Source organism: Streptomyces sp. NPDC096310, from assembly GCF_044763125.1.
GTDB lineage: Bacteria > Actinomycetota > Actinomycetes > Streptomycetales > Streptomycetaceae > Streptomyces.
The window spans coordinates 1-56921 of sequence record NZ_JBIWFO010000012.1; the positions used below are offsets into that span (position 1 = coordinate 1).

Below are 56921 nucleotides of genomic sequence, written 5' to 3' on the forward strand. Positions count from 1 at the left end.
GCGACATCGGCGAAGCCGACGCGACGAAGGAGCGCCCTTGACGCGCACCCTGGAGCCGCGACCATCAGAGCTGGAGGGGGCGGACCGCCCGACACAAAACACCCCCGGCCCACCCCGACAGGCACCGCCCGAACCCGCAGCCAACACTGGACAGTGACCAGCGGGGCATGAATCTCAGCCCGCATCCGGTCGGTAGACGCTTGACGAAACGCGCCACCACCCCACTCCACGACCGCGCGCCCCGCAGGGCCAACCGGCCCGCCACCCCGGAACCGCGACCATCGGATCAGGGAGGGGGCGGGCCGCCCGCATAACGCGCCCCCGGCCCACCCCGACAGGCCCCGCCCTCGCCCGAACTCCGCGCGCCGCGCAGGGCCAACTGGCCCGGGGCCCTGCGGACCGGGCCAGGAGGTTCCCGTACGGCGGCTGGTCAGGTTTCCGAGTGGATCTGGTCGCCTGTGCGCTCGCGCAGTGCTGCTTCCAGGTGGTCGCGGATCTCGGTCTCGGCGTCGATCGGTTCGTTGAGGACCGCCAGCCGTTCCATCACGACCCGCAGGCCCGTGTCCGAGGGCGGTACGGCAGCGATATCGCCATCCAGGCACGACAGGAACAGGCGTACGTCGTCCAGGACGAGCCCGACGGACAGCAGGTGGCGGATGTCGCGGACGCGGGTCACCGTCTGTTCGTCGTAGACGCGGTAGCCGTTGGGGGCCCGTTCGGAGGCGATCAGCCCGGCCTGCTCGTAGTGCCGTAGCGCACGGGCGGTTGTCGCCGTAGCCCTGGCCAGCTCACCGATCCGCACCTGCGGCCACCTCCCCGGGCCACTCCTGTCACGCCACAACCGCACCACCGTCGACAGGGAGGACGACGCCGGTGACGAACGATGCGGCCGGTGAGGCGAGCTGGGTGATCGCCCAGGCCACCTCCTCGGGGTGGCCGATCCGGGCCGGCGGGGTTTTCGAGAGCTGCCACTCCCGCAGCGCGGCCTGGGCCAGCAGCGTGGGCGCGACGAGGTTCGTGGCGAGCTGGGCCGTGATCGACTCCGGACTCAGGTCCGCCGAGGGCGGCGGCGTGCACGATGCCGGCGTTGTTGACCAGTACGTCCCGTCGGCCATGCCTCTCCAGCACCGCCTGGACGATTCGCTCGGGCCCGCCCTCGGCGGTGATGCCGGCGATCAGCGGTGTGATCCGGGCCTGCCCGGCGGCCGTTTCTTCGAGCGGTTCGCTTCGGCGGCCGATCGCGACCACATGGGCGCCTTCGGCGGCGAAAGCGCGGGCCGTTGCCCGCCCGATGCCGGTGCCGGCTCCGGTGACGACGACGATCCTGTTGCCCTGCGGCGTGTTGATCTCCATGCCGGCCATCGTGCAACCCTGCCGCCGGTGACAAGGTCAACCCCGCAGGCCGGGCGGGCGCCCCAGGTGGGCGCGCCCGTGGAGCCCGGTCGGATCCGTGCCTCGGCGCGGTGGGGTGTCAGATGCCCGCCGCCTCCGCCAGGTCCCGCTTCAGCGCCGACAGCAGCTCCCGCGCCGTGGTACGGGCCGTGGGCAGTGCCGACGCGTCGGCGACCGGGATCACCGCCTCCAGGTAGCACTTGAGCTTGGGCTCCGTGCCGCTCGGGCGGACGATGACGCGGGCACGGTACGCGCCGTCCAGGTGGTAGCGCAGGCCGTCCGTCGGCGGGAGCGCGTCCGTACCGGCCGACAGGTCCTCGGCGGCCGAGACCCGCAGTCCGGCCAGTTCGGCCGGCGGGTGTTCGCGCAGCCTGCGCATGGCGTCGGCGATCAGGGACAGGTCCTGGACGCGGACGGAGAGCTGGTCCGTGGCGTGCAGGCCGTGCGCCACGGCCAGATCGTCCAGCAGGTCGGTGAGGGTACGGCCCGACTCCTTCAGCTCCGAGGCCAGTTCGGCCACGAGCAGCGCCGCCGTGATGCCGTCCTTGTCCCGTACGCCCTCGGGGTCGACGCAGTAGCCGAGCGCCTCCTCGTACCCGTACCGCAGGCCTTCGGCGCGCGCGATCCACTTGAAGCCGGTCAGTGTCTCCTCGTACCCGAGCCCTGCCGCAGCCGCGATCCGGCCGAGGAGGGAGGACGAGACGATCGACGCGGCGAACGTGCCGGTGGCGCCCCGCGCCACGAGGTGGGCGGCCAGCAGCGCGCCGACCTCGTCGCCGCGCAGCATCCGCCACCCCGCGTCGGCCGACGCGTCGGGGACGGCCACCGCGCAGCGGTCCGCGTCCGGGTCGTTGGCGATGATCAGGTCGGGGCCGACCCGGCGGGCCGTGGCGAAGGCCAGGTCCATCGCGCCCGGCTCCTCCGGATTGGGGAACGCGACCGTCGGGAAGGCCGGATCGGGCTCCGCCTGTTCCGGTACGGGGACGGGCGCGGGGAAGCCGGCACGGGCGAAGGCGGCGAGCACCGTCTCCGTACCGACGCCGTGCAGCGCCGTGTGGACGGCGCGCGCGGTGCGCGGGGAGCCGGGCGTGAGGACCGTGTCCGTACGGGCCAGATACGCGGCCAGGATCTCGTCGCCGAGGACCTCCCAGCCGGAGTCCGGGCGCTCCACCGTGTCCAGCGCGCCCACCGCGTCGATCCGGGCGGCGATCTCCGCGTCGGCGGGCGGCACGATCTGCGAGCCGTCCCCCAGGTAGACCTTGTAGCCGTTGTCGCGCGGCGGGTTGTGGCTGGCGGTGACCTCCACCCCGGCGACGGCCCCGAGGTGCCGTACGGCGAAGGCCAGTACGGGCGTGGGCAGCGGCCCGGGCAGCACGGCGGCGCGCAGGCCGGCGCCGGTCATCACGGCCACGGTGTCCCGGGCGAAGTCCGCCGACTTGTAGCGGGCGTCGTACCCGACGACCACCAGACCGTCCCCGTCGCCCCGTGCCGTCAGATACGCGGCGAGGCCGGCCGCGGCGCGGATGACCACGGCGCGGTTCATCCGCATCGGTCCGGCGCCCAGCTCGCCGCGGAGCCCGGCCGTACCGAACTGGAGCGTCCCCGCGAAGCGTTCCGCCAGGGCGTCGGGATTCCCGGCGTCGGCGCCCTTGATGAGTTCGCCCAGTTCCTCACGGGTCTCGCTGTCCGGGTCCTCGGCCTGCCAGGTCTTGGCGCGGACGAGGAGGTCCTGGTGGGCGGGGTCCTGATGCGCGTTCTGGTGCATGGGCCTGCTCCTGCGGGTGGCGTCTTCCGGGGGGCGTCTTCGGCGGGTGGGGCGAGGAGGTGGGTGGCGTCTTCGGCGGGGGTGGGGCGAGGACGTGGATGGGGCGCGGGGGTGCGGGCGGGTCAGATGCGGTCGAGGACCCGCGCGAGCAGCGCGCCCATCTGCGTGGCCGAGTCGCGGCCCGCCTGAAGGACTTCCTCGTGGTTGAGGGGGGCGCCCGAGATGCCCGCCGCCAGGTTGGTGACCAGGGAGATCCCCAGGACCTCGGCGCCCGCCTCACGGGCCGCGATGGCCTCCAGAACGGTGGACATGCCGACGAGGTCGCCGCCCATCGCGCGGACCATGTTGATCTCGGCGGGGGTCTCGTAGTGCGGGCCGGTGAACTGGACGTACACGCCTTCCTCCAGCCCCGGGTCGATCTCCTTGCACAGCGCGCGCAGCCGCGGCGAGTACAGGTCCGTCAGGTCCACGAAGTTCGCGCCGACGATCGGGGAGACGGCCGTCAGGTTGATGTGGTCGCTGATCAGCACGGGCTGGCCGGGGCGCATGCCCTCGCGCAGGCCGCCGCAGCCGTTGGTCAGGACGACGGTCTTGCAGCCGGCGGCGACGGCCGTACGGACGCCGTGCGCGACGGAGGCGACGCCGCGGCCTTCGTAGTAGTGCGTACGGCCGAGGAAGACCAGGGCGCGCTTCTCGGCGATGCGGTACGAGCGGATCCGGCCGCCGTGGCCCTCCACGGCCGGCGGCGGGAAGCCCGGCAGCTCGGTCACGGGGAACTCCGCCTCGGGCGCGCCGAGCGCGTCGACGGCCGGTGCCCAGCCGGAACCCATCACCAGGGCGACGTCATGGCTCTCGGCGCCGGTCAGCTCGCGCAGCCGGGCGGCCGCGGCGTCGGCGGCGGCAAGAGGGTCGGCGGGTCCGTCGGCGTTGGCCGGGATAACAGATGCGTTCACGCGGACGAGGGTAGCCGGTCATGCCCTACGCGCGTAGATGTATTGGGCACGGTCTCCATATCGTTGTGGTGCCGTTTCCGGCGAAAGGAGACGAAAGGGCCGGGAGGGGGAGGGCTCGGGACGCTTTCAGGGCAGGTGCGGGGGTGAGGTTGGCCGGATCTGTACTGTCGTGCGGGACCTCTGGTCCCGCCGGTACGCCGGGGCCCCGTCCCCGCGTGCGGAACCCGCCGTACCGGGCCCGGCCCGTACCTGGGGTCCGCGTGCCGGTCAGCACGGGCGCTTGCGCAGCTCCATCACGTAGTCGTGCGGGGCCCCCGCCGACTCCGCCGCGTCGGCCAGCTCGCCGAGGTAGCGCGCCGAGGGCAGCCCGCCCTCGTATCCGTTCAGGACGTACAGCCAGGTCGGCTCCTCGCCGTCCAGGGTGTGCACCCGTACGCGCATCCGCCGGTAGATGTCGAGCCCCACGCCTTCCCAGCGGTCCATGGAGTCCTCGTCCATCGGTGCCAGGTCGTACAGCGCGACGAAGACCTGTGAGCGGGGCGCCTCCACGATCGTGGCGAGCGCGCCCTCCCAGCCCATCTGTTCCCCGCCGAAGGTGAGCCGCCAGCCGTTGAGCCAGCCGGTGCCGCGCAGCGGGGAGTGCGGGGCGCGGCGGGTCATCAGCCGCGCGTCGAGGTTGCCGGCGTACGCGGCGTAGAGCGACATGGGATTGAGGGTACGGGAGGTGTGGCCGTGGCCGCCGGTGCACGGGTCCGACCGGGGTGGGCGCGTGGGCCCGGCGTACGGAGCCCGGCGGGGGCCCGGGCGTGCGCGGGTCGCGGGCCGGAGCCGTACGCGCCCCAGGTGGGAGGCGGCGTGGCGGGGCCGGTGCCCGGATGGAGGGACCCGGGGCGAAGCCACTTGAAGCGTGCGGGACAATGGAGTACGTACTGCATCCCCCGGGGCACCCCCCGGAACCCCGGCCGGGGTGGCAGACGGGCCGGGTTGACAACGCGAGGCGGACTTTTTCGTGACCCGGATCGTGATCATCGGTGGCGGACCCGGCGGATACGAGGCGGCGCTGGTCGGCGCCCAGCTCGGCGCCGAGGTGACCGTCGTCGACTGCGACGGACTCGGCGGCGCGTCGGTGCTCACCGACTGCGTACCGTCCAAGACCCTCATCGCGACCGCCGAGGTGATGACCACCTTCGACTCCTCGTACGAGGAACTGGGCATCATCGTCGCCGACGACACCCCCTCGGAGCAGGCCGCCCGGGTCGTCGGCGTCGATCTCGGCAAGGTCAACCGGCGGGTGAAGCGGCTCGCGCTCGCCCAGTCCCACGACATCACGGCCTCCGTCACCCGTGCGGGCGCCCGCGTCATGCGCGGCCGGGGCCGGCTGGCGGGCCGCCAGGCCATGGACGGCTCGCGCCAGGTCGTCGTGACCACGGCCGACGGCACGGAGGAGTCCCTCACCGCGGACGCCGTCCTGATCGCCACCGGCGCCCACCCGCGCGAGATCCCGGACGCGCTGCCGGACGGTGAGCGGATCCTGAACTGGACGCAGGTGTACGACCTCGACGAGCTGCCCGAGGAGCTGATCGTCGTCGGCTCCGGCGTCACCGGCGCCGAGTTCGCCGGTGCCTACCAGGCGCTGGGCTCGCGGGTCACGCTCGTCTCGTCCCGCGACCGGGTGCTGCCCGGTGAGGACCCGGACGCCGCCGCCGTGCTGGAGGACGTCTTCCGGCGCCGCGGCATGAACGTCATGTCGCGTTCGCGGGCCGAGGCCGTCAAGCGGGTGGGCGAAGCCGTCGAGGTGACGCTCTCCGACGGCCGGGTCATCACCGGTACGCACTGTCTGATGGCCGTCGGCGCGATCCCGAACACCGCGGGCATGGGCCTGGAGGAGGCCGGGGTCCTGGTCAAGGAGTCGGGCCACATCAAGACCGACCGGGTCTCCCGTACCTCGGCGCCGGGCGTCTACGCGGCCGGCGACGTCACCGGGGTCTTCGCGCTCGCGTCGGTCGCGGCCATGCAGGGCCGGATCGCGATGTACCACTTCCTGGGCGACGCGGTCGCGCCGCTCGACCTGAAGACCGTCTCCTCGAACGTCTTCACCGACCCGGAGATCGCCACCGTCGGCTACAGCCAGGCGGACATCGACGGCGGGAAGATCGACGCGCGCGTCGTCAAGCTGCCGCTGCTGCGCAACCCGCGCGCGAAGATGCAGGGCATCAGGGACGGCTTCGTCAAGATCTTCGCCCGTCCCGGCACGGGCATCGTGGTGGGTGGCGTGGTCGTCTCGCCGCGCGCGAGCGAGCTGATCCACCCCATCGCGCTCGCCGTCGACAACAACCTGACGGTCGAGCAGATCGCGAACACCTTCACGGTCTATCCGTCCCTGTCGGGATCGATCGCGGAGGTGGCGCGGCAGTTGCACACGCGGAAGACAGCCGAGGAGAGCTGAGGCGCCGGTTTCGCCGAGCCGGGTCCGGTCCGTCGATCGGGGATCCGGTTTCGCCGGGCCGCCGGGCCGCCGGACCGTTTGTCCCGTCCGTCCCGGGAGTCCCGTGGGCCCCTCCGGTCCCGTTCGGGCGCGGGCGCTGCCCGTAAGCCCTTTCTACGGGCTTCGAAGCGTGCCCGAGCGGGCATGAAGTCTCTATACCATCAGGCGTGTTCGTTCGTGCACAACTTCTGTTATTCGGCGCAAACTGCTGAAAGCAGACGGACATTGGGGTTACTGTCAGTTTCGTGTTCGCTGCAGAACGTCGCCAATTGATCCTTGAAATGGTGCGCGCCAACGGGGCCGTGTCGCTCCGTGAGCTCGCCCGCGTCGTCCAGACCTCCGAAGTGACCGTACGGCGGGATGTGCGGGCGCTGGAGGCAGAAGGACTCCTCGACCGCCGGCACGGCGGTGCGGTACTGCCGGGTGGATTCACGCGAGAATCCGGTTTTCCGCAAAAGTCCCATCTCGCGACGGCGGAGAAGACCGCCATCGCCGACCTCGCCGCGAGCTTCGTCGAAGAGGGCGAGGCCGTCGTCGTCGGCGCCGGTACGACCACGCAGGAGCTGGCCCGCCGGCTCGCGCGGATCCCCGGTCTGACCGTCGTCACCAACTCCCTGCTCGTCGCGCAGGCCCTCGCCCACGCCAACCGCGTCGAAGTCGTCATGACCGGCGGCACGCTGCGCGGTTCGAACTACGCGCTGGTCGGCAGCGGGGCCGAGCAGTCCCTCCAGGGGCTGCGGGTCACCCGCGCGTTCCTCTCCGGGAGCGGACTGACCGCCGAGCGCGGGCTGTCCACGTCCAACATGCTCTCGGCGAGCGTCGACCGCGCCCTGGTGCAGGCCGCGGCGGAGGTCGTGGTGCTCGCCGACCACACGAAGCTCGGCACCGACACGATGTTCCAGACGGTGCCCACCGACCTCATCAGCCGGCTGGTGACCGACGAGCCGCCCGCGCACGACGACCGCGCGGGGTCGGAGCTCCAGGCACTGGCCGACCAGGGCGTACGGATCTCGGTGGCCGGTACGGGGGCGGGCTGCGGGGCCGGTGGTACGGACGGCGCGAACGGTGCCGTCGGGAGCGAGGCGATGCCGCCGGGCAGCCGGGGCCGCCGCGACGTACCGCTGCCCGGGCAGCGCCGTACGCATACGGGGGGACCCGGCGTCTCCGGCGGGCCCGGGGGGCAACTCCGGGGAGCGGGAGGGCCGTTGGGTTCGCAGGAGACGGGCGAGAGGGCGCGGGTGGCGGATCTTCGGCGCCGCTAGCGCAACGAGCGGTCGGACCGGGCGTGGCGGGAGGCGGGCCGGGCCTTACATGCCTTGAGGCCCTTACGAGGCCTTGAGGCCCGTCAGCGTCAGCGTCAGCAGCCGGTCCGCCAGCGTCGGGTCGTCCGGTGACTGCTCCGCCGCCAGCGCGATCGCGTTCGTGAGCTGGAGCAGATCCCTGATGGAGACGCCCGTCCGTACGTCCCCCGACTCCTGGGCCCGCAGCAGCAGGCGCGCGCCCGCCTCGCGCATCGGGCCGCTGCACTCCGACAGCGCCGAACTCTCGTCGTTGGACGCCGACATGAGCGCCCGCGAGAGCCCCTGATACTCACCCGCATGAGTGATGACGGCGCGTAGCCATTCCGTCAGCGCGCGGCATGGACTCTCCGACTCCGCGAGGTCGGCGGAGCGCTGGAGCAGGTCGGCAAGCGCTTCCTTGAAGACCGCGTTCAGCAGCGCGTGCCGGTTGGGGAAGTGCCGGTAGAGCGTGCCGATCCCGACGCCCGCGCGGCGCGCGATGTCCTCCAGCGAGGTGTCCGTACCGTGCTCCGCGAAGCTGGTGCGGGCCTCGCCGAGCAGCCGCTCGTAGTTGCGGCGCGCGTCGGCGCGCATGGGCCGGGGCGGCGTGTGTGCCGTACTGCTCGCCATCGCGCGGTCCTCCTGTTCGCCACCCCGTCTCCCCGGTGAGTCTACGGCGCAGGCCCCGCCCGGATCCTCGAACGGATCGTGGATCGGGCGGGGCCTGCTGAGGCGCCGGGCGTACGGGCGGCCGGGAGCGGGGTGTCAGTCCTTGATCTCGCAGATGGTCGCACCCGAGGTGAGCGAGGCGCCGACCTCGGCCGCGAGGCCCTTGACGGTGCCGGAGCGGTGGGCGTTCAGGGGCTGCTCCATCTTCATGGCCTCCAGGACGACGACCAGGTCGCCCTCCTTGACCTCCTGGCCCTCCTCGACGGCCACCTTGACGATGGTGCCCTGCATGGGGGAGGCCAGGGTGTCGCCGGACGCCGCCGACGCCGACTTCTTCGCCGCGCGGCGCTTGGGCTTGGCGCCCGCAGCCAGCCCCGTACGGGCCAGGGACATGCCCAGGCTGACCGGGAGCGAGACTTCGAGGCGCTTGCCGCCGACCTCGACCACCACGGTCTCGCGACCCGGCTCCTCGTCGGTCTCCGTGTCGGCCGGGGCGGCGAAGGCCGGGATGTCGTTGACGAACTCGGTCTCGATCCACCGGGTGTGGACCGTGAACGGGTCCGAGGTGAACGCCGGGTCGGTGACCACCTTGCGGTGGAAGGTCAGCGCCGTGGCCATGCCCTCGACGGTGAACTCGTCCAGGGCGCGCGCCGCGCGCTGGAGCGCCTGCTCACGGGTGGCGCCGGTGACGATCAGCTTGGCGAGCAGGGAGTCCCAGGCCGGGCCGATCACCGAGCCGGACTCGACCCCCGCGTCCAGTCGGACACCGGGGCCCGACGGTGCGGCGAAGGTGGTGACCGTACCGGGGGCGGGGAGGAAGCCGCGGCCCGGGTCCTCGCCGTTGATCCGGAACTCGAAGGAGTGACCGCGCACCGCCGGGTCGTCGTAGCCCAGTTCCTCGCCGTCCGCGATGCGGAACATCTCGCGTACGAGGTCGAGTCCGCTGACCTCCTCGGTCACCGGGTGCTCCACCTGGAGCCGGGTGTTGACCTCCAGGAAGGAGATCGTGCCGTCCGTGCCGACCAGGAACTCGACGGTCCCGGCGCCGACATAGCCGGCTTCCTTCAGGATCGCCTTGGACGCCGCGTACAGCTCGGCGTTCTGCTCCGGGGTCAGGAACGGCGCGGGGGCCTCCTCCACCAGCTTCTGGTGGCGGCGCTGGAGCGAGCAGTCACGGGTCGAGACGACGACCACGTTGCCGTGCGCGTCGGCCAGGCACTGCGTCTCGACGTGCCGGGGCTTGTCGAGGTAGCGCTCGACGAAGCACTCGCCGCGGCCGAAGGCGGCGACGGCCTCGCGGACCGCCGAGTCGTACAGCTCCGGGACCTCGTCGAGCGTACGGGCGACCTTGAGGCCACGCCCGCCGCCGCCGAAGGCCGCCTTGATGGCGATGGGGAGTCCGTGCTGCTCGGCGAAGGCGACCACCTCGGCGGAGCCGGAGACCGGGTCCGGGGTGCCGGCCACCAGCGGGGCGCCGGCGCGCTGCGCGATATGGCGGGCGGCGACCTTGTCACCCAGATCGCGGATGGCCTGCGGGGGCGGGCCGATCCAGGTCAGACCCGCGTCCAGGACCGCCTGGGCGAACTCGGCGTTCTCGGACAGGAAGCCGTAGCCGGGGTGGATCGCGTCCGCCCCCGAGTCCTTCGCCGCCTGGAGCACCTTGGCCATGTCGAGATAGCTGGCCGCCGGGGTGTCACCGCCCAGGGCGAACGCCTCGTCCGCCGCGCGGACGTGCAGCGCGTCGCGGTCCGGGTCGGCGTAGACGGCTACGCTCGCGATTCCGGCATCCCGGCAGGCACGGGCGACGCGGACAGCGATTTCGCCACGGTTGGCGATGAGCACCTTGCGCACGATGGCTCCCTCCTTGAAACAAGCTGAGTTTAGGGACTGCCGACACGCGCCGCCGAACTGTCCCCGCTGGTGAGCTGCACCGTACGGAGCGTGTTCCGATCATCGCCCGAAGAGCGAAATCCCTTGTGGCACCACGGTACGCCGCGATCCTCCGTCGCACAGTAGCGCTCGGATGTGGTCCAGCTCTCTGTCGGACTGTCCCTCCGCCGATCACGATTCTTTGTGGAGTCTCTACGAATGGCGGCAAGATTCTTTGCCTTGGCCCGGACCCTTGTCCCGGGGTTCACCGGTGCGTACCGTGCGCGATGGCGAACGTACTGCTGGTAACAGGTGAAACAGGGGAAGAGGGTGGGGGCCGTGGCCCGGGGACCGGTGGCGTGGCTGGCGGCGATCGTGCTGGTGGCGGAGGCGATCGGCATCGTCTTCGTCAACGGCGTCCTGGCCACGGTGGTCGACCACCAGCAGATGTCCCTGGCCGGCCTCGACACCGACGCGATGTTCGCCGGGACATGGGCGATGGGCGGCGTCTACGGGCTCTATCTCCTGGCGTGCGCCGCGGTCCTGGCGCGTACGGGGCTACGGGGCCGGGCCCCCGGCCGCTTCGGGCGGATCGTGCTGATCACCTGCGCGGTGGTGCACGCGGTGCTGGGCGCGCTGACGGTCGGGCTGGTGGGCTGGACGGCCTTCGCGGTGATGATGACGATCGTGGGGCTGGTGGTGCTGGTGCTGGTGGCGTACGAGGACGGGCCCCGGCCGGCGGAGCAGGCGCCGGACGAGGAGCAGCAGCACGCCACGCAGGGGCCGGCGCCCGCCTGAGACCGAGGCCCTGAGAGAAGCCCGGAGGGGACGGGCCCGCTCAGACCCAGAGGTCGGTGATGGTCACGCCGTGCGCCAGCAGCAGCGTGCGCAGCAGCGGCAGCGACAGGCCGATGACATTGCCGTGGCTGCCCTCGATCGCGTCGACGAAGGGCGCCGAGCGGCCGTCGAGCGTGAACGCCCCCGCGACGTGCAGCGGTTCGCCGGAGGCGACGTACGCGGCGATCTCGGCGTCGCTCGGGGTGCCGAAGCGGACCGTGGTCGACGCGGTCTCGCCGGCCCGGCGGCCGGTCGCGGTGTCGATCACGCAGTGGCCGGTGCGCAGGATCCCGGTACGGCCGCGCATCGACTTCCAGCGGAGGGTGGCCTCGGCGGCGTCGGCGGGCTTGCCCAGCGCCTCGCCGTCGAGTTCGAGCACCGAGTCGCAGCCGATGACCAGCGCCCCGGCGGCCTCGGGGAGCGCCGCCACGGTGCTGGCCTTGGCCTCGGCGAGGACGAGCGCCAGTTCGGCGGGGGTCGGGGCCGAGAGCGCGTCCTCGTCGACGCCGCTGACGATCACCTCGGGCGCGAGTCCGGCCTGCCGCAGCAGTCCGAGCCGGGCGGGGGAGGCGGAGGCGAGGACGAGGCGGCGTCGCTGAGCGGTCATGCCGGTCATCGTACGGAGCGGGCCGGCGGGTGTGCGTACGGGCCCGGCGGGTGTGCGTACGGGCCCCGCCGGGCGCCGGTCAGTGCAGGCCGAGCACGAGCATCGCGAGCACCATCGCCAGGGCGAGCAGGATGCCCGCCCGGCGCATCATGCACTGCGCGTCGCGCAGCTCCTTGGGGGGCCTGTTCTCGGGGTCGGACCACAGCATGTCCCGATACTCCGGCGGACGGGCGTCCGGCGCCTGAGTACGTGTACTCAAGCCGACGCGCACTCCGGCTGCTCAAGCGCTCCGGGTACGCGAGCACCGGGCCCGCCGGACGTACTGGCAGGCTCTCAGCCCGGCCAGTACGTCCGGGCCCACGCGCGGGGGCCCGGACGCATCGTCCGGCCCCTCGCGATGCGGTCGGGCGCGGACCACTCGGCTCCGGGTTCGGCCGGGCCGGGCGGGGGGTTCTCCACCGCGGCGGCGCGGGCCTGGACCACCGCCAGCGCGGCGGCCAGCTCCTCGCGGGTCGGATTGCCCCGTACGACTTTGATCACTGTCAGTTCCCTTCGTCGTGAAGGCGGGACTTCCTACAGGGGGATGTTCCCGTGTTTCTTCGGCGGCAGACTCGCGCGCTTGGTCCGGAGCTGGCGCAGCCCCTTCACGATGTGGGCGCGGGTCTCCGACGGCATGATCACCGCGTCCACGTAGCCGCGTTCGGCCGCCACGTACGGGTTGAGCAGGGCGTCCTCGTAGTCCGTGATCAGCTCCGCGCGCGCCGCCTCGGGATCCGCGGCGGCGGCGATCGTCCTGCGGTGCAGGATGTTCACCGCGCCCTGCGCGCCCATCACCGCGATCTGCGCCGTCGGCCAGGCGACATTGAGGTCGGCGCCCAGGTGCTTGGAGCCCATCACGTCGTACGCGCCGCCGAACGCCTTGCGGGTGATCACCGTGATCAGCGGGACCGTGGCCTCGGCGTACGCGTAGATCAGCTTGGCGCCGCGCCGGATGATGCCGCCGTACTCCTGGTCGACACCGGGCAGGAAGCCGGGGACGTCCACGAACGTCAGCACCGGCACGTTGAACGCGTCGCACGTCCGGACGAACCGCGCCGCCTTCTCCGAGGCGTTGATGTCCAGACACCCCGCGAACTGCATCGGCTGGTTGGCGACGATGCCGACCGGGAAGCCCTCGACCCGGCCGAAGCCCGTGATGATGTTCGGCGCGAAGAGCGCCTGCGTCTCCAGGAACTCCCCGTCGTCCAGCACCCGCTCGATCGCCGTGTGCATGTCGTACGGCTGGTTCGCCGAGTCCGGGATCAGCGTGTCCAGGTCGCGGTCCTCGTCCGTCGTCTCCAGCGCGGCCTCCTCGGGGAAGGCGGGCGGCTCGGAGAGATTGTTCGACGGGAGGTACGAGAGCAGGGACTTGACGTACTCGATGGCGTCCTTCTCGTCGCCCGCCATGTGGTGCGCGACGCCGGAGGTCGTGTTGTGCGTACGGGCGCCGCCCAGCTCCTCGAAGCCGACGTCCTCGCCCGTCACCGTCCTGATGACGTCGGGCCCCGTGATGAACATGTGCGACGTCCGGTCGACCATCACCGTGAAGTCGGTGATCGCCGGGGAGTAGACCGCGCCGCCCGCGCACGGGCCGACGATCAGGCTGATCTGCGGCACGACACCGGACGCGTGCACATTGCGGCGGAAGATCTCCGCGAACAGGCCGAGCGCGACCACACCTTCCTGGATACGGGCGCCGCCGCCGTCGTTGATGCCGATGACCGGGCAGCCGGTCTTCATCGCGAAGTCCATGACCTTCACGATCTTCTCGCCGTACACCTCGCCGAGCGAGCCGCCGAAGATGGTGAAGTCCTGCGAGTAGACGCAGACGGGGCGGCCGTCGACCGTGCCGTAGCCGGTGACGACACCGTCCCCGTACGGGCGGTTCGCCTCGATGCCGAAGTTGGTCGAACGGTGCCGCGCGAACTCGTCCAGCTCGACGAAGGACCCCTCGTCCAGCAGGAGGCCGATCCGCTCGCGGGCCGTCAGCTTCCCCTTGGCGTGCTGTTTCTCCACGGCGCGCGCGGAGCCGGCGTGCGTGGCTTCGTCGATACGGCGCCGGAGGTCCGCGAGCTTGCCCGCGGTGGTGTGAGCGCTGGTTCGTACGGTGGTTCCCTGGGCTGTTTCCGGCTCGGACATCGGGATGCGGCTCCCTGCGGGTCACGGGTGTGATGCGGCGTGCGCCAACGCGCGGATGCTACTGATCCGTAGCGTATCGGCGTGGATACCGTTCGGCAGTGCGGCGTTTGCCACACCTAGGGTGGCTTGCATGACGGAGCCCCATAACCATCCGGGTAACCCCCCGGGCCGGGATCACACCGGCCGCTGGACCGACCTCGAACGCCCCCCGCTCGGCCTCCGTGCGCTGCGCCGCGGCCTGATCCTGCCCGGCGGGCTGTGGACCTCGCTCGACGTGGTCGAGGCGACCGGCTCCACCAACACCGACCTGGCGGCGCGGGCGGCGGGCGGCGCGCCGGAGGGCGCGGTGCTGGTCGCCGAGGAGCAGACGGCGGGGCGTGGGCGGCTCGACCGGCGCTGGTCGGCGCCCGCGCGCTCCGGGATCTTCTTCTCCGTCCTGCTCAGGCCGGGCCCCGGGGTCCCGGCCGAGCGGCTCGGCTGGCTGCCGCTGCTGACCGGGGTCGCCGTCGCGACCGGGCTGGCCAGGGCGGCGGGCGTGGACACCGCGCTGAAGTGGCCGAACGACCTGCTGGTCACGGTGGACGGCGAGGAGCGCAAGGCGGGCGGCATCCTCGCGGAGCGCGCCGGTGCCGACGCGGTCGTGGTGGGTGTCGGCCTCAATGTCTCGCTGCGCGCCGGCGAGCTGCCCGTACCGACGGCCGGTTCGCTGGCGCTGGCCAACGCCGTCTCCCTGGACCGGGACACGCTGCTGCGCGCCGTACTGCGCTCCCTGGAGCGGTGGTACGGGCAGTGGCGGGAGACCGGCGGCGACCCGGCCGCCTCACGGCTCCAGGAGGCGTACGCGGTCGGCTGCGCCACGCTGGGGCGGCGGATCAGGGCGGAGCTGCCCGGCGGCCGTGAGCTGGTCGGCGGGGCGGTGGCGGTGGACGGCGACGGCCGGCTGGTCGTCGCGACGGACGACGGCGAGCGGCACCCGGTGGCCGCGGGCGACATCGTGCACGTACGGGGGGCATAGGCCACCCGGGCGGGCACGGGGCACGCGTACGGGGCACGGGACGCCGGGCATGGAACGCGCGGCACAGGACGGTGGCACGGCGGGGCGGTCGCGGCCCGGGGCCGCCCGGTCGCGGCACAGGGGCGGTCACCGGCGGTACGGCGTGCTCCGTACGCGCCCGCCCGTACCTCAGGACGGACCGTCCCATACCCACCCATGGACGTGAGCCAGCGCACATCTGCCGTATCGTTGAGGCGATCCACGACAGATCGGCAGGGCAGTGCGCAGGGAACGGGCAGGAGGCGGCTGGTGACCGTCGATGATTCGGCTTCCGGCGCCGACACACCGCCGCCGGACCCCTCGGGCCACCCGACCCCGCACCATGTCGTCGATCACACGGCCGAGCCGACCGACGACCCCCTCGCGATCCGCCTCGAACAGCTCATCCTCGGCGCGGAGCGCCGCTACACCCCCTTCCAGGCGGCCCGTACGGCCGGGGTCTCGATGGACCTCGCCTCCCGCTTCTGGCGGGCCATGGGCTTCGCCGACATCGGCCAGGCCAAGGCGCTCACCGAGGCCGACGTGCTCGCGCTGCGGCGGCTCTCCGGGCTGGTCGAGGCCGGGCTGCTCAGCGAGCCGATGGCCATCCAGGTCGCCCGGTCGACGGGGCAGACCACCGCCCGGTTGGCCGAGTGGCAGATCGACTCCTTCCTGGAGGGGCTGACGGAGCCGCCCGAGCCGGGGATGACCCGGACCGAGGTCACGTACCCCCTGATCGAACTGCTCCTGCCGGAGCTGGAGGAATTCCTCGTCTACGTGTGGCGGCGCCAGCTCGCCGCGGCGACCGGACGCGTGGTGCAGGCCGCGGACGACGACGAGATGGTCGACCGGCGCCTCGCCGTGGGCTTCGCGGACCTCGTCGGGTTCACTCGGCTGACCAGGCGGCTGGAGGAGGAGGAACTGGGCGAGCTGGTCGAGGCGTTCGAGACCACCTCCGCCGACCTCGTCGCCGCACACGGCGGCCGGCTGATCAAGACCCTCGGCGACGAGGTGCTGTACGCGGCGGACGACGCCGGTACGGCCGCCGAGATCGCCCTGCGGCTGATAGAGACCATGACGCACGACGAGACGATGCCCGCGCTGCGCGTCGGCATCGCGTTCGGCACGGTCACCACGCGGATGGGCGACGTCTTCGGCACGACGGTGAACCTCGCGAGCCGGCTGACGTCGATAGCGCCGAAGGACACCGTCCTGGTCGACGGCGCGTTCGCCGAGGAGCTGATCCGTACGGGAGACGCCCCCACCTCGGAGACCGAGGCCGCGGAGGCGGCGGCGCAGGCCGAGAAGGAGGGCGCGGTGCCCCCCGTGTACCGCTTCGGCCTCCAGCCGATGTGGCAGCGCCCGGTGCGCGGCCTCGGCGTCGTGGAGCCCTGGCACCTGGGGCGGCGAGCCACCTAGGGCCTCTCGTTTGGATCTTGCCGGGCTCGCGGGGTTTGGCACCGCGCCTCGCGGCGTTGTCGTCACTCATCCCCAAGGTCTCGGATTCGCTCGACCAGGGGAGACTCCATCCGCTCCCGCGTCGCCTCCCTCCTCCGCCTCGCGATCCACGGCACCAGACCCCGCTCCCTGATCCAGCCAGATCCCAACGAAAGGCCCTAGGATCACCCCCGGTGAACTGTCGTTAACCGGGAGGTTGCTGTGATGGCTGAGGGCGAGCAGAGCGGCGAGCAGAGGTTCGGGGAGTTCGTCGCCGTACGGCGGCGCGGGGCGGGCGGGCACGTCGCCGAGCTGGTGCTCGACCGGCCCAAGGCCATGAACGCCGTCTCCACCGCGCTGGCCCGCTCACTGGCCGCCGCGTGCGCGGAGCTCGCCGCCGACCAGGACGTACGGGTCGCCGTGGTGACCTCCACGCATCCGCGTGCCTTCTGTGTCGGCGCGGACCTCAAGGAGCGGAACGCGCTGAGCGACGCCGAGCTGCTGCGGACCCGGCCCGTCGCGCGCGCCGCGTACACCGGCGTGCTGGAGCTGCCGATGCCGACGGTCGCCGCCGTGCACGGCTTCGCGCTGGGTGGCGGGTTCGAGCTGGCGCTCGCCTGCGATCTGATCGTCGCCGACCCGTCCGCGGTCGTCGGGCTGCCCGAGGTGTCGGTCGGGGTGATCCCCGGCGGCGGCGGTACGCAGCTTCTGCCGCGCCGGGTCGGGGCCGCGCGCGCCGCCGAGCTGATCTTCACCGCGCGGCGGGTGGCGGCGGCCGAGGCGGCGGGTCTGGGCCTGGTGGATCTGCTGGTGGACGAGGGCGCCGACCGGGACGAGGCGCTGGCCCTGGCGGACCGTATCGCCGCGAACTCGCCCGTCGGCGTACGGGCCGCGAAGCGCGCCCTGCGGCTCGGGCAGGGGCTCGACCTGCGGGCCGGTCTTGAGGTCGAGGACGCCGCCTGGCGGACGGTCGCCTTCTCCGGTGACCGGGCGGAGGGGGTCGCGGCGTTCAACGAGAAGCGGAAGCCGCAGTGGCCCGGCGCCTGAACGGCGTGCGCGGTGCGGTGCGCGCCCCTGGGTGCGGTGCCGTGCGCGGTGTGACGAGGCGCCGCTCCAGGTGATCAAACCATCCCAATCCGCCCTAAGGTGGGGTGATGGGAGTGGATGGGCGACTGCGCGCCATGGTGGCACTGTCCCAGGCGATGGCCGCGGCCCCGACGGCGCGGGAGTCCTGGCGGGCGGCGGCCCAGGGCGCGTGCGCGGCGCTCGCGGGGAGCTTCGCGGCGCTCTCCGTGTGGGAGCGGGACCTCGGTCGGCTCAAGGTGCTCGTGAACGCGGGGGAGCGGGCCGAGGGGGAGGAGGAGTTCCCCGAGGGCGAGTCGTACCCCGTGCACCAGTTCCCGGAGATCGCCGAGTTCCTGCACGAGCGCTGGGCGGGCGGGGGCGGACCCAACGCCTGGGTCGAGACGGTGGACCATGCCGCCGGTGCCGGTGCCGGTGCCGGTGCCGGTGCGGATGCGGATGCCGGTGTCAGTGCCCCGGCCGCGGGCCCGCCCGGCTACTGCCACCAGCGTGTCGCGGCGCTGCGCCGGCGCGGCCGGGGATGCTGCGTCGTCGCGCCGATCGTGCTGCACGGCCGGGCCTGGGGCGAGTTGTATGTGGCGAGGCCGCTGGGCGCGCCGCTCTTCGACGCGGACGACGCCGACTTCGCGACCGTCATCGCGTCCGTGGTGGCGGCGGGGCTGGCCCAGACCGAACGGCTCGAAGAGGTGCGCCGCCTTGCCTTCACGGACCCGCTGACGGGGCTGGCGAACCGGCGCGCGGTCGACGCGCGGCTCGACGAGGCGATCGGCTCGTACCGTAACGACGGAGCCGTCGTCAGCCTTGTCGTCTGCGATCTCAACGGCCTGAAACAGGTCAACGACACGCTCGGCCACGCACTCGGCGACCGGCTGCTGGAACGGTTCGCCTCGCTTCTCTCCGTCTGCGGCGCACGGCTCCCCGGCGCGCTGTCGGCGCGGTTGGGCGGGGACGAGTTCTGCCTGCTGGCGGTGGGCCCGAGCGCCGACGAGGTGATCGCGGTCGCCGCCGAACTGTGCGCGCGGGCGGGCGAACTGGAGCTGGGGGAAGGCGTCGCGTGCGGGATCGCCTCGACGGGCGACCCGATCGGCGAGGTGCCCTCGGGACGCCGGCTCTTCCGGCTGGCGGACGCGGCCCAGTACCGGGCGAAGGCGGTACGTGCGGCGGGCCCGGTGGTGGCCGGGCGCGACGGCACGGTGATCCGCCTGGCCGACACCCAGGCGCCCCCGGCCCGCGACCGCCGCCGCTTCCGGGACGCGCCTCCGTCGCCGTAACCACCGGAGAGCCGCCGTAACCTCCGGAGCTGCCGGAGAGCGGTGGAGCGGTGGGTGGTGGAGCGGTGGGTGGCGGGGACGGTTCGGAGGGTGACACTCTGAGATTCAGTACGTACGCTCCTGAATATGGATATGCATACCGTCGTGGTGGGGACGTCAGGGACGACCGCCGAGGACGTCATCGCCGTGGCCCGCGGCCACGCCCGCGTAGAGCTCTCCGCCGAGGCCCTGGCCGCGCTCGCGGCGGCCCGGGAGATCGTGGACGCGCTGGCCGCCAAGCCGGAGCCCGTGTACGGGGTCTCCACCGGGTTCGGGGCGCTCGCCACCCGGCACATCGGGCCCGAGCTGCGGGGGCGGCTCCAGCGCAACATCGTGCGGTCGCACGCCGCCGGGATGGGCCCGCACGTCGAACGGGACGTCGTGCGCGCGCTGATGTTCCTCCGGCTCAAGACCGTCGCGTCCGGGCACACCGGCGTACGCCCCGAGGTCGCGCGGACCATGGCCGATCTGCTCAACGCCGGGATCACCCCCGTCGTCCACGAGTACGGCTCCCTCGGCTGCTCCGGCGACCTCGCGCCGCTCTCGCACTGCGCGCTCGCACTGATGGGCGAGGGGGACGCGGAGGGCCCCGACGGCACCGTACGGCCCGCCGGCGAACTCCTCGCCGCGCACGGCATCACCCCCGTCGAACTGCGCGAGAAGGAGGGCCTGGCGCTGCTCAACGGCACGGACGGCATGCTCGGCATGCTGATCATGGCCCTCGCCGACCTGCACCGCCTCTACACCAGCGCCGACATCACCGCCGCCCTCAGCCTGGAGGCGCTGCTCGGTACGGACAAGGTGCTCGCCCCCGAGCTGCACGCCATCCGGCCCCACCCCGGCCAGGGCGCCAGCGCCGACAACATGCTGCGGGTGCTCGCCGGGTCCGGACTGACCGGGCACTTCCAGGAGGACGCGGCACCGCGCGTCCAGGACGCCTACTCCGTGCGCTGCGCCCCGCAGGTCGCCGGGGCGGGCCGGGACACGCTCGCGTACGCCCGGCTCGTCGCCGACCGGGAGCTGGCCTCCGCCGTGGACAACCCGGTCGTGCTGCCCGACGGGCGTGTGGAGTCCAACGGCAACTTCCACGGCGCGCCCGTCGCGTACGTCCTGGACTTCCTCGCGATCGTCGCCGCCGACCTCGGCTCGATCGCGGAGCGCCGCACCGACCGGCTCCTGGACCGGAACCGCTCCCACGGGCTGCCGGCCTTCCTCGCGGACGACCCCGGGGTCGACTCGGGGCTGATGATCGCCCAGTACACGCAGGCCGCGCTGGTCAGCGAGATGAAGCGGCTCGCGGTGCCCGCCTCAGTCGACTCGATCCCGTCCTCCGCGATGCAGGAGGACCATGTCTCGATGGGCTGGTCGGCCGCGCGCAAGCTCCGTACCGCCGTCGACAACCTGACCCGGATCATCGCCGTCGAGCTGTACGCGGCGACCCGCGCCATCGAGCTGCGCGCGGGCCTGACGCCCGCGCCCGCCTCACGCGTGGTGATCGAGGCGCTGCGGGGGACCGGGGTGGCGGGGCCGGGGCCCGACCGTTTCCTCTCCCCGGATCTGGCCGGGGCGGACGCCTTCGTACGGGAGGGGCTGCTGATCGCGGCGGTGGAGCCGGTCACGGGGCCGCTCGCCTGAGCGTCCGGCCCGGGCGGTCGGAACGCGTGGGCTCAGAACGCGCGGACGCTTCTGCGGACCGAGTACGCGACGAAGCCCACGCCGATCGCGAGCGACACGCTCCCGCCGACCACATACGGCGTCGTGTCCACGCCGCCGGTGTCCGCGAGTCTCGGGGCGTCCGCGCCCGCCGGGGCGTCCGCGCCCGCCGGGGCCGTGGACGGCGCCGTGGCAGGTTCCCGCGTGGCCGGGCCCACGGAGCTGTCGGTGCTGTCCGCGACCTCGGAGATCCCGGATACGTCGACGGACCCGCCCGCGGGCCCGTCGGCGCCGAGGTTCTGGGCGGACGGCGCGGACCGCTGTGCCGAGGCGGCGCCCTGGTCGCCGGTGGCGTTCGCGGACGGAACGAACCAGAGAGCGCAGAGCAGGGTCGCGGCTGCGGTAGCCGTCAGCAGCGGTCGCCGTGCGACGGACACGTGATCGATCCCCCTTGTGGCAACGCCGAATTGGGTGAGTGGGGGAGATGCTAGCCAACTTCTGGGGCGCCATGACACGGAGCCCGTTCTGTCGCCGCCAGGCTCGCCGGTGCCGTACGGCCGCTATCGGGCCCCGGAGCCGTACGCTCCGTCGTATGACCACTTCAGAAACATCACGGTATGTACGGGTAACGGTCGAATTGGTGGTGGAGGTCGAGGACCCCGAGCGTCTGGGCACCGCCGCCCTCGCCCGGATCGACTCCGACGCCTCCGTACCCGACGACGAGCGGGCGCAGGCCAGAGCGGTGGTACGCGGGGACGAGGCGGAGGCCCTGGCGTACCTCGTGGAGCCCCACGACCTGATCAAGGACGTCCCCGGGATCGGTCTCGCCCAGGCGTCGTGGACCAGCGAGCTGATCGACTACGACCCGGACGCCGTGGAGTGGGACCTCCACGACCTCCACGACCTCGACGAGGACAGCGAGGATGGCGCGGACGGTGACGATCCGGAGGGTGAGGTGCCCGGCGGGGTCGGCGGCGTGATCGGAGGTGTCAGCGGCGGTGGAGGGGTGACCGCTGGTCGGCGCTAGCGCGTGAGCGTGCCACCCTGGTAAGCCTCGGTCCGTAGCAGTCGGCGGACCGGGGCCGGCCTGCTTCCCGGTCGCGACCTGTGTGCGTGAGTGGTCTTCACCACACTGCCGACTGATGCGGAACCGGACGAACCGATACACCCGTTCTTAAGGGTTATCGGCAGGGTAAGCGGCGATGATGGAGAAGCGTGTGATGACGGACAGCAAGCGGCGCAAGGCCCTCATGGCCGCGTCCGCGGTGCTCGGCGGCGTACTGGTGCTCTCGGCGTGCAGCGGTGACGGCGGGTCCAAGAGCGGCGCCGGGAGTTCGGAGAGCTCCTCCTCACAGGCTCAGGCGGACGAAGCCGCGGCCAAAGAGACCTCCGAGGCCCAGATAGTCATCGCGCCGAAGAACGGCGCGACGAATGTCGGCATCAACAACGACGCGAAGGTCACCGTCACCAAGGGTGATCTCACGGACGTCAAGATGACGACCGCCGACGGCACCGCCGTCAAGGGCACACTGGCCGCCGATGCCAAGAGCTGGAAGCCGGACGCACAGCTCGACCGCTCCACCGCTTACAAGATCGCCGCGACGGCGAAGGACGGGAAGGGCCGCCAGGCCCACGAGAACACCTCCTTCACCACGGTCTCGCCCAGCAACAGCTTCATCGGGAACTTCACGCCGGAGGACGGCTCGACCGTCGGCGTGGGCATGCCGGTCTCGATCAACTTCGACAAGGCGATCTCCGACAAGAAGGCCGTCCGGGACGCGATCACGGTCACGTCCAGCAGCGGCCAGGAGGTCGTCGGCCACTGGTTCAGCCAGACGCGCCTCGACTTCCGCCCCGAGCAGTACTGGCAGGGCGGCTCGACGGTCACCCTCAAGCTCGCGCTGGACGGCGTCGAGGGCGCCCCGGGCGTCACCGGCGTCCAGCAGAAGACGATCACCTTCAAGATCGGCCGCAACCAGGTCAGCACCGTCGACGCCAAGTCGAAGATGATGACCATCACCCGCGACGGCAAGACGGTCAAGACCATCCCGATCTCGGCCGGCTCGCCCGACAACACGACGTACAACGGTCAGATGGTGATCTCCGAGAAGTTCAAGGAGACCCGGATGAACGGTGCGACGGTCGGCTTCACGGACGACGACGGCAAGGGCGAGTACGACATCAAGGACGTCCCGCACGCCATGCGGCTGTCCACCTCGGGCACCTTCATCCACGGCAACTACTGGGGCGCCCGCTCGATCTTCGGCAGCGTCAACACCAGCCACGGCTGTGTCGGTCTCGCGGACGTGAAGGGCGCCGGGGACGCCAACCAGCCCGCCGCGTGGTTCTACAACAACTCGCTCATCGGTGACGTGGTCGTTGTCAAGAACTCGAACGACAAGACCATCAAGCCGGACAACGGCCTCAACGGCTGGAACATGAACTGGTCCGAGTGGCAGGCCGGTTCGGAGGCCTGAGCCCCTGGGGCCTGATCCCCTGAGGCTCTGATGCCTGGGGCTCCGATGCCCTGGGGCGTCCGGTTTGACGGGCGCCCACCCGCCTCACCCCGCTGAGCCTGTTCCTCCTCGTACGGCGGCGGCACCCTTCCGGTGCCGCCGCCGTACGCGTTCTCATCCCGCTCTCACCGTCGCCTTATCCGGCCATCACGACGGGCCCCTAGCTTCACGCCCATGTTCTTCACCTACCTCAGGCGCGAGTTGCGCCGTCGCAGAAAGGCGGCGCTCGTCGTCGCCTCGGGGCTCGCCCTGGGCATCGCACTGGTGATCGTCGTCAACTCGGTCTCCGCCGGTATGGGACAGGCCCAGGACAAGGTCCTGCAGTCGCTGTACGGCCTCGGTACGGACATGACGGTCACCAAGGCCGCCACCCCGCCCGGGGAGGGGGACACCAACCGCCGCCGCTTCGAGTTCGACGCGAGCGACAGCGCCGACTCGGACGCCGACGCCGAGCAGAGCAGCGACCGGGTGATGGTCCAGGGATTCCAGACCCTGGCCTCCTCCACCGTGACCAAGGTCGGTGAACAGAACGGCGTCGCCCAGGCGGTGGGCGGGCTCAGCCTCAACGTCCTCAAGGTGAACGGCGAGTTCAGGCGCGGCGAGTTCACCCCGCAGGAGGGCTCCGCCACCGGCGGCCCCGGTGGCGGAGCCGGGCAGGGCGGCGGCGGTATCGGCGGCTCCGGCGGCTCCGGCGGTGAAGTCCGGGGCGGTGGCGCGGCGTTCGACGTCGACTCGTACTCCGTCTACGGTACGGACGTCACCTCGCCCGCGCTCGGCCCGCTCACGTCGTCCAGGATCACCAAGGGCCGTACCTTCAAGAGCACCGAGACGGACGCCGCGGTCGCCGTCGTCGACAGTGCGTACGCCACGGAGAAGAGCCTCGCGGTCGGCAGGACCGTCACCATCTCCGGTACGAAGTTCACCGTCGTCGGTATCGCGACCGCCGACAGCGGCGACTCCGCCGCCAATCTCTACATCCCGCTGAAGAAGGCCCAGGCCCTGGCCGACTCCAAGGACAAGGTCACCACGGTCTACGTGAAGGCCGCCGACTCGCAGCAGATCGACAGCGTCAAGTCCGGCATCCAGAAGAACATCTCGGGCACGACCGTCACCACCTCCGCCGATCTGGCCGACACGGTCTCCGGCTCCCTGTCCACCGCATCCGACCTCGCCGCCACCGTCGGCAAGTGGCTCTCCATCGCCGTCCTGATCGCCGCCTTCCTGGTGGCCGGGCTGCTCACCTCCTCGGCCGTCAGCCGCCGGGTACGGGAGTTCGGCACCCTGAAGGCGCTCGGCTGGAAGAGCGGCCGGGTCACCCGTCAGGTCGTCGGCGAGGCCCTGGTCAACGGCTTGCTCGGCGGGGTGCTCGGCATCGCGCTGGGCCTCGGCGGCGCCTACCTGGTCACCGCCATCAGCCCTACCCTCACCGCGCAGCTCGGCTCCACGGGCGGTGGCGGGGGCGGCGGCTTCGCCGGCGGACCGATGGGAGCCGGCGGCGGGCCGGGCCGGCAGGCCGCGTCCAAGGCGCTGGACATCGCGCTGACCGCCCCCGTCTCCGTATCCACCATCGGCGTGGCCGTGGCGCTCGCCGTCGCGGGCGGCCTGATCGCGGGCGGCTTCGGCGGCTGGCGCGCCTCGCGGCTGCGGCCCGCGGACGCGCTGCGCCGGGTCGAGTGAGGGCGCCGGGGCCGCTCGCCCCCTGCCCAGCCCCTCCCACCGGCCCAGCGGCCCGTACCGCAGGCCGTACCACGTTCCGTACAGCAGGAGTTGAACCGTGTACCAGCTCAGAGGCGTCACCAAGCGCTACGCGCGCGGCAAGCAGACCGTCGACGCGCTCGCCGGCGTCGAACTGACCATCGAGGACGGCGGCCGGCTCGTCATCCAGGGTCCTACCGGCGGCGGCAAGTCCACCCTCCTCCAGATGCTCGGCGGCCTCGACCGGCCGACCGAGGGAAGCGTGGAATTCGACGGGGTGGATCTGGCCGGACTGTCCGAATCCCGGCTCACCAAGGTGCGGGCGGAGTCCATCGGCTTCGTCTTCCAGAGCTTCAACCTGATCCCCACGCTCACCGCCCAGGAGAACGTCGAGACCGCCCTCGTCCCTCTCGGCGTGAAGGGCGCCGCCCGGCGCGAACGGGCCGCGCAGGCGCTGGAGTCCGTCGGGCTCGGAGAGCGCCTCGGGCATGTGCCGGGCGAACTCTCCGGAGGTCAGCAGCAGCGTGTCGCCATCGCCCGCGCGCTCGTGAAGCGGCCGAAGGTGCTGCTCGCCGACGAGCCCACCGGGAACCTGGACGAGTCGATGCGCGACGAGATCATGGAGCTGCTGGAGGGGCTCTGGAAGGAGCACGGCCTGACCTTCGTCATGGTCACGCACGACAGCTCGATCGCCCGTCGTGCCCCACGACTCGCCACGATCCGCAAGGGCCGGGTCACGGTCACCGAGAACGCGGCCGCCTGACGCGACGCTTTCCGCCGCATCTCCGGCGACGCCTTCCGAAGTGACGCTTCCTGAAGTAAAACCGTCTCAGAGAGAAGCGGTTGGGGCGCGCGTCCATGCCGTGGAAGCGGGCGACTATGCCGTGCGTCCATGCCTCAGGTCCGTGCCGTACAGCAGTGCCGACAGTGCCGTAAGGGGCGCTTGTGACTCCGGAGAGCCCGTGTGGTTCCCGGGGCGCAAGCGCCCACCTTGACTCGTCCGTCCGCCCGGATGTCCTCGTAACCCGGGGGCGTCGTCCCTCTCGCACGCGTAGGTTCGGTCCATGCTGATCACTCTGGGAAGTCCGCCCTCGGATACCGAGACTGAATCCTGGTACGGAGTCGTCGCCGCGGCGCACGCCCGTGATCTGCCCGCCTCGACACCCGAGCGCAGCCGGGTCGAGACCGACGGGAAGCTGCGCGTGCCGCCGGTGGGCGCGCGGACCGTCCATGTCGCGGCGGTGGACTCCGGCGGGGCGTACGAGGGCGTCGCCTCCCTGGTCCTGTTCACCGAGGAGAACAACCGCCATACGGCCTTCCTCGACACCCTGATGGTCCGCCCCGACGCCCGGCGGCACGGCGTCGGAGCCACCCTCTGGGCCGCGATACGCGCCGAACTCGTCGCGGACGGGCGGACATCCGTCTCCACCGTTCTCGAACTCGGCGGCGCGGGCGAGGCGTTCGTCGACAGCCTCGGCTTCACCAACGTCCTGCCGGTCGGCCGGTACGTGCAGCGGGTCCGCCAGGTCCTGGAGGGCATACCGCTCCCGGACCGGCCCGCCCTCCCCGAGGGGCTGCGCTTCACCGACTGGCAGGGCGTCGTCCCCGACCACCTGGCGGAGGCGTTCACCCGCGCCCATGAGCCGCTGGGCGACGTCCAGCGGGGCCGCCTCGACGAGCGGACCCCCTGCTGGGACGCCGCCCGGATCCGGGCGGCGGCCCAGCTGGTCGAGGAGCGCGGCGGCACCCTGTTCACCTCTGCGGTGCTGGACACGACGGACGGCGACGCGGTCGTCGCGTACACCGAGGTCGCCCTCGCCGCGCCGTCGGACATCCGCGCGGTCCAGTACGACACCCTCGTCGTCCCGTCCCACCGGGGCCGCGGCCTGGGCCGCGCCGTCAAACGCCACCATCTGGAACGGCTCCACGAACTCCGGCCCGGCGTACGGGAGATCAGTACGGTCGTCGCCGACGACAACCGGCCGATGCTGGCCGTGAACGAAGCACTCGGCTACCGGCGAGAGCGCCCCGCCGGCATCTTCCAGACCAAGCTGTAGAACCTTCAGAGCCTTCCGGCGGCCGATTCCGCGGCCGTTCCCGCCACCGGTTCCGGGGCCGTTGCCGCAGCACGCGGCGCCCGCCCGCGGCCGCAGGTCCCGCGCAGCCGCGCGTCAGCCGTTCTCCGGGCAGTCGGCGGCCCCCGCCCACGGCAGCCGGTACGCCGAGTCCAGCCGGTAGTCGCCCGCCGCCGGGACCGTCAGGCGGGTCCAGTCGCCGGCGCGCGTGACGCAGGCGCCGGGGGCCCTGAGCCAGGGCGAGTAGGCGATCCGTACCGTCACCGAGCCCGCCGTCTCCATCCGTACGACCATGGAGGCGGCGTCGCTCCGTACGACGGTGGCCGGGGCCGGGACCAGGGGGGCGGCGTCCCGTACGCGGTAGACCGTCCAGTTGGCGTCCCGCCACACCGGCGTCAGCCAGTCCGGGGCGCTCGCGACGAGCGCGGCCTCGGCGGTGGCCGGGCCGTCCGGGCGGCCGTGGGGCAGCGCCACCAGGCCCACCGCCCAGCGGTCCAGCCAGGTGCGGTACGCGGCCGGGTCGAGGACGTCGGCGCCCCGGGGGCCGTCGTAGAAGAGACGCCCGCGCTCGACGTCGAGCTGGCGGTTCCAGCCGCGCGCCATGTTGAGGTGCGGGGCGAGGACATCGGCCTCGCGGTGGTTACGGGCGGGGACGACCTCGACGCGGGTACGGCCGGCGCCGAGCCGGTCCAGCGCGTCGATCACGCCCTTGGTGTGCGTCGCCCAGGCGGGCACGGTGGTGGACACGACGAGGTCGTCGTCCGTCTTGTCGAGCAGCCAGGAGGTGTTGACGCAGACGGTCACCAGGAGGACGAGCGGAAGGACGGCGGACCTGCTGAAGCGGGCAGGGGTACGCAGCGGGCCCGGTCCGCGCGTCAGCAGCGCGGCCAGCAGTACGGGCGGGCCGGCCAGCCCCACCAGGCGCTCCACGTTCGTGCCGATCGGCGAGGCGACCGAGAAGGTCAGCACGACCCCGGCCGCGTACACGAACGCCCCGTACCGCACCACGCGCCAGCTCCGCGGCGCGGCCAGACAGAGCGCCGCGCAGGTCACCAGCGGCATCCACAGCTTGCTGGGGCTCATCGGCTGCTCGCCCTGGAAGGGGAAGAGCAGCGTGGTCGTCGCGACGACCAGGAACGGCGGGACGACCAGCGCGGCCCCGTTCGCCCGACGCCGGTCCAGCAGATACGCGGCGCCCACGACGACGAGGAAGAGCCCGGCGACCGGACTGGCCAGGGTGGCGAGCGCGGCGAACAGCCAGGCGGCCACCGCACGCCCGGTACGGCGCTGGAGCGTGCCCAGCACGGCGAGCAGCCCGAGGGCGGCGCCCAGGGCGAACGTGGTCCGCCCGGAGGCGACATTGCACCAGAGGGCGAAGGCGCCGAGCAGCGCCGGCCAGACCGGCCACCGCACCCCCGTGCGGACGAACAGCAGGGCCAGCACCCAGCTTCCGGCGAGCCCCGCCAGCACGGAGACCGTTCTGACGCCGAGGAGCGCCATCAGAGGAGGGGCCAGCACGCTGTAGTTGGCGGTGTGCGTGCCTCCGTACCAGGACAGGTTGTACGCGGAGCCCGGATGCCGGGCCATGAACCCGGCCCAGGCGAACTGCGCCGCCAGATCGCCCCCGCCGGTCGCGAGGACGACGACCCACACGACGTACAGCGGCACGACGGCCCCGGTCGCGATCAGCGGCACCCGCCACCACGGACGGCGCGGTGGCCGCGCCGCGGGGTCCGGCTCCCGGACCGATTCCGGGCCGATCGGCCCGGAAGACACCTCGTCGGTCCGCCCCGCCGCCGTACCCTCACTCATCCGCACCGGGACAGACTAGTGCCGCCGCGGGGGCACCGGACGAGAAGCGCTGGAGGGCCGGGAACGACACCGTGACCGCCAGGCCGCCGCCCTCCGCGTTCGGGACCGCCGTCGCCGTCGCGTCATGGGCGCGGGCGAAGCACCGCGTCGCCCGCGACCGTCAGCGGTTCCGCGCACACCGACACGCGCCCCCGCGCTCCGCCGCCTCGTCCGCCCGCCGGCCGGTTTCCGTGATCACCGAGACGGCCCGCCGGGCTGTCGGGAGAGAACCTCCACGAACGGATCGCCCTGGCCGGGCCGCCCGGTGAGCTGAAACGGCTCGCGGACACCACCGACGGCGTTAACCCTCAGCCGGTGATCATGGACGCTGGTCGTGAGTGTCCTGGCGGAGCTCGGCGGTGCGCCGGGTGAGGGCGTCGATGCGTTCGGCGAGGTCGCCGGTCTCGGGCCGCAGGTGGGGCCGGGCCGCGGTCAGGGGGCGCACGAGGCGGGCGGGGTCGTTGTGGGCGAGGGCCTGGTTCAGCTCGCCGAGCGTGTGGTTGGCACTGGCGGGCAGGTCGGTGAGGGCGGTGATCTGTCCGGCGAGGCGGCGCAGGTCTGCGGCGTTGTCGCGGGCCCAGGCGTTCACGGTGCGTTCGGCGGCGCGGGTGTCGCGGGTGGCCTGGACACGCTCTTCCCCGGTGGAGCCGGGGGTGCCGGGTCGTAGCCGCAGGTAGCGGCGTTCGGCGGCCTGGCGGCTGGCGACCCCGAGAGGGCCGGCGAGGTCGGCCCAGCTCGCGCCCTGTCCGCGGGCGGTTTCGATCAGCACGCTCTCCCAGTCGGCGAGCTGCTCGCGAACCTCGCGCAGCATCAGCAGGGCGGCCAGGGCCGGGTGCGGGCCGGCGTCGGCCGCGGGTGGCTCCGCGGTGACCGGCGTCCGGGCGGAGGATCGCTGCGCGTCCTTCACGGACTGGGTGATGGCTTCCAGTGCCGCGGCGGCGGCGCGGAAGGGGACCGGTGCGCCCGAGGTGGCGGCTTCGTTCATGGGACTCTCCGTCGCTTTGTCATCCTCCAGATGACTTTCTGGCTTGTCATCGTTTCGATGACATGCTACAACGGAAACACGTTGAAGCGCATTGGCAGTTTCTGCCTGAACCAACTGGAGGTGTTTCTGATGTTGATGCGCACCGACCCGTTCCGTGAGATGGACCGCATCGTCCAGCAGCTGTCGGGTACGTCCGGGACCTGGTCGAAGCCGTCGGTGATGCCGATGGACGCCTACCGCGAGGGCGACGAATACGTGATCGCCTTCGACCTGCCCGGAGTGAGCACCGAGGCGATCGACGTCGACGTCGAGCGGAACATGCTGACCGTGAAGGCGGAGCGCCGCCCGGTCGCCAAGGCCGACTCCGTGAAGGTGGAGCTGTCCGAGAGGCCCCTGGGGGTCTTCTCCCGCCAGATCGTCCTCGCGGACACCCTGGACACCGAGCGCATCCAGGCCGACTACGACGCGGGTGTCCTGACCCTGCGCATCCCGATCGCCGAGCGCGCCAAGCCCCGCAAGGTCAGTATCGGCGCCGGCGCCGGCCACAAGCAGATCTCCGGCTGAATCCTCCCGCTCCAGCCGGCCGCGGAGGGCGGGAGAGCTGATCTCCCCCTCCGGCACCCGCCCTCCGCACCCTTCACCCCTCACCCCTCACCCCTCACCGGAGGTGACGTGATGTCGATACGCGGGGAGTCGTTCCTGGCCCACGTCAAGGAACGCGGCGAGTACGCAACCGTGGAAGAGGCCGACCGCGTTGCCCGCGTCGTCCTGGCCCTGCTCGGCGCACACCTGGTCGGCAGGGTGCGGGCCGGGCTCGCCGCCCGCCTCCCGGAGACGTACGCCCTGATCCTCCTCAACCCGTTGCAGGCGGCGGAGCCGCTCTCACCGGAACGATTCGTCCGTGCGACCGCGGCCTGGATCGAGGGCGCCACCGAGAAGACGGCCCTGTGGGACATCGGCGCCGTCCTGTCCACGGCGGCCGCCGCTGCGGGCGATGGCCTCACCCGCGAGGTCCTCCTCCAGCTCCCACCCGGCTACGACCTCCTCTTCGGCCACCCCTGGCCCCAGCCCACCTGACTGTCCCCGGCTCGCCCCGGGCCGGGCCGGACCTTCGCGGAGAAAGGCATGCGAAGCCGTGTACGACCAGCCTCGCGCGAACTCCTCCCGGATGTCCATGACGTTCGAGCAGATGCTGGAACGCGCGCGCTGTGAAGGCGCCTACCCCACCCGTGATCGCGGGCGGCAGCCGTCCACCAGGTCCTCGCCGCCCTCGGCCGCCGGCTGACCGGCAAGGAACGCGTCGACTTGCCCTGCGGCCCTCGTTGTACGCCCCTCCTATCCGGGGCCGATTACCTCTCGACACCGCAGGCGGAAATCTGTGTCGGCCGGAGTAGACATGGGGTGCTGGTGTGGTTATGGTTTCTCTCGTAGCCCGAAGAGATCGAAGGGCCCGGCAGAGACGAACTGCCGGGCAGCGGTAGCGCAGTACCCGCAGTTGCAGTGCGCAGGACGGTGCGGTGACGGAGTCTCGAAGCCAGGTTTGTTGCAGGACGGCGACGGGACTGGTGACCGGACCGGGTGGCCCGCAGTGATCAGGGGCGCCAGTGGTTGCAGTACCAGCAGGTGGCAGTACCCAGCAGTGAAGTCAGTGAGCAGTACCTCGGTGAAGGCGTCGGCTGCGGGCGCGCGCACCGGGAGGTTCGGCAGTTCGCAGTATCAGCAGTACGCAGTCCCCGTTCGGTAAGCAGTTGATCACCGAGGGAAGAACGGAGGAACCAGGCGCCATCAGGATCGCCCGGACGCCACGCGGGTCCGGGTACCGCAGGACATCGATAGTGAGGTGGTCTCCGGTCAAGCAACCGCGATCCCCGCACCCCCGACGAAGGTCAGGCCGGGTGGGCGGAAACAGAAGGCCGGCGCAGAAGCAGGGCCGGCAGATGGTGTAGCAGTTCCTTCGGGGCCCGGGTGCCAATGGCACCCGGGCCCCTCCACGCGTTCCACAGAGAGGTGCAATGACAGCAGACGACTCGTTCGGCCGTCTCGATGACGACGACTACCCCGCCTACACCATGGGCCGGGCCGCCGAGATGCTCGGCACCACCCAGGGCTTCCTGCGCGCCGTCGGCGAAGCCCGCCTCATCACCCCGCTGCGCTCGGCGGGCGGCCACCGCCGCTACTCCCGCTACCAGCTGCGTATCGCCGCCCGCGCCCGCGAACTCGTCGACCAGGGAACACCGATCGAGGCCGCCTGCCGCATCGTCATCCTGGAAGACCAGCTCGAAGAGGCCCAGCGCATCAACGCCGAATACCGCAAGGCGGCCGAATCCTCGGACCCCTCGGCCGCCACCTGAACGGGCTGAGGCACCCCACCCCGGACAACGATCCGCCTCCCGGCAGGGGACGCCAGGAGGGCCCTGCTCCGCGTCGCCCTCGTCGCCCTCGTCGAGCCCCGGCGCGGCCGCGTCCGGGTCGCGCAGCGGGCGCAGGGTGCCGGCTGCCGGGGTGGAGGAGCGATCTCCTCGTCCCGGAGTTCGTGGCCCTCGTCCCGGAGCTCGTGGCCCTCGGCGCGAAGCTGGGCGACGGCGGCGTCGATGTAGCGAGGCGTCCAGAGCACGACGGCGTTGAGGACCAGGCCGGGCGCGCCGAGCTGGTCCTCCATACCGTCACGGTACGCCTGGAGGGACTGCTGTACTCCGGCCTGCCCCGGGCGCGGCGGCGGGCGATGGCCGCGGAGGCCCTTGCGCGGGTCGGGCTCGCCGACAGGCGCGGGTCGCCATCCCCCGGGCCGTCGTCGGCCGGCCGGACCTGCTGCTCGCCGACGAGCCGCCCGGAGCCCCGGACTCGGCGTCCCTCGTTCTCCTCGACGCCGGCCCTTCAGACATCGTGAGGCGCCCCCGCGCGTGACGTCGGCGCCGCGCGTGACGTCGGCCCCCACGGTCCGCTGGTGACAGTGGGCGTGGGGGCCGACGCCGCGGTGCGCGCGGGGCACACGGGGTGCACCGGCGCCGATGCCGTCAGCCCTGTGACATCCGTGACGCACATGAGGCTCGTGATGCCCGTGACGCCTATGACGCCTATGACGCCTATGACGCCTATGACGCCTATGACGACCGTGATATCCGTGAGGTCCGTGACGGGATTTCCGGCTCCGAGCCCGCCTCGGACACCACCCGCCCGGCGCGCAGTTCCAGTCGCGCGCCCTCGAAGGCACGGCGGAAGCGCCGGTCGTGCGAGACCACCACGACCGCGCCCGGGTAGCTCCGCAACGCCTCCTCCAACTCCTCGACCAGGCTGAGCGCGATGTGGTTCGTCGGCTCGTCCAGGACGATCAGATCGGCGGGGCGGGCGGCCAGCCTGGCCAGTTCCACCCTGCGGCGCTGGCCGACCGAGAGCGCGGCCAGCGGCACCGCCAGGTCCTCCCGCCGGAACAGTCCCAGGGCGAGCAGCTCGTCCGCGTACTCCTCGGGCGGCCCCGGCCGGCCCGCCGCGTACGCGTGCAGGAGCGGGCGCCGGGACGGTACGGCGGGCAGCTCCTGCGGGAGGTAGCCGATCCGGGCGGGGCCGCCGGGCGGACCGGTGACCGTACCGCTGTCCGGGCGCAGGTCGCCCGCCAGCAGCCGGAGCAGGGTCGTCTTGCCCGCGCCGTTGGGCCCGGTGACGAGGAGGCGGTCGCCCGCCTTCACGCGCAGGGCCGCCACCCGGAGCCGGTCGCCGACGACCACCTCGTCCAGCTCGGCGACCGGGCCCCGGGGCGAAGCGGCCGACGTGCCCTCGCCGGAGGTGTCCTCCACCGGCACGTCCCCCTGCGCCGTGGTGCGCAGCGTGGCCGTGAGGCGCAAAGGGCTCGGGCGGTGCCGCGACCGGGGCGCGCCGCAGCCGCTCCAGCCGCTCGCGCGCCGCCCTGACCTGCCCGGACAGCTTCGCCTCGTGCGAGCGGCGGTGCTTGCCGAACCCCTCGCGCGGGTCCCGGCCCGTGCCCGTGAGCCGCCGGCCCGCCGCCTCGACCAGCTCCTCCGTACGGGCCACCTCGGCCAGCCACTCCAGATGGTCCTGCTCCCGGCGGCGCCGCGCCGCGGCCTTCGCGGTGCGGTAGCCGGCCCAGCCGTCGCCGTACCGGGTCACCGTCCTGGTGTCCCGGTCGACCTCCAGGATCGTCGTCGCGATCCGCTCCAGGAAGGCCCGGTCGTGGGTGACGGCGAGCACCGTGCCCCGGTGCGCGCGGAGTTGCTCCTCCAGCCAGGTGGTGGCCTGGAGGTCGAGATGGTTGGTGGGTTCGTCGAGCAGCAGCAGTTCGGGCGCCGAGGCCAGGACGCACGCCAGCGCCAGCCGGGACCGCTCCCCGCCGGAGAGTGCGCCGAGCGGCCGGTCCCTGGGCAGGTTCCGCAGGCCGAGGGCGCCGAGCGCGGCGTCGATGCGGGCGTCGGACCGGTAGCCGTCGCGTTCCTCGTACGCCGTCAACAGGTCGCCGTACGCGGCGAGTTCCGCCTCGTCGGCCGATCCGAGGGACGCCTCGGCCGCCGTGATCCGGCGCTCCAGTTCGCGGAGTTCGGCGAGGGCCGCGTCGACCGCGTCCTGGACGGAGCGCGCGGGGTCCAGATCGAGCGTCTGGGCGAGATGGCCGATACCGCCGGGGAACGCGACGGTGATCTCGCCGCTGTCGGGCTCTTCGGCCCCGGCGAGCAGCCGCAGGAGCGTTGACTTGCCGGCGCCGTTCTCGCCGATGACACCGGCCTTCTCGCCGGGGCGTACGGTCAGCGAGACCTGGTCGAGAACCGACCGGTCGCCGTACGCCTTGGACATGTCTTTGATCGCCAATTGGGCGCGTTCGCGCATGCTTCTTCCTGATGTGTCATGCCCGTCCACTCGCGGCGCTGCTCGGCAGTGGCACGACTCAGCGAGGGATGCCGGGCGGGACTGATGTCGGACCTGCGGTGCGGCAGGTCCGAATCACAGGAAGAAGTAGTGCTTGAACATGGCGTCCAGGGTAGCCGGGACGCCGGGCGCGCCCCAGTTATTTCTTGTGCTCGGGTTTCCCGGGCTTTCCGTGGTTTCCGTGCTCACAGGGCTTTCCCGGCTTGGCCGGAAGATGGCCCCGGTAGTCCAGCGCGTACGCCAGCTTGCCGGGCTTCGCGTCGGTGATCGGCGCGCTCAGCTTCCCGAACTCACCGCCGGTCGGCTTCTTGCCGTCGTTCCACTCCTCCATCCGCCCCAGCTCGTCGGCGGTGCGGCCGTCGGAGATCACGGTGTCGCCCGGCGTCCCCGACATCGTCTCGGACGCGCCGCGCACGGCGGCGAGGTACGAGGCGGGCGAGGCCAGGTCGTACGAGCCGAGGTCGACGCGGTCGCGCAGCCAGGTGCCCCACAGGAACTCCAGGTACTCGGCGGCGTCGTCGGGCGCCTGGTAGCCGATGTCCCGCGTGAAGTAGACGAGGCTGCGGTAGCGGTCGTCGTGGAAGCGGGCCAGGCCGAGCCGCCGCGGAAGCTGGTCCGTGGTGATGGGGCGGTTGTTCTCGTCGCGCAGCCACACCCACTTCTTGTCCTGCATCGTCCGCCAGAACGCGGAGGTGCCCAGACCGCTCAGATTGGCGGTGACGCGCAGCCGGATGTGCATCCGGGGGCCGCCGTCGGCGGTCTCCAGGAACGAGGTGAGGGTGTGGTGCCCGTCGGTCAGATACAGCGCGCCGCCGGGGCCGACGACGACCGTCTTCATCGCGGCGCGGGTCTCCTCCGTCTCCTGGCCGACCGGAACGGTGCAGGTGAAGCTCGACGGCCTGGCGAGCGTGGCACCGGCAGGGACCGTGGCCGCCTCCTCCTGGCCGTTGGTCTCGCACCAGTCGTCGAAGCGCTTGTTGACGTCGCCGTTCTGCACGTCCTTGGTGCTGCTGTAGCGGCCGAGCTTGTAGTAGATCTGGTCGAAGCCGACGGAGGGCTGCGTGGGGCGGAGCTGGTCCAGCGTCACATCGAGAAGGTCACCGGTCCGCGCGCATCTCGCCTTCACCACGGCGCTCGCGGCGCCGTGCTTCTTGACGCACTGGGCGGCGGCGGGGGCCTTGCCGGTGGGGGAGTTGGCGGGCGCGGCGACCGCCGGGGCCCCGCTCGCGACCGCGCCGCCCAGCGCCAGCGCGGCGGCGGCCAGCCCGGCCGCCAGACCGCGGGTCCGCCCGCGCTGCCTCGGCCGGAGGGCGGTGCGCCACGCGGGCGTACGGTCTGAGGCGGGTCCGGGGCCGGGTGTGCCGGGCATACGGTCTCCACAAGTCGAAGGCGGGCGGGGCGGGTCGGCGGGGGGCGCGGACATCCACTCATCTCTCCCCGCCCCGGCCGGTGGCATCCGTACGACGGTGGGGTGTCCGCCGGGTGAACGTCAACGGCGCGGACCGGCCACCGCGTACGCGGCCCCGCCGACGGCGGCGAGGACCAGCGCCGTCCAGACGGCGGCGGTCGTGCCGGGCGGCTGGAGCATCCAGGTGGCCGCCCGCGCCCATGTCCCCTCCGTGGACGGCACGAAGAGCGCCACCGCGCACCACCCCAGCGGCAGCGCCCACGCTGCCCGGGCGCCCCACAGACACGCCCCGAGCGCGACGGCGCCCGCCGCCCCGGCCGCGTCGGCCACGACATGACCGGCCTCGAAGGCCAGGGACGCCGGCGTGCACAGCAGCAGCACCGCCCCGGCGAGCACCCCGATCAGCGCCACGTGCGCCGCCCGGAGCGGCGCCCAAGGGCGGGCCGCCGTACGGTCGAGCGCCGGGTCCTGCCCGCTCAGCCCGGTCGCGGTCGCCGCCACCGAGGCGGCCAGCAGCAGCGCCCGTATCCTCGGGTCGACCGGCGACCAGACGGAGGCCGACCACCCCGCCAGGGCGGCGATGAGCGCCACCCCGGCGAGCGCGGCGGGTAGATGGCGGGAGCGGGCGTACAGGGCGGGCCCGCGCAGTCCGGACCGTGCTCCGCTCACCGGGCGCCGCCGCTCGTACCGCCTGCGACCCGGGATCCGCCGTCCGTACCGCCCATGGCCCGAGCGCCGCCCCCCATGCCGTCCGTACTGCTCGTACCGCCCATGGCCCGAGCGCCGCCCCCCATGCCGTCCGTCAGCACCGTCAGCAGGTCCCGCTCGCCACCGCGTACGGTCAAGTCGGCGCCGCAGGTCAGCGTGGCGTCCCGCAGCGCCACGATCCGCTCGCGCTGTTCACCGGCGGGCAGCGCGCGCAGTGCCTCCCACGCGGGGCGCGCCAGTACGCCGGCGTCCTCGCGCAGATAGGCCAGGCCGGGCAGCGGCTTCAGCTCCCCGGTGAACCAGGCGGCGGACACCGTGCGCGCCGCCCACTCCCGTACGGCCCGCTTCTCGTCGTACGCCCGCTCCTGCTCCTCGGTGGCCAGAGGGGCGTGGGGGTCGAGACAGGGCGCGGTCCCGGCACCGGCCAGCAGGGCCCGGGTGGTCTCCTCGGGCGTGGCACCGTCGAGGTGCCGCACCTCGAAGTCGACCGGCAGCACCGCCGCGTCGCGCCGAACCGGAGCACCGGGCGGCCACGGCCTGACCGCCTCCCGTACGGACGTCGGCGCACCGGGAAGCCGGGACAGCAGCCGCAGCGCCTCCTCGGCGGGGCCGGCGAACCCGTCCAGCCGGGACTCGTGCAGGCGTGTGACGCAGACCCGCCCCTCGCACACCGGCTCCGTCACCGAGGCGTCGGCGATGTACGTGTCGTACCGGTCGCCCGGCAGGACCGGCAGCGCGACCGCCGCGCCCAGCGCCATCGGCACCAGGGCGAACAGCCGGGCGCGGACCCGTACGGCACGGGGAGCACGCCGCCCCACCGTGGCCAGCAGCAGGAAACCGGTGGCCGCCATGCCGAGCAGCCACAGTGCCTGACCCGCGCTCGTCTGCCAGGCGACGGTGAGGAACGCGCTGGGCGGGCCCACCAGCGCGGGCGAGAGGAGCATGACCTGCTGCGGTGCGGGATCCGGCAGTACATAGCCGCTGAGCAGCACCGCACCCATCAGGGTCACCACACCGAGCGCGGGCGGGGTGAACCGCGACGGTACGGTCCTGGCGATCCCCATGCCGAGCCAGCCACCGGCGATCAGCGCCAGCACCCCGACCGCCAGGATCGGCAGCCAGCTGAGCTGCGGGAGGGCGTTGTCGGCGAGGACCCGGACGACCCCGGACAGGAACACCAGCAGGTAGGCGACGGTGAGGGTGAGCGCGAAGGCGGTCGCGGTGCCGGCGGCGCGGTGCCGGCCGGGGCGTGACGCGGTCGCGAGGAGTTCGGACATACGGGAGCGGTGGTCCCGCAGCCCCTGCACCGCCCCGGCGACCACGGCACCGGGCCACAGGAACATCAGGAGCTCCCGCTGCCACCAGGCGGCCGCCGTGTAGCCGGCGGTCCACCGCTCGTCGCCGTGTGTCCAGGGGCCGGTGAGGAGATGGAGGTAGGCGAGGGAGACGGCAAGGATCAGGACGCCCGTCAACAGGGCTGCCGAACGCCGGAGTTCGATCCGCAGGATCCGGCCGAAGCGGGTCCCGCGACCGGCCGCGGAGCCCACGTCCGGTACGGGGGAGGGGAGTACGGAGGCGGGCGGGGAGGAGGTCACCAGACACCGCCCTTGCCCTGCTCGGGGCGGGCCAGGAGCGCGGTGTAACCGCGTTCCAGCGGACTGTCGCCCGCATGCTCCTCGCCGCCCGCGGCGGAGAGTTCGTCCGGGGTGCCGCGGAAGACCAGACGGCCGTCCGCGATCAGCACCACGTCCGTACAGGCCGCCGCGACATCCTCCACCAGATGGGTGGAGACCACCACGCAGCTCTCCGCGCCGAGTTGGATCAGCAGCTCGCGGAAGCGCAGCCGCTGCGCCGGGTCGAGCCCGACGGTCGGCTCGTCGAGCAGCAGGACCGCCGGATCGTTGACGATCGCCTGCGCGATGCCCACGCGGCGCACCATGCCGCCGGACAGGGTCTTCATCCGGTGGTCGGCGCGGTCGGCGAGACCCACGCGCTCTACGGCGCGCTGGACCGCGCCGGGGATGTCATGCGCGGGGACCTCCTTGAGCCACGCCATGTACTCGACGAACTCACGGACGGTGAAGCGCTTGTAGTACCCGAACTCCTGCGGCAGATAACCGATCCGGCGCCGCAGCTCGCGCCGCCGGCTCTGGTCACCGGCGGACGCGCCGAGCAGTTCCAGAGTGCCGGAGACGGGGTTCAGGACGGTGGCGAGCGCACGGATGAGGGTGGTCTTGCCCGCCCCGTTGGGCCCGAGAAGCCCGTGCACACCGGTGCCCAGCTCCAGGTCGAGCCCGTCGACGGCGATCTTCCGGCCGCCCGCCCGTACGGTCAACCGCTCGGCTCCGATCTCCCAGGCATAGGCCCTGGGCGCCACTTCGGCGGCGGTCACGGCACGTGTCACGGCACGCGTCATGGTCGAACCTCCTCGCTTGTCGGTCTGGGTCGTTCTCAGCGCTGGGCGCCGAGGACGGTGAACGCGCCCCTGCGGGCGACCACGACGGCCACCCCGAGCACGAAGAGCACGCCCCACAGCGGCAGGGCGCCGGTCCCCAGGGCGAAGGCCGTACCGTTCAGGGCCACGGCCGGTGCCACGATCCCCCCGGCCCACACCGCCACCAGAACGGTCGCGGCGCGCGTCACCCCGATCAGCCCGCCGAGCGCGAGCGTGCCGGTGGTGAAGGCGAGACAGGGCAGCAGCCACTGTGCGAGCGCCGTGCCGGTGAGCCAACCGGCCACCGCCAGAACGGAGATGACGACGACGAGCATGGCCGTCGTCCGCCTGAGCACCAGAGGGAGCCCGGCGCGCGGGGTGGCCGTGACGATCTCGTACGCCGGATCGAGCCCGCGCGCCCACGATGCGGCGACGCCGAACACCGGCAGGACCGGGGCCAGCAGCGCGACGAGGGAGAGGGACCGGGGGGCCACGGCCTCAAGGAACACGGCGAGGAGCCCGGCGGCCACGGTCATGCAGAGCCAGGGCACCATCACCGGCGACGCCCAGGACGCGAGCGCCAGATGGCGCGGGCGGCGCCGGGGAGCCGGGGCGGTGCCGGGGAGCAGCGGCGCCAGCTCCGACCAGACGCCGTCTACGAGCGTGGCGACGTCCGGGGCATGCGCGGCGGCGGCGGTGGCAAGGCGCCCGCGGCAGGCGGCGCAGCACTCCAGATGGGCTTCGAGGGCCCAGACCTGGTCGGCGGGGATGCCGGTGTCGCCACGCGCGTACCGGAGGACGAGCCGCTCGGAGGCGTGCCGGACCCCCTGTTCCGCATCGCTCTCTTCCCCGGTCTCTCCGCTCATGACAGTGCCTCCCGCATCGCTCTCCGTGCCCGCCGTGCGCGGGTCTTGACGGTGCCCTCCGGCACCCCGAGCAGGACGGACGTCTCCCGTACGGTCAGCCCGTCCAGCACCATGGCCCGCAGGACGTCGCGCAGTTCGGGCGCCAGCGCCCCCAGCGCGTCCCCGACCTCGCCGCCCACCGACCCGGCCAGCACCTCGTCCTCGGCGGCGGGCGCCACCGCCCCCGCGGCGCCCGCCTGTTCGGCCACCGCCCCCGGCAGCCGCGCGTGGTGCGCGCGCCGCCGGAAGGCGTCGACGAGGCGGCGGGCCGCGATCGTCCACAGCCACCCGACGGCGGACCCGCCGACGGCGGCCCCGGCGAACGCGCCCGCGGCGCGCCACACGGCGAGATACGTCTCCTGCATGACCTCGGCGACGATCTGCTCGTCGGCACACCGCCTGCGCAGCCGAACGGCCAGCCACGGCGCCGTACGCCGGTACAGCTCCTCGAACGCGGCGCGGTCGCCCTTGGCGACGAGCCGGACGAGTCCTTCTTCGTCCAGCTCCGCGGGTCTCCTCCTGCGTGTTCTCACACCGGCCAGACGCACGGAGGGGGCGCCCGGGTTTTCCTGCCGGTGTGCCGTGCGTCACATCGGAAACGTAGTGCGGTGGCTTGTAGCATTTCCGCACGGTGCGTACGGGTCACGGACCGTGCGGGGCGACGGGGGACGACATGATCGAACTGTCCGAGCTGATCCGCGAGTTGCGGCAGGAGCTGAACTCCGCGATGACGGACGGCCGGGACGAGGCGGTCCGTTTCGAGCTGGGCCCGGTGGAGGTCGAGGCGACCGTCGCCGTGGACCGCGCGGGCTCCGCGAACGGAAAGGTCCGCTTCTGGGTCGTCGAAGCGGGCGCCGACGCTTCGTACACCCACGCGCAGACACAGCGGATCACCCTCACCCTCCAACCCGTCCTGGTCGCCCCCGACGCGGCGAGGGGCCCCGTCCTGATCGCACGCGACGAGGCCGACGGGGAGCGCTGAGACAGCGGTGACGGGGGAGCGGCGGAACGCCGATCAGGCGCTACGGGCCGACCGTGCCGCCGAAATCATGGTCGCCCTGCCCGACGGCGGGCGCCGGGGCTCGGGGTATCTGGTCGCGGCAGGCCGCCTGCTCACCGCCGCGCATGTCGTGGCGGGCGCCACGGGGGTACGCGTACGGTTCGACGCCGACCGGCCGGGCGAACGTACGATCCCGGCCGAGGTGGTCTGGTCGGACACCGGGATCGACGTGGCGGTCCTGGCCCTGCCGGCGGACGGCTTGGCACCGGAGCCGGTGCGCCTCGCCAGGATCAGCGAGTCCGACGCCGTGCTGCGGTGCAGCACGATCGGCTTTCCGGGGTTCAAACTCCGTACGGACAAGGACGGTTCACGCTACCGCGACTCCGAGCACGTCCACGCGACCTGCGCCGTGCTCTCCAACCGCCGCGAGGGCACGCTCGACCTGGCCACCACCCCTCCCCACGCGTCTGTGGACGCGGCGCGTTCCCCCTGGGAGGGCATGTCGGGCGCGCCGGTGTTCACGGGCGGCCGCATGGTCGGCATCGTCGCCCACCACCACCTCGGCGACGGCGACGGCCGCCTTGCCGCGCAGCGCGTGGACCGCTGGCCGGAGCGACTGACCCCCCGGGGGCTCCGGGAGCTGGAGGAGATCCTGGGCTGCGGAAGCCTGGCCCTGGCGGATCTGCCCGATGCTGTGCCCCCGTCCGGACTCGACCTGATCCAGAAGGCGCTCAGGATTCAACTGGAGGACATCGGCCCCGTCGACCTGTTCGGCCGCGCCCGCGAACTCCAGGACCTCACCGCGTTCTGCGGCGGCCCCGACCCCTACCAGTGGCTCCAGGCGCCCCCTTGGGCCGGGAAGACCGCCCTGGCGGCCTGGTTCGCGCTGTATCCGCCGCGCGGGGTGGTGCCCGTGTGGTTCTTCATCACCGCACGCTTCGCGAGCCAGAGCGACAGCGCCGCGTACGCCGAGGCGGTGACCGACCAACTCGCGGCGATCGCAGGGCGCGAACCCGCCGACCACCGCTCCGCGATCGCCCGCGAGGGCGAGCGCAAACTGCTCCTGAAGGAGGCAGCGGAGCGGGTCGCCCAGGAGGGCGGCACGTTGCTGCTCGTCGTCGACGGCCTGGACGAGGACCAGTCCCTCGTCCCCGGCGGAGGCGCGGGCCCGAGCATCGCCTCACTCCTGCCCCGACGACTGCCACCCAACGTCAGGGTCCTGGTGACCAGCAGGCCGGGCCCCGGCGTCCCGCCGGACGTCCCGAGCGATCACCCGCTGAGGGGGTGCGAGGTCGTCCGGCTGAGCACGGTGGAGGCAGCCCTCCACACCCAGTACGAGGCCACTTACGACCTCTCCCGGGCGTTCTCCGGGGACGACGTGCTCGTCAGAGACCTCGTCGGCCTGCTGGCGGCGGCACGCGGCAGCCTGACCCTCCACGACCTGCGCCACCTCACCGGCGCCCATCGGACGGCGGTACGGGCGCGGCTGGGCAGCGCGTTCGGCCGCATTCTGCGGATGCGTGGGCAGAGCGGCGGCAGCGTCGGTCCGTCGGGCAGAACGTACGACGAGAGCCGCGGCTACCTCTTCGCCCACGAGACGCTGCTGGAAACGGCCCTGGCCGAACTGGGCCCCGACGTACACCCGTACCGCGAGCGCCTGCACAAGTGGGCGGCGTGGTACGTGGAGCAGGGCTGGCCGCAGGACACGCCGTCGTACCTCCTCCAGGCGTACGCGCGCATGGTGACCGCGCTCGGCGACCTCGACCGGGCGACGGCCCTCGCCACGGACCTCGGGCGCGCCGACTGCCTGCGCGAGGCGACGGGCAGCGACGCGGCGGGCCTCGCGGAGATCGAGGCGGTACGGGAGGCGGTCCTGGCGGCCGACGCCGACGACCTCGGCTCCCTGACGGTCCTCACGGTCGCCCACGCCCTGCTGGCCCGCCGCAACCGGGCGCTGCCGCCCGGGATTCCGGTGGCGCTGGCCCGGCTGGGGCACACGCGGCGGGCGGTGGGCATGGCGCGCAGTGTGTTCCGGCCGGAGGACCGGGCGCGGGCGCTGGCGGGGGTGGCGCGGGTGCTGGCGGAGCGGGGGGACGATCAGGCGGAGGCTGCGGCGATTGAAGTAATGCGAGTGGCGACGTGGCTGTCGATGCAGGACGGGAATTGGTCGGCCGTGCTCAAGGCGGACGTGACGGCAGCCGCGGTGGCCGTGGCGACGACAGGGCGGACGAGCTTGGCGCTCGGTATGGCTGAGTTCCTTCACGCGGGAGAAGCCTCGACGTTGGCGGCGTTGCCGCTGGTGGAGGTGGCGATAGTCGAGAGCAGGCGGGACCCCGACCGCGCGTTCCGGCTGCTGCGTGAAGCGGAGGAGTCACTGCACAGGAGGGTCGGCGCCGAGGAGATAAGAGTGATGGCAGCCGTGGCGAAGGGCTACGCGGCCATCGATCCGCGCCGTCAGAACCACCTTCACGACCGGATCACGCGGGCCGCCGAGCACGCCGATTCTCGCGGACTGGCAGCTGCCGCCAGCGCCCTGCACAACGCCCGTCCGGAAGAGGCGGTCCGGCTCGCACGGCGGGCGGCACGACACCTGAGGGGGGAACTGCGCGATCTGGAGCCGTCCGTACGGTCCTTCCAACTCGTCGACGATGTGGTTGTCGCGTTGGCGGACACCGGTGCGGTCGACGAAGCACAGGAACTTCTTGAGGCCGCTGGCAGGCTGTTGAAGGACGCCCCAAGGGTGTGGACGGCCATCGCGCTGGGCAGGGCCCGCGAGGGGCGGGCTGCTGAGGCGTGGGCCGCGCTGAAGGCCGGAAAGACGGACAGTTCAGGGCTGGGCGTGACCTGGACCCTGCCCAAGGTCGCCGCGGTGCTCGCGGCGACGGGCCGTGCCGCTGAGCTGGAGGCGGCCGTACTCGCGGATCTGTGTAGGCCCCCGTGGCTGGCCGCCGAGACGCTCTCGGCGCTGGCCGGGTGCCTCGCGGCCGACGACGCGGAGTGGGCGACGCGGCTGGTGGCGGAGGCGGAGCGTACGGCGGCCGCGCTCGGCCGCGAGACGCACGACCGTGACAGCGACGAGTCCGTCGCCGTTCTGGCGAGGGCGCTGGCGGCCCTCGGCCGGTTCGACGAGGCCGAGTCCCTGATCGGGCGGATCGGTACGGACGCGGTACGTGTCTGGGCGCTGGCGGCGCTGTCGGTGGAACATGCGGCGGCCGAGGCAGCGGGCGCGTCGGGTCGCGGTGAGGCGCTGCGTCTGGCGCAGTCGGCGGCGGATGGAGCGGTGGGTATCCATGATTGGCTGGACCACGCGCGCGCCATGATCGTGGCCGCGCAGGCGCTGGGGTACGCCGGTGCCGACGACCGTGCTCGCGCCGTGGCCGAGGACATCCGGGACGGGCGGTCCGGCAGCGTCCATGGGGGAATTTTCGAGGACGCGGATGCCAGGAACCTGGCGCTCATCGCCATAGCCACAACACTTCGGGAGCGCGCACCGACCAGGGCCGTGAACTTCATGGACGACCTGTGGCGGCGCGCGCTGTCCCGCGATTCCTTGATCTACGGCCAGGTCTTCGTAACGTTCGTTGTCCTGCTCGTGGCCGCGGGCCACGACGGTACGGGGCTCACGGCCCCCCTCGCGGACACCGTGCGCCGCGTCTGCGGCGACAGCATCACGCAAGAGGCCCGGATTCTGAGGGCGCTGCTGGATTCGAGGTCCGATCCGGAGACTGCCCGAGAGTGGCTGTCGGGCCGGGCGGCAAAGGAGCTGACCGGTGCTGAGGGCCTGGCCATCATGGCCTGGAGCGACGACGGAACGGCCGTCGAAGTGCTGGACAGCGTCCGCGTCCGGACGGGCGCGGACTACGCGTCGCTCGCCGCGTACGTAGCCGGTGTGGGAGCCGACCGACTGATCCTCCAGGTATCAGGACCGGCTCACGACTTCAGGCACGCGATCCGCCAACTGTGCAGTCTCGTAGCGCCTCGTGAGGTCACCGCCGACCACCGCGCCCGCGCCCTTCCTCTCCTGCGCCAGGCCCTGACGGCCGAGGACTGGCACCATGCCCTTCCCATACTCGCCGTACTCGCCCCGGACGCCGTGCCTCGCGTACGGGACGTGGTCATGGCGCACCTCGGAGCGTCCGACGCACCCCCGGTTTCGCCCGGGGCGGAACCCGGCACCCTGACGGCCGGGCGTGACGCGCCTACGCTGTGAGGGTGACCAGCCACGCGCCGAACCGAGCCCGCGTCGTACCCCTGCGCCCGCGTACGGCGGCGACGGCCCCCGAGCCGGAGAAACAGGTCGGCGCCGAGGCCGGGAAGCCGGCCCGGGAACCTCTCTGGCGCCACCTCGTCGGGGACGTCCTGCGGCGCGAGCGCCTGGCGCAGGAGCGCACGCTGAAGGACGTCGCCGAGGCGGCCCGGATCTCCATGCCGTACCTCTCCGAGTTGGAGCGGGGCCGCAAGGAGGCGTCGTCCGAGGTCCTGGCCGCTGCCGCCGGGGCCCTCGGGCTCGGACTGGCCGACCTGCTCGCGCTCTCCCACGGCGAACTCGTCCGCCTGGACCGGGCGCGCACCCGCGTACGCCCTTCGGGGGGTACGGGCGACGGTACGGTGACGGCGCTGGTGGGGCGGAGCGCGCGGGGAACCTGGGCGCGGCGGGGCGAAGTGCGGCTGGCGGCCTGACCGCCGATCAGACGCGTGCCCGATGGACCTGGTCCATGGATTCGGTGGCCAACTGGCCCGGCGGGAACTCCGGTTGTGAACGGGGCTTCCGCCCAGACCGTTCCGTGGCGAGCAGCGCCAACGCGACCACCGTCTGCACGGCCATGACGAGCAACTGGGCGCCTGGCGAATCGACGCCCAGCAGCAACAGGCTCGAGTTGGCGGCGAAGTGGACCGCGATCGCCCCGGGGACGCCGGCGCGGTCGTAGGCGTAGCCGGCCAGCAGTGACATCGGGACGGCGCTGAGCATGAAGAGCAGCCCGCTCCACGAGGCCAGGCCGAATGTGGCGTGCACGGTCCCGTCGATGAAGAACAGCGGGAGGTGCCACACCGCCCAGATGGCGCCCAGGACCAGGCCCACCTGGTACCGGCCCAGCGATGCGCGCAGGCGCGGATGGGCGGTACCGCGCCAGCCGGGCTCCTCCGCCAACGGACCGCCGATCAGCATGCCGACGAGGAACGCGGCCGGACCGCCCGCGGTCCGTATCACGTCCTGTGCCTCCGGCAGGCTCACGGCCGGGCCACCCAACAGGTTCGCCGCCAGTACGCCGGCCAGCACCGTGGCGGATGTCACCAGCAGGAGCGGCGCCACCCAGAACAGCCGGAGACCCAGCCGAAGCCTCACCGTGTGTTCAGGGACGGGGTGACCGCGGCGGGCGCGGTGCGCCCGGACCGCGAGGGCGCCGATCGACGGGCCGAAGGCGCCGAACAGATAGGGCAGGACCGTGGGGGAGGACGTCGACGATCCGCCGAGCCAGATCGCGACGAGCCAGGACGCCCAGCTCGTCGTGAAGGTGACGGCCAGAAAGAGTCCGAGGCCGCTGGGTCGCCCGATCGGGCTTGTTGTATTCATGTCAATTTGCCTAACGGGTGTGGTCGGGTGGGCCATTGCCCGCGGTGGCTGCCCCCGCGGTGCTCCGGCGGCTCCGCGCCCCTCATTGATATCAACATTGAGAATGTTATCTCATGCGAGAGTATGAAGTCATGTCAACCGCCAACCTGCTCCTGCACCCGGTCCGGCTGCGCATCCTGCAGACGCTGCTCGGCTCCGGTCACCTGACCACCGCGCAGTTGCGCGTCCGGCTGCCCGAAATCGCGCCGGCGACCATGTACCGGCACATCGCCACACTCACCCGGGCGGGTGTCCTGGAGGTGGTGAGCGAGAGACGGGTGCGTGGCGCCGTGGAGCGTAGCTACCAGGTCCGTCAGGAGATGGCCGTGGTCGGCCAGGACGCGCGGAAGGCGATGACACTGGAGGACCACCGCCAGGCGTTCGCCGCGTTCTCAGGAGCCCTGCTGGCGGACTTCGACCGCTACCTCGCCCGGGACGACGCCGATCCCGCCGCCGACGGCGTCGCCTACCGGCAAGGCGCGGTCTGGCTCACCGAGGAGGAGTTCGCCGAGCTGGTCACGGAGATCCAGGCGCTGGTCGCCGCGCGCTCCGACAGGGCCCCGGGCGACGGCCGCACCCGTCACCTCCTCAGTCTCGCCGTCGTACCGGACGAGCCAGGAGAGCAACCCGGTTGACTCCGCCCGCTCCGTCACCTCCGTGTCCGGTTGTGGTCAGCGCACCGGCACCGCACCCGTCACCTCCGCCGGCTCAGCACCTCGTCGGCGAGCCCGTACGCCACCGCCTCGTGCGGCGTGAAGACCCGCTCGCGGTCCATGTCCGCGCGCAGGGTCGCCATGTCGTGGTGGGTGTGCCGGGACAGGATCTCCTCGACCTCGGACCGGATCCGCACCATCTCCTTGGCCTGGAGGCTGAGGTCGGAGACCGTCCCCTGGTGGCCGCCGCTCGCGGGCTGCCCCAGCAGCACCCGGGCGTGCTCGAGCACGTAACGCCGCCCCGGGTCCCCGCCCGCCAGCAGCACGGCCGCGGTCGAGGCCGCCTGGCCCACGCAGAAGGTCGAGATCGGCGACCCGATGAACGTCATCGTGTCGTAGATCGCCATGAGCGAAGTGAATGACCCGCCAGGGGAGTTGATGTACACCGAGACCTCGGTTCCCGGATGCGCGGACTCCAGGTGGAGCAGCTGCGCGATGACGACGTTGGCGACACCGTCGTCGATCTCGGTGCCGAGGAAGATGATCCGCTCCGACAGGAGCCGGCTGTAGATGTCGTACGCGCGCTCGCCGCCCTGCGGGGTGCGCTCGACGACGGTCGGGATCGTGTACTGGCCCATGTCAGAGCCCCATCCGTCGCTGCGCGGCGGCCGGCCGTACGTCGGCGAGCGACGAGACCACCCGGTCGACCATGCCGTACTCCCTGGCCTGCTCGGCCGTGAACCACCGGTCGCGGTCGCCGTCGCGGGAGACCGTCTCCACGGCCTGGCCGGTGTGCTCCGCGGTGATCCGCTCGATGGCCCCCTTCATGAATTCGAGGTTCTCGGCCTGGATCGCGACGTCGGCGGTGGTCCCGCCGATGCCGGCCGACGGCTGGTGCATCATGATCCGCGCGTTCGGCAGCGCGGCGCGCTTGCCCCGCGCGCCCACCGTGAGCAGGAACTGCCCCATGCTCGCGGCGAATCCGATGGCGAGGGTGGCGACATCGTTCGGGATGAGCTGCATCGTGTCGTAGATCGCCATTCCGGCGGTGACCGAGCCGCCGGGGCTGTTGATGTACAGCCCGATGTCGCCGCGCGGGTCCTCCGCCGACAGAAGCAGCAACTGGGCGCAGACCCGGTTCGCGGAGACATCGGTGACCTCGGTGCCGAGCACGACGATCCGCTGGGTCAGCAGCCGCGCGGCGAGATGATCGTCGAACGGCGTGGTCGCCGTGCCCGCCCCCGCGCCCTGCTCGGCGGCGTACGGGCCCGGTGCGAGATCCCGGTCGGTGACGAATGGAGACATCGTTCCTCCTCGATGTGACGCGACGCCGGTCGCCGCGCGTTCGTCTCCACCCTTGCCCGGCAACCGGCCCGACGCCCGCTCGCTCTGCCGTCAGCAGATGAGCCAACGGCAGAGCGGTACGGCGGGTCGTACGGTCAGACGGTCCCGGGCGTCCGCGCCTCACCGCGGAACACCTGCGCCGTATGCCAGTCGACGTGTTCGGAGGCCACACCGGCACTGCCGCTCTGCGGACCGACGAGTGGCCGACCGCTCAGGTCGAGCACATGGCTCCGCGCGGCGGCCCCGCGGCCGACGAACTCCCGGGAGACGATGATGCGCCGACCGGAGTCCAGCCCCAACGCCCCCCGGTCGAAGAGCTTGTGGTGCAGCGAGCACAGACACAGCGCGTTGGACAACTCGTCGGGGCCCTGGAACGCCCACCACCGTACGTGCGCCGCCTCCAGCCCGACCGGCACCCCGCCGAGGGAACCGTCGAAGCCGCAGAAGGCGCACCGGTATTCGTACGCGACGAGCACCCGCCTGCGCAGCTCGACACCGCGCCGTCGGTCCTCCCGTACGGCGGTCGGTGCCGCGGCCGACCGGAGGGCGGCATCCAGCTCCAGGTCGAGCCCGACATCGGCGGCGATGTCCGCGTGGAGCGACGGCGGGAAGTGCGTGTCCAGCAGCAGATGTACGAGCCGCCCCAGCAGCCCCGGGTCCGCTGCGAGCGCGTTCCGCAACTCCGGTACGAGCCGCCCCTCCGCCCCGGTGTTCCGCAGCTCCCGCACTCCGGTGCCCGGACTCGCTCCCCCCTTGTCGGTGTGGACGGCCCACACACCGTCGCTGACGAGATGGTGGAACGGATAGGCGGGCGAAGTCCGGTGGTTCGGCCCGTAGTTCCGCAGCAGATCACTCAAGTCACGCTCGATGTCCGAGTAGCGCAAACCCTGTTCGGGTCCACGCCGGAACCGTCCCAGCGCGTACAGCATCAGCAGCGGCTTGTGCGGCGCGCGCACCCCGTTGTTCGTCCACTGCCGCAGACTCCCCACCCGTTCCAACCAGTCCATGACACGTGACTGTAGGCACTGCGCCCCCGCCCGATCCGGCGGGTGCGGGTGTGGGTGCGTATGCGGGTGCGGGTGCGGACCAAGGGGTAACCGGGGTTGGCCCGTGGTGCTTTATGGCGGGAGGGGGCGCCCCTCCAGCTTTGATGGTCGCGGCTCCAGGGTGTGCGTCAAGAGCGCTCCTCCGTCGCGTCGGCTGCGCCGATTCCGCTGCGCTCCACCCTTGACCCACACCCTTCCGCCGCTGGTACAGCTTTCAGGGGGGCGGCCGGGGGAGGGGTCCCCTGGGGAGCACCTGCGCGGCTGGGGTGGGTTCCAGGCTTGCGGGCTGGTTCGCCCTGCGGGGCGCGCGGTCGTGGAGTGGGGTGGCCCGGGTTTCGTCAAGCGTCTGCGGACCGGTTGTTGGCGGGTGCTCATGCCCCGCTGGTCACTCGCCGTGGCGGGGAGGGAGGGAGCGGGGTGTCGGAGGTGCCCGGTGGCGTAAGAGGAGAGGCGTGTGTGAACTGGTGTGACGAGGGTGGTGTCTCTCGGGGGAGTGGTGTGCTGGGAGTCCCGCCCTGCGGAGTTTTCGGCACAGCAGAAGGAATTCCAGGGCCGCCGCCCCGCCCGCACCCTCTCCGCACCTCTCTCCGCACCCTCTTCCCGGCCCTCTCCTCACCCGGGCGCCCATCACCACCGGCCCCACCCACAGTGAGTGACCAGCCGGGCATGCGCCCCAACCCACATCCGGTCCGCAGACGCTTGACGAAAGCCGCCACCACCTCACCCCACTCTCGCGTGCCCCGCAGGGCGAACCAGCCCGGCGGCCTGGAACCGACCCCGGCAACGAACCTGGCTCCCCAGGGGACCCCTCCCCCGGCCGCCCCCTCCACCGCCTTACCAGCGGTGGAGGGGCGTGGGTCAAGGGTGGCCGGAGGCCATCGGCGCAGCCGACGCGACGAAGGAGCGCCCTTGACGCACGACCCGGAACCGCGAACATCAACACCGGGAGGGGGCGGCACACGGCACCCAACACACCACCGGACACGCCCCACACCGCTACCCCTCGGCACGGCAGAACTCACGTCACGGGCATCGGGTCCGGTACTGCGCCGACCTTTGCCGTACCGGGTCACGCGGCCCCGGGGACCACACCACCCGGGCGCTGGTGTGGTCGCCCCGCCCGAACCTCCCCACGGCCCGCTCCAGCGAGCGAACACTCATCCGAGTGCCGCCGCAGACGCTCACGACCTCGGCATGCTCCTCGAACGCCATCCCCCAGGCGGCGACCCACGCGTCCGCCTCCTCGGGACCGGCGCCCTCGGGCTCGTACGACCGGACGACGGCGAAGAGGCGGGGCGCGCTGTCAGCGACCAACTCCTCGGTGAGGGCGATGAATTCGGCGTGGGTGAGGGGCGGGACGCTGGGGGCGGGAGAGGCTGGGCCAGCTGCTCCGGGTCGGTGATGACGAGCCCCTGTACGACGTAGTTCTTCGCGCTTTCGGTGCCTCATAAGGTCGGACACGATCCGTTCTTGCAGTTCGGATCTCCCGTCAGCTTGCGCAGCATGGTTGCTCCTCGCGTGGGCGTGCACCTGTCGTTCCGATGCTCCCGAGGGCGATGCAGTCAGGTCAAGCCCTGATCCTTTCCAGAACGGGAAGGCGGCTACGGCGTGCCCCTCGCCCTCCGCGATGGCTGCGCCCTGTTGAGGCCGCTCACCCTGACTGGTTTCCGGCCTGTGCTGCCTCTTCGGGGGTGCTGTATGCCTTGACGGCTGGGTCTTCTTTTAGTGGGTTGTTTTCGCAGCCGAGGGCTTCTGTGGCCTTTCGGGTCATAAAGTAGAGGAAGGTGATCTGTCGATCTCGCACATTCTTGTCGGCCTTGTCCCCTGTGTATGCGGTGTTTGAGGACTCCGCCTGCAGGATGGCCTGTTTTGATGATTCGTTCAACTCTCCGGGCAAGTTGCATTCAACGCGAAGCCTGGAAAGAGTCTCGTCCGACTCGCCGGGCACGTCGTTGAGGTTGTAATAGCTTGCGCCATCTGCCGCGCGTCCCCATTTTTCCGGACTCGCGCGAGGTGTCCAACTGAATTCCACATGCAGGGTTTCACCCCCGCTGGTCTTTCGGATTTTCGGAGAGAACGCGCATGCCTGAACTGTAGAAGTTGTGCCGTCGGGTTTCTGTGCCTGTAGCTTCTCCGAAAGCTTTTCCGACAGATCGCTGTCCGTGTTGAATGTTGTCGTCTTGTATTCGCTCGTGCCGAGAAGTTGCTGAACGAGTTCTCCCTCCTGGGAGGTGCGGACGCTGCCGCATGAATCACTGTTCGATCGATCCGGGCTCTCGGATGTGCAGGAAGTCGCGGCCAGTGCAAGTGATGCGATGACGGCGGTCCGCTTCCAGCGGCTGCGGATTCTCGTGTCACAGGTGGGCTGCGGCTGCCCCTCGCCCGTCGCTGTGACCTGTGTTTGCGAGATCCCTTGCCGATTTGAAGGAGTTGTCTTCCGTGATTCCATTCTTTTCTCCCCAATTTTGGAACAGTTCATTGGTTCCGTCCACACCCTTGGCGAAATTATCGCTGGAATCCTTCTTTCCTTCGTCCTCGGCTGCTTCGGTGACATCCTTGGTCCAGTCGTATGCGTAGGAGTCGATCAGTGCGCCTCCTGCCGTGCTCAGAATCGGGATCTCGCCGATGAGGCCGTTTGCGCCGATGGATGAATAGGTGGAAGTGTCTTCGGCCCATTCCACCCGATCATCCATTTTATCCTTGTATACGTCGGCTCCGATTCCGTTGAGGACGCCCATGCCCATGCCGATTTCTTTACCGTGAACATTCCAGTCGGCGCTCAAGCCGTGGGTTGTGTCGCCGTTGTAGGCGCGTGTATTGGCGAGTATGTCCGCACCGTAGGCCCGTTCCGTCTCGTACAGCAGCGAGAAGGAAGGCGCGTCGTCCGCGATGCCCCGCATCACGCGGACGAGGCTGGCCTGGCCGACGGCTATGTGCGCCTTGTCGCCGGAGCCGTTGATGTTGTCCGCGCCGGCGATGCCGCCGTACTTCGATTCCTGGCCGTTGAGGATGATGTGAGTGTCGGCGACGTAGTCGGTGAGGGCGCGGGCCATGGGCTGGCGGAGGTTTTGCAGGTCTTCGGGGAATTCGTCGCCGCCCGCTTCGTCGAGGAACTTGATCGCGTTGTGCATCACGCGGGCCTGGCCCTCGGTGTGCGGGCCGGGTTCGCCGGGTTTGGTGCCGGGTTCGTTGCCGGTGGCGGCGGCTTCGATGGCGGCGCCCAGGCCTGCGGCCTTGTAGGGGGATTCGAACTCCCTTATGCCGCCCGGCGCCGACATGTACTCGTTCTTCCATTCGCGGTCCGTGAGCAGGTACTCCAGGTGGCCGTTCTTGTTGCCCTTCGCCTCGGGGTCGAGGAAGTAGGTCGCCGCGTCCGGTTCCTTGCTCATGACCTGGAGCAGGCCGTCCAGGGGGTCGGACACCAGGTTCGGGCGCGTGGGATCGTAGGCGTGTTCCCACTTGTTGGGGTTCGCCTTCTCGACCTTGATGATGTCGTCGCCGACATCATTGAGGAACTGCTTCCCGTATCCGTCGCCGTTCTTCATCAGCGTCACCAGCGACTGGTACCCGTTGGTCGGTGACAGGTTGCCGCCGATGTTGTCGTCGCCCACCTCTTTGAGGCCCTTCATGAAGGGCTTGTAGGCGTAGCTGTCGGGATCCTTCGTGCCGGAGGCCACCGTGTTGGCCAGGCTGGTGTTGATGGACTCGTAGAGCTTCTTGTCCCCGGCGGAGGCGCCGCGTTCGTTGGCGGCCAGGTTCATCTGGTCCGCGAGCCGTACCGTGTCCTCCGCTCCCAGGGAGTGCAGGTACGCCTCGGCGAAGTGCTTGTCCTTGGCGTTCTCCCGCATGACGTCGCGGTATTCCTTGATCTCCTTCTGCGACGCCTCGCCCGCGTTGATCTTCTCCGTGAGGTCAAGCGCCTCGACCGCCTGGACATCGCCCACGGGTTTGGGGTTGAAGCCGAAGAGCGCGGTGTTGTCAGCGCCCGACGCGTTCAGCAGAGCTGTCTTGACGTCCTGGTCGAATTCGGTGACGGCCTTCACCGCGGCCATGATGTTGCTGGTGTACGAGTTCTCCACGTTGGGGAGATCCGGGTCGTGGCGCACGGACTTCGCGGTGGCCGCGTCGACCTTGCTGTAGTCGTAACGCGCCATCCCCTGGTCGGAGACCTTCATGCCGGCCTTGACGGCGTCGGCGACGGCCGACTCCACCTTCGCCTTGAGGTCGGTGAATGTCGTATGGGCATCCCGCAGCAGCGACTCCATGCCGAGTGCTTCCTTCTGGGCCGCATCGAACTGCCCGCGTGTCACGGCGAAGTTCGGAGCAGCCGCCGACGCGCTCAAGCCCGTCCACTTGTTCTCGGAGGCGACGTCCTGGATGTCTTCCTCGTACAGGTCCTCAAGTTTCTTGAACCGGGCGGCCATCTCCTTCCAGCCGTCCGCGGCAGATGTGAGCTCGGAGAGTTTGATGTGCATGACCTCGTAGTAGCTCGGCACCGCTGCGCTCCCCCTAGATTCCGGTGACCTTGGATCGCAGCGGGGCGAATCCGGCCTCGGTGGTCAGGTCCTGGCCTGCCAGCAGATTCGACGTCTTCCGTAGAAAGACCTTCTCCGAGTTCAGTCGGCTCATCAGCCGCTCCACCTGGGAGTCCCAGTGCGCGTGTGCCTTCTTCAAGCCCGCGCCGGTGTTCCACTCCTTGAACTCCGCGACAGCGACGCGCATGGGTTCATCGCCCGCGTCCGCCGCCGTCCTGGTCCTTGGTTCGAGCTGGTTCTCTATGGTGTTGGCCGCCTTTTTCTTCGCGGCGGGGACCGTGACCAGATCGGGGTCGCCGACTCCGGGCGACGCGGGACCGCCGGGGTCGAGTTGATTGAGCCGCATGTCCGACGACTGGCGCTCGGCCACAGTCTGCTTCTGCTGAGCCCATTCTTCCTCGAACGACATCGCTCCCCCTCGGTTTCGTACCGGCGGATCCGGCGGACCCAACTGAGTCCGGGGCACCGCGCAACGCGGTGCCCCGGACTCAGGACATCATTTTAATCAGTCTTGGGAAAAGCGGTCAGCCGTATCCCGGGTCGCACACGTAATGAGCGGGGCATGTACACGGGTCGAGCACGTGGCCTTGGAACGTGGCGCCGGCGGCCCGCGCCGGGGTCACGCGCCCGCCGGCGTCACCCCGATCGGGCAGGAGACGCCCGTGCCGCCCAGGCCGCAGTAGCCTGCCGGGTTCTTGTCCAGGTACTGCTGGTGGTCCGCCTCCGCCGGGTAGAAGGGGCGGCCTTCCGACGGAAGGATCTCCGTGGTGATCGTCTTGTAGCCGTTGCCCGTCAGGACCTGCTGGTACGAGGCGCGGGAGGCGTCCGCGGCGGTGGCCTGGGCGGGGGAGTGGGTGTAGATCGCCGAGCGGTACTGCGTGCCCACGTCGTTGCCCTGGCGGAAGCCCTGGGTCGGGTTGTGGGACTCCCAGAAGAGCTTCAGCAGCTCGGCGTACGTGACGGTCTTCGGGTCGAAGACGACACGGACCGCTTCCGTGTGGCCCGTCAGGCCCGAGCAGACCTCGTCGTACGTCGGGTTCGGAGTGAAGCCGCCCTGGTAGCCGACGAGGGTCGTCCAGACACCGTCCGTCTGCCAGAACTTACGCTCGGCGCCCCAGAAGCAGCCCAGGCCGAAATCCGCCACCTCCAGGCCCTCGGGGTACGGCCCCACCAGGGGGTTGCCGAGGACCGTGTGGCGCGCGGGCACCGCGAACGCGGGCTCCGGCCGGCCGCGCAGGGCTTCCTCGGCGGTGGGCAGCTCGGGGGTGCGGCGGGACAGGAACATGGTCGGCTCTCCTCGGCTGGGGGGACTGTACGTAACAACGTGGAAGGGGCGTGCGGCATTCCGTCCCGTGCGGAGTTCCGGACCGGCTCACCCGGCCTTGCGGACCGCCTTTTCGCGCGCCGCCATGTACGCCCGCCTGGTGTCCTCGTAGTAGCGCCACGGAAGCGCTCCCACGTAGCCGTCCACCAGCCGGAACTGCTCCAGCGCCGCTTCGTACCTGCCCTGCTCGGAGAGAAAGTGGGCCAGCAGATGGCGCAGTTCGGTGAGCCGAGGATGGCCGGCCGGGGCCGCTGCCACGTCGATGAGCGCGGCGTCGACGAGAGCCGTCACCTCGGGGCTCCGGTATTCCGACGCCCTCACCGGCTCCCGCACCTGAGCCTCGAACCAGGCGATCAGCGGGAAGGCCGACATCAGGCGCCCGGGAGGCGCGCCCGCCGCCGCGCGCGCCGCGAACTCACGGGCCAGTTCGTGGGAGCCTCGCCACTTCGCGCACCAGTACTGCAGGGCGCTGAAGTGGGCCTCGTAGTGGTTCGGGGCGAGGGCTGTCAGCTCGGTCCAGAGCCGGTGCATCTCCTCGTGCGGATAGCCGAGGCCGAGCCCGGTCCAGATCTCGGTCACGTACGGTGTCGGGTCCTGCGGGTTGAGTTCCGCGGCTCGTGCGATCTCCTGCCGCGAGCGGCCCAGCGTCTCGTGGAACGCGTCGAACTGTTCGCGGCTGGTCTGTGTGGCCCACTGCGCGCCGCGCTGTCTCCACGCCAGGTTCACCGTGCCGCGGGCCCGGACGACCGCGGCGTCGGGGTCGTCGGGGCGGGCCTTCTCCCAGGCGACGAGCCAGCCGTCTCCCTTGGCGGCCGCTTCACCGAGGCTGTCCGCGTACGACGAACGCCGTTCCCAGTCCGTACCGGTCGCGGCGAGCAGGTCGGCGGCCGGCTGCCAACTGCCGTTCCGTGCGGCTTTGAGGGCGCCTGTCAGCTCGGGTACGGGAGGCGCGGTGTGATGGTCGTCGAGCTGGTCCAGGGGCAGCAGTCCCAGTTCGACGGAGCGGGCCGACTGCTTGACGGGGGCGGAGGGGGCCGATCCACCGGAGCGTCGGTTCCTGAACCAGAGAAAGGCGAGGACTGCGACGGCGATCATCGGGAGAAGGTTGGTCAAGGCGTTCCTGTCAGCGGGCGGAGGCGCACACCAGGAGAGGAGGCCCGACCGGGTCCCGGCAGCTTCTCCCCCACGGAAATGCGGCATGGAAATGACCATGAACATGCAGTGGGGGGAAGGTGATCATCCCGCATGGCCGGCCCGCACGGCAACACAGATCCCTTGCCGGGCAACGTAGTTGGGGAAATGGGGAAATGGGGAGATGAGGTGAGGGGGGGGCGGTTGGGGTGGGCCGAGGCACCGGCGCCGGGCCCCCGGAGTGCCGGCCCACCCGGTGCCCCGTACGCGTCAGCGC

At 71.8% G+C, this 56921-nt stretch carries 50 protein-coding genes and 5 pseudogenes (1 of these 55 running past the window's edge); 22 read left to right on the forward strand and 33 right to left on the reverse strand.

Annotated elements, in window-relative coordinates:
* Positions 1-430 precede the first annotated feature (430 nt).
* The 5 genes and pseudogenes from ACIQ7D_RS22100 to ACIQ7D_RS22120 form a co-directional block, all read right to left on the reverse strand.
* Positions 431-802 carry a MerR family transcriptional regulator gene (locus ACIQ7D_RS22100; RefSeq protein ID WP_403940040.1) on the reverse strand — a complete coding sequence of 124 codons (372 nt, stop codon included), beginning with the start codon at positions 800-802 and terminating at the stop codon, positions 431-433.
* A gap of 28 nt (positions 803-830) precedes the next feature.
* Positions 831-1362: pseudogene (locus ACIQ7D_RS22105) on the reverse strand (SDR family NAD(P)-dependent oxidoreductase).
* A gap of 109 nt (positions 1363-1471) precedes the next feature.
* Entirely contained in the window at positions 1472-3157 is a 1686-nt protein-coding gene (locus ACIQ7D_RS22110) for a phospho-sugar mutase (RefSeq protein WP_403940042.1), read from the reverse strand.
* A gap of 122 nt (positions 3158-3279) precedes the next feature.
* The gene (locus ACIQ7D_RS22115; protein WP_403940043.1) at positions 3280-4110 is read right to left on the reverse strand and encodes a purine-nucleoside phosphorylase; all 831 of its coding nucleotides are present in this window, start codon (positions 4108-4110) and stop codon (positions 3280-3282) included.
* 267 nt (positions 4111-4377) lie between these two features.
* The gene (locus ACIQ7D_RS22120) at positions 4378-4815 is read right to left on the reverse strand and encodes a gamma-glutamylcyclotransferase (RefSeq protein WP_329828899.1); all 438 of its coding nucleotides are present in this window, start codon (positions 4813-4815) and stop codon (positions 4378-4380) included.
* 304 nt (positions 4816-5119) lie between these two features.
* Here ACIQ7D_RS22120 and ACIQ7D_RS22125 point away from each other — a divergent pair, with 304 nt between their 5' ends.
* Positions 5120-6556: an NAD(P)H-quinone dehydrogenase gene (locus tag ACIQ7D_RS22125; protein ID WP_403940046.1), complete on the forward strand. Its 1437-nt coding sequence runs from the start codon at positions 5120-5122 to the stop codon at positions 6554-6556.
* Positions 6557-6840: 284 nt separating this feature from the next.
* Entirely contained in the window at positions 6841-7857 is a 1017-nt protein-coding gene (locus ACIQ7D_RS22130; protein WP_403940048.1) for a DeoR/GlpR family DNA-binding transcription regulator, read from the forward strand.
* Between the two features lie 63 nt (positions 7858-7920).
* Here the strand turns inward: ACIQ7D_RS22130 and ACIQ7D_RS22135 are convergent, their stop codons facing one another.
* Positions 7921-8505 carry a TetR/AcrR family transcriptional regulator gene (locus ACIQ7D_RS22135; protein WP_403940050.1) on the reverse strand — a complete coding sequence of 195 codons (585 nt, stop codon included), beginning with the start codon at positions 8503-8505 and terminating at the stop codon, positions 7921-7923.
* Positions 8506-8640: 135 nt separating this feature from the next.
* Positions 8641-10395 carry an acetyl/propionyl/methylcrotonyl-CoA carboxylase subunit alpha gene (locus ACIQ7D_RS22140; protein WP_403940052.1) on the reverse strand — a complete coding sequence of 585 codons (1755 nt, stop codon included), beginning with the start codon at positions 10393-10395 and terminating at the stop codon, positions 8641-8643.
* Positions 10396-10752: 357 nt separating this feature from the next.
* Here ACIQ7D_RS22140 and ACIQ7D_RS22145 point away from each other — a divergent pair, with 357 nt between their 5' ends.
* Positions 10753-11211: a hypothetical protein gene (locus tag ACIQ7D_RS22145; protein ID WP_403940054.1), complete on the forward strand. Its 459-nt coding sequence runs from the start codon at positions 10753-10755 to the stop codon at positions 11209-11211.
* Between the two features lie 40 nt (positions 11212-11251).
* Here the strand turns inward: ACIQ7D_RS22145 and ACIQ7D_RS22150 are convergent, their stop codons facing one another.
* The 4 genes from ACIQ7D_RS22150 to ACIQ7D_RS22165 form a co-directional block, all read right to left on the reverse strand.
* The gene (locus ACIQ7D_RS22150; protein WP_403940056.1) at positions 11252-11866 is read right to left on the reverse strand and encodes a Maf family protein; all 615 of its coding nucleotides are present in this window, start codon (positions 11864-11866) and stop codon (positions 11252-11254) included.
* A gap of 70 nt (positions 11867-11936) precedes the next feature.
* Positions 11937-12065: a morphogenic membrane protein MmpB gene (mmpB, locus tag ACIQ7D_RS22155; RefSeq protein ID WP_384918978.1), complete on the reverse strand. Its 129-nt coding sequence runs from the start codon at positions 12063-12065 to the stop codon at positions 11937-11939.
* Between the two features lie 125 nt (positions 12066-12190).
* Positions 12191-12397, reverse strand: coding sequence for an acyl-CoA carboxylase epsilon subunit (locus ACIQ7D_RS22160; RefSeq protein WP_403940058.1), 207 nt, complete (start codon positions 12395-12397; stop codon positions 12191-12193).
* A gap of 33 nt (positions 12398-12430) precedes the next feature.
* Positions 12431-14035: an acyl-CoA carboxylase subunit beta gene (locus ACIQ7D_RS22165; protein ID WP_403940060.1), complete on the reverse strand. Its 1605-nt coding sequence runs from the start codon at positions 14033-14035 to the stop codon at positions 12431-12433.
* 130 nt (positions 14036-14165) lie between these two features.
* Between ACIQ7D_RS22165 and ACIQ7D_RS22170 the strand changes: the two genes are divergently transcribed.
* From ACIQ7D_RS22170 to hutH, 5 genes are all read left to right on the forward strand, one after another.
* Entirely contained in the window at positions 14166-15050 is an 885-nt protein-coding gene (locus ACIQ7D_RS22170; protein WP_403940062.1) for a biotin--[acetyl-CoA-carboxylase] ligase, read from the forward strand.
* A 288-nt stretch (positions 15051-15338) separates the two neighbouring features.
* Entirely contained in the window at positions 15339-16487 is a 1149-nt protein-coding gene (locus ACIQ7D_RS22175; RefSeq protein ID WP_403940064.1) for an adenylate/guanylate cyclase domain-containing protein, read from the forward strand.
* Between the two features lie 243 nt (positions 16488-16730).
* A complete protein-coding gene (locus ACIQ7D_RS22180) occupies positions 16731-17552 on the forward strand; it encodes an enoyl-CoA hydratase/isomerase family protein (protein WP_403940066.1) in 822 nt (273 codons plus the stop codon).
* 107 nt (positions 17553-17659) lie between these two features.
* Positions 17660-18859 (forward strand): diguanylate cyclase domain-containing protein, encoded by a 1200-nt coding sequence (locus tag ACIQ7D_RS22185; protein WP_403940068.1) that lies wholly within the window; start codon positions 17660-17662, stop codon positions 18857-18859.
* Positions 18860-18991: 132 nt separating this feature from the next.
* Positions 18992-20533 (forward strand): histidine ammonia-lyase, encoded by a 1542-nt coding sequence (gene hutH, locus ACIQ7D_RS22190; protein WP_403940323.1) that lies wholly within the window; start codon positions 18992-18994, stop codon positions 20531-20533.
* A gap of 32 nt (positions 20534-20565) precedes the next feature.
* Here hutH and ACIQ7D_RS22195 read toward each other — a convergent pair whose 3' ends face one another.
* The gene (locus tag ACIQ7D_RS22195) at positions 20566-20988 is read right to left on the reverse strand and encodes a cell wall protein (protein WP_403940070.1); all 423 of its coding nucleotides are present in this window, start codon (positions 20986-20988) and stop codon (positions 20566-20568) included.
* A gap of 155 nt (positions 20989-21143) precedes the next feature.
* Here ACIQ7D_RS22195 and ACIQ7D_RS22200 point away from each other — a divergent pair, with 155 nt between their 5' ends.
* From ACIQ7D_RS22200 to ACIQ7D_RS22220, 5 genes are all read left to right on the forward strand, one after another.
* The gene (locus tag ACIQ7D_RS22200) at positions 21144-21578 is read left to right on the forward strand and encodes a hypothetical protein (protein WP_403940072.1); all 435 of its coding nucleotides are present in this window, start codon (positions 21144-21146) and stop codon (positions 21576-21578) included.
* A 178-nt stretch (positions 21579-21756) separates the two neighbouring features.
* Positions 21757-23028 (forward strand): Ig-like domain-containing protein, encoded by a 1272-nt coding sequence (locus ACIQ7D_RS22205; RefSeq protein ID WP_403940325.1) that lies wholly within the window; start codon positions 21757-21759, stop codon positions 23026-23028.
* A 213-nt stretch (positions 23029-23241) separates the two neighbouring features.
* Positions 23242-24744, forward strand: coding sequence for an ABC transporter permease (locus ACIQ7D_RS22210; protein ID WP_403940074.1), 1503 nt, complete (start codon positions 23242-23244; stop codon positions 24742-24744).
* A gap of 97 nt (positions 24745-24841) precedes the next feature.
* The gene (locus tag ACIQ7D_RS22215; protein WP_403940076.1) at positions 24842-25525 is read left to right on the forward strand and encodes an ABC transporter ATP-binding protein; all 684 of its coding nucleotides are present in this window, start codon (positions 24842-24844) and stop codon (positions 25523-25525) included.
* Between the two features lie 301 nt (positions 25526-25826).
* Positions 25827-26819, forward strand: a complete 993-nt coding sequence (locus tag ACIQ7D_RS22220; RefSeq protein WP_403940078.1) for a GNAT family N-acetyltransferase — start codon at positions 25827-25829, stop codon at positions 26817-26819.
* A 114-nt stretch (positions 26820-26933) separates the two neighbouring features.
* Here ACIQ7D_RS22220 and ACIQ7D_RS22225 read toward each other — a convergent pair whose 3' ends face one another.
* Positions 26934-28532, reverse strand: a complete 1599-nt coding sequence (locus tag ACIQ7D_RS22225; protein ID WP_403940327.1) for a hypothetical protein — start codon at positions 28530-28532, stop codon at positions 26934-26936.
* Positions 28533-28852: 320 nt separating this feature from the next.
* Between ACIQ7D_RS22225 and ACIQ7D_RS22230 the strand changes: the two are divergent.
* Positions 28853-28991: pseudogene (locus ACIQ7D_RS22230) on the forward strand (two-component sensor histidine kinase); the annotation flags it as partial.
* 16 nt (positions 28992-29007) lie between these two features.
* Here ACIQ7D_RS22230 and ACIQ7D_RS22235 read toward each other — a convergent pair.
* Complete coding sequence (locus ACIQ7D_RS22235; protein WP_403940080.1) at positions 29008-29673, reverse strand: HSP18 transcriptional regulator; 666 nt, start codon at positions 29671-29673, stop codon at positions 29008-29010.
* A 129-nt stretch (positions 29674-29802) separates the two neighbouring features.
* Between ACIQ7D_RS22235 and ACIQ7D_RS22240 the strand changes: the two genes are divergently transcribed.
* From ACIQ7D_RS22240 to ACIQ7D_RS22250, 3 genes are all read left to right on the forward strand, one after another.
* A complete protein-coding gene (locus tag ACIQ7D_RS22240) occupies positions 29803-30237 on the forward strand; it encodes an Hsp20/alpha crystallin family protein (RefSeq protein WP_403940082.1) in 435 nt (144 codons plus the stop codon).
* A 111-nt stretch (positions 30238-30348) separates the two neighbouring features.
* Positions 30349-30750, forward strand: a complete 402-nt coding sequence (locus ACIQ7D_RS22245) for a DUF2267 domain-containing protein (protein ID WP_403940084.1) — start codon at positions 30349-30351, stop codon at positions 30748-30750.
* Between the two features lie 935 nt (positions 30751-31685).
* Positions 31686-32024, forward strand: coding sequence for a MerR family transcriptional regulator (locus ACIQ7D_RS22250; protein ID WP_403940086.1), 339 nt, complete (start codon positions 31686-31688; stop codon positions 32022-32024).
* A gap of 197 nt (positions 32025-32221) precedes the next feature.
* Here the strand turns inward: ACIQ7D_RS22250 and ACIQ7D_RS22255 are convergent.
* A pseudogene (locus ACIQ7D_RS22255) lies at positions 32222-32350 on the reverse strand (Tn3 family transposase); the annotation flags it as partial.
* Between ACIQ7D_RS22255 and ACIQ7D_RS22260 the strand changes: the two are divergent.
* Positions 32351-32523: pseudogene (locus ACIQ7D_RS22260) on the forward strand (ABC transporter ATP-binding protein); the annotation flags it as partial. It abuts the pseudogene before it with no gap.
* 251 nt (positions 32524-32774) lie between these two features.
* Here the strand turns inward: ACIQ7D_RS22260 and abc-f are convergent.
* The 7 genes and pseudogenes from abc-f to ACIQ7D_RS22295 form a co-directional block, all read right to left on the reverse strand.
* Positions 32775-34506: pseudogene (abc-f, locus tag ACIQ7D_RS22265) on the reverse strand (ribosomal protection-like ABC-F family protein).
* 178 nt (positions 34507-34684) lie between these two features.
* Positions 34685-35914, reverse strand: coding sequence for a ParB/Srx family N-terminal domain-containing protein (locus ACIQ7D_RS22270; RefSeq protein ID WP_403940087.1), 1230 nt, complete (start codon positions 35912-35914; stop codon positions 34685-34687).
* A gap of 120 nt (positions 35915-36034) precedes the next feature.
* Positions 36035-36622 (reverse strand): hypothetical protein, encoded by a 588-nt coding sequence (locus tag ACIQ7D_RS22275; RefSeq protein ID WP_403940089.1) that lies wholly within the window; start codon positions 36620-36622, stop codon positions 36035-36037.
* Positions 36619-38256, reverse strand: a complete 1638-nt coding sequence (locus ACIQ7D_RS22280; RefSeq protein ID WP_403940091.1) for a hypothetical protein — start codon at positions 38254-38256, stop codon at positions 36619-36621. Before ACIQ7D_RS22280 ends, ACIQ7D_RS22275 begins: the two co-directional genes overlap by 4 nt.
* Entirely contained in the window at positions 38253-39077 is an 825-nt protein-coding gene (locus ACIQ7D_RS22285) for an ABC transporter ATP-binding protein (RefSeq protein WP_403940093.1), read from the reverse strand. Before ACIQ7D_RS22285 ends, ACIQ7D_RS22280 begins: the two co-directional genes overlap by 4 nt.
* Before the next feature lie 35 nt (positions 39078-39112).
* Positions 39113-39961 (reverse strand): zf-HC2 domain-containing protein, encoded by an 849-nt coding sequence (locus ACIQ7D_RS22290; protein ID WP_403940095.1) that lies wholly within the window; start codon positions 39959-39961, stop codon positions 39113-39115.
* Positions 39958-40533, reverse strand: coding sequence for an RNA polymerase sigma factor (locus ACIQ7D_RS22295; RefSeq protein ID WP_403940097.1), 576 nt, complete (start codon positions 40531-40533; stop codon positions 39958-39960). Before ACIQ7D_RS22295 ends, ACIQ7D_RS22290 begins: the two co-directional genes overlap by 4 nt.
* A gap of 140 nt (positions 40534-40673) precedes the next feature.
* Between ACIQ7D_RS22295 and ACIQ7D_RS22300 the strand changes: the two genes are divergently transcribed.
* Genes ACIQ7D_RS22300 through ACIQ7D_RS22310 form a run of 3 tightly spaced genes read left to right on the forward strand, consistent with a single transcriptional unit; the run spans position 40674 to position 45680 of the window.
* Positions 40674-40982, forward strand: coding sequence for a trypco2 family protein (locus ACIQ7D_RS22300; RefSeq protein WP_403940099.1), 309 nt, complete (start codon positions 40674-40676; stop codon positions 40980-40982).
* Between the two features lie 7 nt (positions 40983-40989).
* Positions 40990-45210 carry a trypsin-like peptidase domain-containing protein gene (locus ACIQ7D_RS22305; RefSeq protein WP_403940101.1) on the forward strand — a complete coding sequence of 1407 codons (4221 nt, stop codon included), beginning with the start codon at positions 40990-40992 and terminating at the stop codon, positions 45208-45210.
* Positions 45211-45212: 2 nt separating this feature from the next.
* Positions 45213-45680 carry a helix-turn-helix domain-containing protein gene (locus tag ACIQ7D_RS22310; protein WP_403940103.1) on the forward strand — a complete coding sequence of 156 codons (468 nt, stop codon included), beginning with the start codon at positions 45213-45215 and terminating at the stop codon, positions 45678-45680.
* 7 nt (positions 45681-45687) lie between these two features.
* Here the strand turns inward: ACIQ7D_RS22310 and ACIQ7D_RS22315 are convergent, their stop codons facing one another.
* Entirely contained in the window at positions 45688-46572 is an 885-nt protein-coding gene (locus ACIQ7D_RS22315; RefSeq protein WP_403940105.1) for a lysostaphin resistance A-like protein, read from the reverse strand.
* A 131-nt stretch (positions 46573-46703) separates the two neighbouring features.
* Between ACIQ7D_RS22315 and ACIQ7D_RS22320 the strand changes: the two genes are divergently transcribed.
* Positions 46704-47246 (forward strand): helix-turn-helix domain-containing protein, encoded by a 543-nt coding sequence (locus ACIQ7D_RS22320; RefSeq protein WP_403940107.1) that lies wholly within the window; start codon positions 46704-46706, stop codon positions 47244-47246.
* A 59-nt stretch (positions 47247-47305) separates the two neighbouring features.
* On the opposite strand, the gene ACIQ7D_RS22325 is transcribed toward ACIQ7D_RS22320, so the two are convergent.
* The 10 genes from ACIQ7D_RS22325 to ACIQ7D_RS22370 form a co-directional block, all read right to left on the reverse strand.
* Positions 47306-47902 (reverse strand): ClpP family protease, encoded by a 597-nt coding sequence (locus tag ACIQ7D_RS22325; protein ID WP_403940109.1) that lies wholly within the window; start codon positions 47900-47902, stop codon positions 47306-47308.
* Position 47903: 1 nt separating this feature from the next.
* Positions 47904-48569: a ClpP family protease gene (locus tag ACIQ7D_RS22330; RefSeq protein ID WP_403940111.1), complete on the reverse strand. Its 666-nt coding sequence runs from the start codon at positions 48567-48569 to the stop codon at positions 47904-47906.
* Between the two features lie 134 nt (positions 48570-48703).
* Positions 48704-49615: a phosphorothioated DNA-binding restriction endonuclease gene (locus ACIQ7D_RS22335; RefSeq protein WP_403940113.1), complete on the reverse strand. Its 912-nt coding sequence runs from the start codon at positions 49613-49615 to the stop codon at positions 48704-48706.
* A 1062-nt stretch (positions 49616-50677) separates the two neighbouring features.
* Positions 50678-50968 (reverse strand): hypothetical protein, encoded by a 291-nt coding sequence (locus ACIQ7D_RS22340; protein WP_403940115.1) that lies wholly within the window; start codon positions 50966-50968, stop codon positions 50678-50680.
* A 337-nt stretch (positions 50969-51305) separates the two neighbouring features.
* Positions 51306-52103 (reverse strand): hypothetical protein, encoded by a 798-nt coding sequence (locus ACIQ7D_RS22345; protein ID WP_403940117.1) that lies wholly within the window; start codon positions 52101-52103, stop codon positions 51306-51308.
* On the reverse strand, positions 52009-54150 hold the full coding sequence (locus ACIQ7D_RS22350) for a hypothetical protein (protein WP_403940119.1): 2142 nt from the start codon (positions 54148-54150) through the stop codon (positions 52009-52011). Before ACIQ7D_RS22350 ends, ACIQ7D_RS22345 begins: the two co-directional genes overlap by 95 nt.
* Before the next feature lie 13 nt (positions 54151-54163).
* Positions 54164-54598 carry a hypothetical protein gene (locus ACIQ7D_RS22355; protein WP_403940121.1) on the reverse strand — a complete coding sequence of 145 codons (435 nt, stop codon included), beginning with the start codon at positions 54596-54598 and terminating at the stop codon, positions 54164-54166.
* A gap of 210 nt (positions 54599-54808) precedes the next feature.
* Positions 54809-55474, reverse strand: coding sequence for a peptide-methionine (S)-S-oxide reductase MsrA (gene msrA / locus ACIQ7D_RS22360; protein WP_403940122.1), 666 nt, complete (start codon positions 55472-55474; stop codon positions 54809-54811).
* Positions 55475-55561: 87 nt separating this feature from the next.
* On the reverse strand, positions 55562-56608 hold the full coding sequence (locus tag ACIQ7D_RS22365; RefSeq protein ID WP_403940124.1) for a hypothetical protein: 1047 nt from the start codon (positions 56606-56608) through the stop codon (positions 55562-55564).
* Positions 56609-56914: 306 nt separating this feature from the next.
* On the reverse strand, positions 56915-56921 hold the end of the coding sequence (locus ACIQ7D_RS22370) for a hypothetical protein (RefSeq protein WP_403940126.1). It continues 1097 nt past the right edge of the window; only the last 7 of its 1104 coding nucleotides appear in the window; its start codon lies beyond the right edge, outside the window; its stop codon occupies positions 56915-56917.

Bases quoted from the DNA above. Each gene is read 5' to 3' on its own strand.
- ACIQ7D_RS22110 (WP_403940042.1), bottom strand. From the start codon at position 3,157: ATGCACCAGAACGCGCATCAGGACCCCGCCCACCAGGACCTCCTCGTC.
- ACIQ7D_RS22120 (WP_329828899.1), bottom strand. From the start codon at position 4,815: ATGTCGCTCTACGCCGCGTACGCCGGCAACCTCGACGCGCGGCTGATG.
- ACIQ7D_RS22135 (WP_403940050.1), bottom strand. From the start codon at position 8,505: ATGGCGAGCAGTACGGCACACACGCCGCCCCGGCCCATGCGCGCCGAC.
- ACIQ7D_RS22150 (WP_403940056.1), bottom strand. From the start codon at position 11,866: ATGACCGGCATGACCGCTCAGCGACGCCGCCTCGTCCTCGCCTCCGCC.
- mmpB (WP_384918978.1), bottom strand. From the start codon at position 12,065: ATGCTGTGGTCCGACCCCGAGAACAGGCCCCCCAAGGAGCTGCGCGAC.
- ACIQ7D_RS22165 (WP_403940060.1), bottom strand. From the start codon at position 14,035: ATGTCCGAGCCGGAAACAGCCCAGGGAACCACCGTACGAACCAGCGCT.
- ACIQ7D_RS22170 (WP_403940062.1), top strand. From the start codon at position 14,166: ATGACGGAGCCCCATAACCATCCGGGTAACCCCCCGGGCCGGGATCAC.
- ACIQ7D_RS22180 (WP_403940066.1), top strand. From the start codon at position 16,731: ATGGCTGAGGGCGAGCAGAGCGGCGAGCAGAGGTTCGGGGAGTTCGTC.
- ACIQ7D_RS22185 (WP_403940068.1), top strand. From the start codon at position 17,660: ATGGGAGTGGATGGGCGACTGCGCGCCATGGTGGCACTGTCCCAGGCG.
- hutH (WP_403940323.1), top strand. From the start codon at position 18,992: ATGCATACCGTCGTGGTGGGGACGTCAGGGACGACCGCCGAGGACGTC.
- ACIQ7D_RS22200 (WP_403940072.1), top strand. From the start codon at position 21,144: ATGACCACTTCAGAAACATCACGGTATGTACGGGTAACGGTCGAATTG.
- ACIQ7D_RS22205 (WP_403940325.1), top strand. From the start codon at position 21,757: ATGGAGAAGCGTGTGATGACGGACAGCAAGCGGCGCAAGGCCCTCATG.
- ACIQ7D_RS22210 (WP_403940074.1), top strand. From the start codon at position 23,242: ATGTTCTTCACCTACCTCAGGCGCGAGTTGCGCCGTCGCAGAAAGGCG.
- ACIQ7D_RS22220 (WP_403940078.1), top strand. From the start codon at position 25,827: ATGCTGATCACTCTGGGAAGTCCGCCCTCGGATACCGAGACTGAATCC.
- ACIQ7D_RS22235 (WP_403940080.1), bottom strand. From the start codon at position 29,673: ATGAACGAAGCCGCCACCTCGGGCGCACCGGTCCCCTTCCGCGCCGCC.
- ACIQ7D_RS22240 (WP_403940082.1), top strand. From the start codon at position 29,803: ATGTTGATGCGCACCGACCCGTTCCGTGAGATGGACCGCATCGTCCAG.
- ACIQ7D_RS22245 (WP_403940084.1), top strand. From the start codon at position 30,349: ATGTCGATACGCGGGGAGTCGTTCCTGGCCCACGTCAAGGAACGCGGC.
- ACIQ7D_RS22250 (WP_403940086.1), top strand. From the start codon at position 31,686: ATGACAGCAGACGACTCGTTCGGCCGTCTCGATGACGACGACTACCCC.
- ACIQ7D_RS22270 (WP_403940087.1), bottom strand. From the start codon at position 35,914: ATGCCCGGCACACCCGGCCCCGGACCCGCCTCAGACCGTACGCCCGCG.
- ACIQ7D_RS22285 (WP_403940093.1), bottom strand. From the start codon at position 39,077: ATGACGCGTGCCGTGACACGTGCCGTGACCGCCGCCGAAGTGGCGCCC.
- ACIQ7D_RS22290 (WP_403940095.1), bottom strand. From the start codon at position 39,961: ATGAGCGGAGAGACCGGGGAAGAGAGCGATGCGGAACAGGGGGTCCGG.
- ACIQ7D_RS22300 (WP_403940099.1), top strand. From the start codon at position 40,674: ATGATCGAACTGTCCGAGCTGATCCGCGAGTTGCGGCAGGAGCTGAAC.
- ACIQ7D_RS22315 (WP_403940105.1), bottom strand. From the start codon at position 46,572: ATGAATACAACAAGCCCGATCGGGCGACCCAGCGGCCTCGGACTCTTT.
- ACIQ7D_RS22320 (WP_403940107.1), top strand. From the start codon at position 46,704: ATGTCAACCGCCAACCTGCTCCTGCACCCGGTCCGGCTGCGCATCCTG.
- ACIQ7D_RS22325 (WP_403940109.1), bottom strand. From the start codon at position 47,902: ATGGGCCAGTACACGATCCCGACCGTCGTCGAGCGCACCCCGCAGGGC.
- ACIQ7D_RS22330 (WP_403940111.1), bottom strand. From the start codon at position 48,569: ATGTCTCCATTCGTCACCGACCGGGATCTCGCACCGGGCCCGTACGCC.
- ACIQ7D_RS22335 (WP_403940113.1), bottom strand. From the start codon at position 49,615: ATGGACTGGTTGGAACGGGTGGGGAGTCTGCGGCAGTGGACGAACAAC.
- ACIQ7D_RS22345 (WP_403940117.1), bottom strand. From the start codon at position 52,103: ATGGAATCACGGAAGACAACTCCTTCAAATCGGCAAGGGATCTCGCAA.
- ACIQ7D_RS22355 (WP_403940121.1), bottom strand. From the start codon at position 54,598: ATGTCGTTCGAGGAAGAATGGGCTCAGCAGAAGCAGACTGTGGCCGAG.
- msrA (WP_403940122.1), bottom strand. From the start codon at position 55,474: ATGTTCCTGTCCCGCCGCACCCCCGAGCTGCCCACCGCCGAGGAAGCC.
- ACIQ7D_RS22365 (WP_403940124.1), bottom strand. From the start codon at position 56,608: ATGATCGCCGTCGCAGTCCTCGCCTTTCTCTGGTTCAGGAACCGACGC.